Source organism: Bifidobacterium tibiigranuli, from assembly GCF_022655035.1.
In the GTDB taxonomy this organism is placed as follows: Bacteria; Actinomycetota; Actinomycetes; order Actinomycetales; family Bifidobacteriaceae; genus Bifidobacterium; species Bifidobacterium tibiigranuli_A.
The window spans coordinates 56,486-114,156 of sequence record NZ_JALCUA010000006.1 but is presented as its reverse complement, the minus strand read 5'-3'; the positions used below and the strand labels follow the sequence as shown (position 1 = coordinate 114,156).

Here is a 57,671-nt window from a genome sequence, read left to right as displayed (position 1 = left end):
CCATGAAGATGGAGAACTACGTCTACGCGCCCGACGCCGGCACCGTCACCAAGATATTCGTCGGGCCGTCCTCCGGTGTGGAGGCGGGGGACACCCTCATCACGCTTGATGTGGACGGGGATGGCGGCACTGACGGCAGCGGCAACACAGGCAGCAGCACCGATACATCCACCGCGAGCGAAGGAGGCAAGCAATGACCGATATCATGAACGCCCCGGACGTCAAGAAGGCCATGGAGAGCAGCGCACCCATCGAGTCGCAGCCCATCCGCCCGGCCATCGCCCACGCCGCGCAGCTTGCGCGTGACGCCGAGAACGCCGCCCGCACCCGCCAGCACGGCAAAGGCAAGCGCACGGCCCGCGAACGCCTCGATCTGCTCTTCGACACCGGCTCCTTCCAGGAGATCGGCCGCTTCTCGGGCGGCGACATCAACGGCGACCGCGCCGGATGCGCCGTCATCACGGGCTTCGGCGAGGTCTACGGCCGCAAAGTGGCCGTCTACGCGCAGGATTTCTCGGTCAAGGGCGGCACGCTCGGCCAGGCTGAGGGCGAGAAGATTTGCCACCTCATGGATATGGCGATGTCGATCAAGGTGCCGGTCGTGGCGCTTATCGACTCCGGCGGTGCGCGCATACAGGAAGGCGTCGCCGCACTGACCCAGTACGGCAGAATCTTCCAGAAGACCTGCGAGGCCAGCGGCTTCATTCCGCAGATCTCGGTGATTCTGGGGCCGTGCGCGGGCGGCGCGGTGTATTGCCCGGCGCTCACCGACTTCATCATCATGACGCGCGAGAATTCGAATATGTTCGTCACCGGCCCCGACGTCGTCAAGGCGGCGACCGGCGAAGCGATCAGCATGGAGGCGCTCGGCGGCGGCTACGTGCACAACGCCACCTCCGGCGTGGCGCATTACCTCGGCGAGGATGAGGCCGATGCCATCGACTACACGAGAACCGTGCTGGCCTACCTGCCGTCCAGCTCGCAAAGCCCTGCGCCGCGCTTCGCCTACTCCGCCACCAGGTCGGACCGCGACATCGCGCAGCGACTGGGCACCATCATTCCGGATAACGACCGCCAGCCCTACGATGTGCTCGAAGTGATCCGCTGCATTGTGGACTACGGCGAATTCGTGCAGGTGCAGGAGCTCTACTCGCCCTGCGCCGTGGTCGGCTTCGCCTGCATCGAAGGCCGCCCGGTCGGCGTTGTGGCGAACCAGCCCAATGTGCTGGCCGGCATCCTCGACGTCGAATCCTCCGAGAAGATCGCCCGATTCGTGCGCCTGTGCGACGCCTTCAACCTGCCGGTGATCACGCTGGTGGACACGCCCGGCTACAAGCCCGGCTCCGACCAGGAGCATGCGGGCATCATCCGGCGCGGCGCCAAGGTCATCTATGCGTACGCCAACGCCCAGGTGCCGCTTATTACGGTTATCCTGCGCAAGGCATTCGGCGGCGCGTACATCGTCATGGGCTCCAAGGCCATCGGCGCGGACGTGAACTACGCCTGGCCCACCAGCCAGATAGCCGTGCTCGGCGCGCAAGGCGCCGTCAACATCATCCACCGCAAGGACTTGCAGAAGGCCAAGGAGCGCGGGCAGGATGTGGACGCGCTGCGTTCGCAGCTCATCGGGGAATATGAGAGCACGACGGTCAACGCGAATCTGTCACTCGAAACCGGGCAGATCGACGCGATGATCGACCCGGAGCAGACGCGCGAGGCTATCGCCGAATCGCTGCGGCTGCTGGCCAACAAGAAGCGCGTGAGCCGCACCGGCAAGCACCACGGCAACCAGCCGCTATGACGGACGATATGACGGACTCGCACGATAGCGCAACCGCTGAAAACGCAGCCCCCGCTGATAACCCAGCCATCGCAACCACGCAACCACGAAACGCAACTCATCAGAACCAACCATTAAGGAATGTCATGACCGACACCACGTTCTTCCTCAACCGCCTGTCCAGCGAGCCGCATGCGCTCGCCTTCGGCGGCCAATCGACCCCTTGGACCGCAGCGCTCGCCGACCAGAGCAACGACCCCACCCTTGCCGCCACGCTGCACGCGCACGCCGATGCGGCCAACCGGCTGCTGGTGAGCGTCAACCCCGAGCTGCTCGCCACAACCGGCGGGCCGGTCGATCTCTTCGGATTCGAGGCGAACACTGCCTCGCTCGGAGCGGGAGCCGATGCTGCGGCCAGCGTGCCGGGCATCGCGCTGACGCAATTGGGCGCATTGATTGACGCCGCAAGCCTGGGCTATGACGTGATTGCGGCCAAGCCGATTGCCGTGCTGGGCCATTCGCAGGGCGTCATCGCCGAGCACATGGTGCAGGCCATCGTCGACGCCGGCTCCATCGAGGCCGCGCAGGATGACATCGACCAGATTCTCGCCATCGCGCAGCTGATCGGCGTGGCCGGCACGCGCCAGGCCCGCATGCTCGCGCTGCGCCCCAAAAGCGGCGAGGCGACGCCGATGCTGTCGGTGCGCGGCGCGACCCAGCTGCAGGTCGAAACGCTGATTTCCCGCGTGAACAAGCCGCGCGGCCCGATTTCGATTGCCGTCACCAATTCGGCGAACCAGCATGTGCTCTCCGGCTACCCGGAGGATCTGGCCGCCTTCGCAGTGGAAACCGAGAAGGAACACAAGCATCAGGCCAAGTTGCGCGAGGAGAAGGTGCGCGGCGGCTCGGTGTTCGCGCCGGTGCTCGAATATCTTGATGTCACCGTGCCCTTCCACTCGTCGCTCATGGCGCAGGCCGTCGAGCAGACCGTGGCTTGGGCTGCAGCCAGTGGACTGGACGAATCGCGCTCCCGTGCGCTCGCCGAAGAAGTGCTGGTCAACCATGTGGATTGGGCCGCGCGCGTGCACGAACTGCTCGCCTCGACTGACCCGGCCAAGCTGTGGATCGTCGATCTCGGCCCCGGCACGACTGTCGGCAAGCTCGTCGGCGCGCTGGTGCAGGGCACTGGCGTCGGCGTGGTCGAAGCCGCCAGCGGAGCCGATCGCGCCGCGCTTTCGACTATGGAAGGCGAGCCGGGCCGCACGCAGGACTGGACGGCCTTCGCCCCCAAGGCGATTCGCACGCCCTCCGGCGACCGCATCCGCACCAAATTCAGCGAGCTGACCGGCAAGCCGCCGGTGCTGCTCGCCGGCATGACCCCGACCACCGTGGAGCCTGAAATCGTCGCGGCTGCGGCCAACGCCGGCTACTGGGCCGAGCTGGCTGGCGGCGGCCAAGTGACCGCCGAGGTCTTCGACCGTCATGTGACCAAGCTTGAGCAGGAGCTTGACGAGGGCGCCACCATCGAATTCAACGCGATGTTCATGGACCGCTACCTGTGGAACCTGCAGTTCGGCACCCAGCGCATCGTGCCCAAGAAGCGCGCCTCAGGAACCCCGATCGACGGCGTGGTCGTCTCGGCGGGCATCCCCGAGCTTGACGAAGCCAAGGAGCTCGTCGCCACGCTGAACGCCGACGGCTTCCCCTACGTGGCGTTCAAGCCGGGCACCGTCGACCAGATTCGCCAGGTGGTGCGCATCGCCAAGGCCGTCGCGCCGACGAAGATCATCGCGCAGGTCGAAGGCGGCGCTGCGGGCGGGCACCATTCGTGGGAATCGCTGGACGATCTGCTTATTAACACGTACGCCGACGTGCGCGCCTGCGATAACCTCGTGCTGGTCGCCGGCGGCGGCATTGGCACGCCCGGTCGCGCCGCGGACTACATCTCCGGCCAGTGGGCGCAGGTTTACGATCTGCCGGATATGCCGGTGGACGCCGTGATGATCGGCACCGCCGCGATGACCGCCAAAGAGGCTTACACCAGCCCCGAAGTCAAACGGCTGCTGGTCGAAACCCCCGGCATCGTGCAGGCGCCGGCCGACGAGGACCCCTTCGCGCCGATCGGCGAGAAGTGGGTGCCGAGCGGCAAGGCAGTGGGTGGGGTCTCCTCGGGCCTGAGCCACCTGCATGCCGATATTTACGAGCTTGAGAATTCCTCCTCGCGCTGCGGGCGGCTGCTCGTGCGCGTGATGAAGCACCCGGAGGAACTGCTCACCCGCCGCGACGAAATCATCGAAATGCTCAACACCACCTCCCGCCCGTACTTCGGCGATGTGGACGCGATGACTTACGCCCAGTGGGCCGAGCGCTTCGCACGGCTCTCCTTCCCGTGGGCCGACGACACGTACGCCGACCGCTTCCTGCACCTGCTGCAGCGCATCGAGGCCCGCGTGCGCGATCAGGAGTCCGGCGAGTTCGATTCGCTCTTCTCCTCCCGCGCTTCGGTGGAATCCGACCCGTACGCGGCCATTGCAACGCTGGTCGAAGCCTACCCACAGGCCAAGGAGATCAAGGTGATCCCCAACGATGTGGCCTGGTTCATCTCGCTAGTGCGCGAATACCCCAAGCCCATGCCCTTCGTGCCGGCCATCGACAACGATCTGCTGCGCTGGTGGGGCCAGGATCAGCTGTGGCAGTCCGAGGATCCGCGCTATTCCGCCGATTCCGTGCGCGCCATCCCGGGGCCGATTTCGGTCGCCGGCATCACGAGCGTGGATGAGCCGGTGGGCGATATCCTCTCCCGCTTCGAGCAGGCCGCCATCGAGCGCACGCGCGCCCTTGAGACGAGCGAATCTGAGGCTGCTGCCGAGCCGGAGCAGGCCTTCGCGCAGCTGAGCGCCGCCGCAAGCGCCGAGGAGTTCATCCGCCGCAGCCCGAACATCTCCTGGGTCGGCCACCTCATGGCCAACCCGGCCTTCGGCACCGCGCTGGGCGACCCGCACTACGAGATCACCGCGACGGGAAGCCGCGACGGCAATGCGCTCTTCGATCTGGACATCCACCTCGACACCTTCTGGGACAACGATCCTGACGGCGGCACGTCCAAGCACGCTGTGCGCGACATCGTGATTCCGCTGGCCGTCGACGCCGCCAAGCCTGGCCGCTTCCCGGTCGTGGACCGCGAGCGTCTGCCGCAGCACGTCTACGCGATGCTCGCCGACACCGCCGGCATCGGCAACACCGCCATCACCGGCGACAAGCTCGCTGCGATGCCGACCGTCGAAATCGTGGACGACAAAAAGTCCTACCCCTTCGGGCTGGCCCATACCGGCTACACCTTATCTCCCAACCTCGGCTTCGACCATGAGGCGGCGACCGCAGGAACCCTGCCCGGCTCGCTGCTGGCCTCGCGCATCGTGCCCGACGCGCTGGTCGGACCGGCCTGGCCGGCCATCTACACGGCGCTCGGATCGGTGTACGTCCACGGCTTCCCGGTGATCGAAGGGCTGCTCAACGCGGTTCACCTTGACCACCTGATCGAGCTGGACGTGACCGAAGCCGAGCTGCTGGCCCACACCGGCGAGCGCATCGCGCTGACCAGCTGGGCCGAGGACTACCTCGAATCCGCTTCCGGGCGCGTGGTGATCATCCATGTGACCCACACCGCGCCTGACGGCACCGTGCTGGCGCATGAGGTCGAGCGCTTCGCCATCCGCGGCCGCTCCTACTCGCAGGCGCTGCCGCCCGAGGCACCCGAATACGGCGACTATCTTTCGTTCCGGGGCAGCTCCAACGGCAAGGGTACGCCTTTCGATGACGATGACAACGAAGACGGTGCTGATAACAGCTTGGTCATCAACACTCCGCGCCGTATGCTGCGCCGCGTCACGGTGACCGCGCCGCACGAGATGACGGCCTTCGCCCGCACTTCGGGCGATTTCAACCCGATTCACACTTCGCATCGCGGGGCTGCGGTCTCCGGGCTCACCGCGCCGCTGGTGCACGGCATGTGGCTTTCGGGCACCGCCCAGCATGTGGCGCAGGCCGCGGACGACAAGGGCGTGCATTACGAGATCGCCGGATGGACCTACAACATGTACGGCATGGTCCAGCTGGACGACGCCGTGGAGATCAGCGTCGAGCGCGTAGGCAAGCTGCGCCACGGCGGGCTGGTGCTTGAGGTGACCTGCCGCATCGACGGCCAGATCGTCTCGCGCGGCACAGCCGTCGCGCATGCGCCGAAATCCGCCTTCGTCTACCCCGGCCAGGGCATCCAGCAGCAGGGCATGGTCTTGGGCGAACGCGCCCAGTCCGCCGCTGCGCGTGAGACCTGGGAGCGGGCCGACAAACTCACCCGCGATCGCCTCGGGTTCTCGATCCTCGCCGTCGTACGCGACAACCCGACCGAGCTGACCGCCAACGGCGTGACCTACCGCCACCCCGACGGCCTGCTCAACCTCACCCAGTTCACCCAGGTGGCGCTCGCCACCGTGGCCTTCGCGCAGACTTCGCGCTTGCGCGAGTCCGGCTCAGATATCTGGCCTGCGTACTTCGCCGGCCATTCGCTGGGCGAATACAATGCGCTGAGCTCCTTCGCGGGCATCATCCCGCTGGAAACCGTGCTGGAACTCGTGTTCCACCGCGGCTCCACGATGCACCATCTCATCGAGCGCGACGCGCAGGGCCGCTCGAACTATCGCATGGGCGCGCTGCGGCCAAACCAGTTCGGTGTGGGCGATGATCAGATCAAGGCCTATGTCGAGCAGGTGTCCGCCGAATGCGGCGAATTCCTCGAGATCGTCAACTACAACCTCGCCGGGCAGCAGTACGCCATCGCGGGCACCATCAAGGGCCTCAAGTATCTCAAGGCCGACAGCAACCGCCGCGCGAAGGAAGCTGGCGGCAAGCCGGCGTTCATGCTCGTGCCGGGCATCGACGTGCCGTTCCACTCCACGCTGCTGCGCAAGGGCGTGCCGGAGTTCCGCGACAAGCTCGACGAGCTGCTGCCGCAGCATATCGACTACGATCGCCTGGTCGGCCGCTATATCCCGAACCTCGTGGCCGCGCCCTTCGCGATGACCCGCGAATTCGCCGCGAAGATCCTCGAAGTGGTGCCTTCCGCCCGCATCAAGGAGGCGCTGGACGACCCGGCGGTCTGGGATTCCTATGCCGCCGACGAGCAGAAGCTCGGCCGTCTGCTGCTCACCGAACTGCTCTCGTGGCAGTTCGCCTCCCCGGTGCGCTGGATCGAAACGCAGGCGCTCATGTTCGGCGAGCCGTCGCAGGGCGGGCTTGGCGTCGAAGAGTACGTCGAAGTGGGCCTGGGCAATGCCCCGACGCTGGCGAACCTGGGCGCGAAGACGCTCAGGCTGCCCGACTTCTCCGGCCGCAAGGTCACCGTATACAACCTCGGCCGCGACGAGAGCCGTGTGTATATGACGGATACGGATCCAGCGATTCAGCCCACTGATAGCAGTGATTCTGCTGCTTCGGCTCCAACTCCGCAGACTGCTCAAGCTACGGCAAGTGCACCGACCCCGGCTGCTGCTCCGGTTTCCGCAGAAGCTGCCGCATCTGCCCAACCTGCTGCCGCTCCATCCGTCCCGGTCGCCACCTCCGGTGAACGCCCGGCTGATATCGCGTACAAGGCTTCGGACGCCATCGCCACGCTGCTGGCGTACGCGGCCAAGGTCCGCCCCGATCAGATCGGCGATGTGGACACGACCGACACGCTGACCAATGGCGTCTCGTCCCGCCGCAACCAGCTGCTCATGGATATCAGCTCCGAGCTTGGCGTGGCGAGCGTGGACGGTGCCGCCGAGGCGGCGATTCCGGCCCTGAGCGCCCTGGTCAACAAGGTCGCGCCGAACTACAAGGCCTTCGGCCCGGTGCTTTCCGATATCGTGCGCGACCGCGTGCGCGGGCTCTTCGGCGCTTCGGGCGTGAAGCTCACGCAGATCGAGAAGCGCGTGACCGATACGTGGCAGCTCGGCGCTGGCTGGGCTTCGCATGTCGTCTCCGCGCTGGTGCTGGAGACCCGCGAAGGCGCTTCCGCCCGTGGCGGCGAGCTCGCGTCCTTGGGCACCGATCCGGCGGCGAACGCCAACGCGGCGAACTCGCTGATCGATGCCGCCGTGCAGCATGTGGCGCAAGCCCGGGGCATCACGGTCGGCCTGCCCAATGCGGGCGGTGCCGCAGGCGGCGCGGTTGTGGATTCCGCAGCGCTGGACGCCTTCGCGCAGAAGGTCACCGGCTCTGACGGCGTGCTCGCCGCCACGGCACGGTTCGTGCTGAACGAGCTTGGCGTCGCCGCTCCGGCCGTAGCGCCTTCCGAAGATGCGAATGCTGTCGTGGTCGCCGCCGTCGAGGCCGAGCTGGGGGCCGACTGGCCCAAGCAGGTCGAGCCGCGCTTCGACGAGCGTCGTGCGCTGCTGCTGGACGACCGCTGGGCTTCGGCCCGCGAGGATCTCGCGCGGCTGTACTACGGCGATAAAAATGGCGGAGATGTCCAGTCAATCGCCGCGCTGAACTTCATCGGCGCCGGCCAGGACGTGAGCACCCAGGCCCGCTGGTTCGCCGGCAAGGCCCGGGCCGATGGCAACGAGGAACTCAGCGCGACCTTCGCGCGTATCGCCGAGCAGGCGCTTGAGCCGCTCGCCGAAGATCCGCAGTCTTCTCGCTTCGCCAACGATGTGGCTATCGTCACTGGCGTCGCCGCGAATTCGATTGGCGCGCAGGTCGTCAACGGCCTGCTGGCTGGCGGCGCGACGGTTATTGCGACCTCGCACAGCTTCACCACGGCAACGAAGGAATGGGCCAAGCGCACGTACCGCAACCATGCGGTCGGCAACGCCAAGCTCTGGCTGGTTCCCGCGAACCTGTCGAGCTACCGCGATGTCGATGCGCTCGTGCAGTGGGTCGGCTCGGTGTCCAAAAAGACGACCGGTGCCACCACCACGATTCTCAAGCCCGCCTACGAGCCGACGCTGTTCTTCCCCTTCGCGGCTCCTCCGGTGCACGGCACCATGGCCGATTCGGGCGAGCTGTTCGAATCGCAGTCCCGCCTGATGCTGTGGGGCGTGGAGCGTGCCATCGCCGGTTTCAGCGCGATTGGCGCGGACACCGACGTGCAGCACAAGCTGCATGTGGTGCTGCCCGGCTCGCCGAACCGTGGCGTATTCGGCGGCGACGGCGCGTACGGCGAGGTCAAGAGCGCCTTCGATGCCATCGTCACCCGCGCGCATGCCGAGCAGGACTGGTCCGACCGCGTCACCTTCGCCCATCCGAAGATCGGCTGGGTGCGAGGCACCGGGCTTATGGGCGGCAACGATCCGCTGGTCGCCGTCGTCGAAAAGCACGGTCTGCGCACCTATTCGACCGAGGAGATTGCGGTGCAGCTGCTCGATATGGCCACGAAGCAGGCCCGCGAGCAGGCGGTCATCGCGCCGCTTGACGCCGACCTGACCGGTGGGCTTGGCTCGACGCCGATTGATATCAAGGCGCTGCGTGACGAAGCGGAGAAAGATGCGGAACTGTTAAGCGGAGAGCCCAGTGGGCTCTCCGTAGGCGACGCCGAGGCCCCGCTAAGGGGCCGAGGTAACAACGGAGATCACCCTGAAACATCCGCTATTGCTGGCTCCGCAGCCACAACCCTCAAGGCCCTCCCCACCCCGCACATCCGCCATCAGGCACCCGTCGACTTGGCTGACTGGCAGGGCGTCAGCGCGAAGCCCGAGGATGAGATCGTCATCGTTTCGGTCGGCGAGCTTGGCCCCTGGGGCTCCGGCCGCACGCGCTTCGAGGCCGAGATGGGCATTCGCCCTGATGGCTCGGTCGAGCTCTCGGCCGGCGCGGTGCTCGAACTGGCGTGGAATATGGGCCTGGTCACCTGGCAGGACAGCCCGGCTCCGGGCTGGTACGACGCCGACGGCAATCTCGTGCCTGAGGAGGATATCGCCGAGCGCTACCATGACGAAGTCGTGGCCCGCTCCGGCATTCGCCCCTTCGATGAAGGCATGGGCAGCGACTACAAGGACGGCGCCGACGAGGAGGAGGCCGAGGTCTTCCTCGACCACGATGTCGAATTCTCCGTGCCGACCAAGGATGTCGCTGATGAGTACGTCAAGCTTGACGAGGCGCATACCACCGTCGCACAGGATGAGGAATCCGGCGAATGGGTGGTGACGCGCCACGCCGGGTCGATGATCCGCGTGCCGCGCCGCGCCACGATGAGCCGCACAGTCGGCGGCCAGTTCCCCAAGGGCTTCGACCCGCTCAAGTGGGGCATCCCCGCTTCGATGGTGGGCGATGTGGATCAGATCGCGCTGTGGAATATCGTCACCACGGTCGACGCCTACCTGTCCGCAGGCTTCAGCCCGGTCGAGATACTGCAGTCGATTCACCCCTCAATGGTCGCCTCGACGCAGGGCACCGGATTCGGCGGCATGAGCTCGATGCGCAAGCTGTACCTCGACCGCTTCCTCAACCATGAGATTCCGACCGACATCCTGCAGGAGGCGCTGCCGAACGTGGTTGCGGCTCACGTCATGCAGTCCTACATCGGCGGCTACGGCAATATGATCCAGCCGGTTTCCGCCTGCGCCACCGCTGCGGTGTCGCTTGAGGAAGGCGCCGACAAGATCGCGCTTGGCAAGGCCGACTTCGTGGTCACCGGCGCGATTGACGACATCGGCGTGGAATCGGTGATCGGCTTCGGCAACATGAACGCGACCGCCAACTCGCAGGAGATGTACGACAAGGGCATCGAGCCGCGCTTCTTCTCGCGGGCCAATGACCGTCGTCGCGGCGGCTTCTTGGAGTCCCAGGGCGGCGGCACGATTCTGCTCACGCGCGGCGATATCGCGTTGAAGCTCGGTCTGCCGGTCGCCGGCGTGGTCGGCTTCATCCACAGCTATGCGGATGGTGCGCACACCTCGATTCCGGCCCCCGGCCTCGGCGCGCTCGCGGCGGCGCAGGGCGGCACGGACTCCAAGCTCGTGCACGATCTGGCGAAGCTGGGCGTGACTCCGGACGATATCGCCGTGGTCTCCAAGCACGACACTTCCACGAATGCCAACGACCCCAACGAGTCCGAGCTGCACAACACCATCGCGCACGCGATCGGGCGCTCCGAGGGCAACCCGCTGTTCGTGATTTCGCAGAAGTCGCTCACTGGCCACGCCAAGGGCGGTGCCTGCATCTTCCAGGTCAATGGCCTGACGCAGCTGTTCACCTCCGGCCGCATCCCCGCGAACGCCTCGCTGGACTGCGTCGACCCCAAGCTCAAGCGCGACGACCACCTGGTCTGGCTCAAGCAGCCGCTTGAGGTCGGCAAGGTCAAAGCCGGCCTGGCTACTTCGCTCGGCTTCGGCCACGTCAGCGGATTCACGGCCATCGTGAACCCGGGCGCCTTCGAAGCCGCCGTGGCAAACACCGCCGGTACCGAGGTTCTCGAAGCGTGGCGCAACCGCGCCAACGAGCGCCTCGCCGCTGGCCAGCGCCACCTCGAAGAAGGCATGATGGGCCGCGCAGCGCTCTACGAGCCGATCGACAACCGCCGCTTCCATGAGGATTCGCGCAGCTACGACGCCCATGAGGTCGAGAAGGCTATGCTGCTGAATCCCGATGCGCGGCTCGGTGCCTCGGGGTATTTCGAGGCATAGAGGATATTGAGGTTCGTCGGGATTCCTTCGCAGCCTTAGCGGCTGCTCACCTCGCCTACGGAGAGCCCGCCGAGCTCTCCGCTTAACGGCTCAGCGGATGCACGTCTGGGTGCTTCCGGTTATTTCGAGGTGTGATTTAGCGTCATGATACATCACAACTCCCGCACAAGTTTGACCCTTGTGCGGGAGTTGTGTCATATAACCGTCTTCAGACGTCGCAATTCCCGCACAAGCCTCGTAGTAATGCGGGGGTTGTGACGGTTCGTGCTCACGAGTAAATGATTCAGGGTGAACTCCGTTGTTACCTCGGGCCCTTGGCGGGCCCTCGGCGTCGGCTACGCAGAACCCACTGGGTTCTGCGCTTAACGCCTCCGTCCGCACTAAGGTCGACTAGGTGCGGGAATTGTGTCATATAACGGCCTTCAGACGTCGCAATTCCCGCGTAAGGGTCGAGTTGATGCGGGATTTGTGACGGTTCGTGTTCACGAGTAGCTGATTCAGGGTGGACTTTGTAGCCTCCGATGAGGGTTTACAGCTGCTGTGGGGAATTCATTAGGTGCTTTTGCGTAGATTGCACGCTTGGATGGGCTGAAATGGCTCTGAGTCGATTCTTGGAAACGGTGTTATTCCGCCAAAATGCTCTACGCCGGATTCGGTGTTTACTTTGCGAGGGCCTAATGAACAAAAAGCCGTCCGCCGTTTTCCGTAAGAATAGGAGTAGGCGATGCGGGGCGGGCGGCTCGAATGCGAGGCTGAATGCGGCGCGAGTGCGTACGAAGGGTCTGCGACAAATTCATGAGCGCCGCACTCGCCCCCATGCGTCCCGCTTTGCAGAAAAAGCCCCTCATTCCGCAAAGCGAAGCGGGACGAGGAGCTGTTATGCCAGGCTATTGCAGCGAGTATGTCTGAGACACCTTCTGCCCCGATGCATCCATTGTGCCCGCGGCGACGACATCGATAGGAGTCGTCGGGTCATTCAGAACATACCCCGCCACGATGGTAATACTGCCATGCGGCTGGATGGTCTTCATCTCTGCTTGGGGGTCGTATCCCTGCGGGGTCTGGTCCAAGTATGTGGCGGTATCCAGTCCGACTTTGTTCTGGAATGCCTGAACGTGCACGTCGAATATATTGGAATCGGAGTCCTTGGCATTCGTCAGCTCATAGGTGAGGGCCACAGTGGGCTTGCCTTCATAGTCATTTGGGCCTTTGACTACGGAGACGAGCTTGATATGATACTGCCCGTTGTCGATGTCGCCCTCTCCGAGGGTCGCCGCAGGTTTGGCTGTGTTTTTCACCTTGGCCTTGGGCGCGGACTGCGATGTGGATGCATTTCCACCTGTCGCCTTGTCTATCGCATTGCCGTAGATGCCCTGCGTGGCGATCACGGCAACAAGCGAGAGAACCGAGAGAACGGTGCCTGCGATCGCCAGCCCGCGTCCGCGCTTCCGCCCCTTCGCGGAGGTCTTGACGATGGCTATGATGCCGAGGATCAATCCGATGGCGGCGATCAGGAATGCGAGATTGTTGACGATGGGCACCCAGGACACGACGAGGGCGATGATGGAGAGGACCAGCGCAGATACCGCGAGCGCGCTCAGCGGCCTCGCATGCCCGTCCTGCGCTTGATGGCTCGGAGGGTTAAATGTCGCGGGGGGGGGTGTAAGTCATTGTCACTTCTTTCTTTTCGTATGCATCTCCCAATGGGATGCATTATCAATTTACACCTGATGCAGGCACAATAATGCTCATTCATTAGGTGCTTTTTCTGTTCATTAGGCCCTTGTCCAAGTACAAGCCTGTCATGCACTCCGTATGATTGTTAGAATTCCGCCGATTCTGGGAGCATGATAATGGTCATGAAACCTTCGTTCAGTCGGCTAGTCGGGAAAAGTACCTAATGAACGGTGGTCAGGGCTGGACGGTCAGACGAATCAGACGGCCCCGCCATAACCCAGCCGCTTGTGCGACTCAACATCTTCCGTCTGCCCGGCATCGCCCCCGGCTTCCTCATTCTCGCCCTCAACGGCACGGTTCTGACCGCCTCGATTCTCTTCGTCTCTCTGATTCTGCAAAGCGATCTGGGCAATGGCGCGCTCATCTCCGGCGTGGCGTTCACCCCCTTCGTGCTCAGCTCCGTCATCTCCGGCTTCGCCTCCATGCAGCTCATGCACCGTTTCCAGGCGCGCCATCTGATCGCGATCGGCCTTGTGATCGCGGCCATCGGATACGGCTGGCTCGGCATGCTCGGCGCCCACCCCAGCTATGCTGCGAACATCCTCGGGCCGCTCATCGTCACCGGCATCGGTCTCGGCTTCGCCGTCATTGCCACCACACGGGCAGCCACCGCCGCCGTCACCCCGCAGGACGCCGGCCTGGCATCCGGCCTGTTCAGCCTCGCGCGTCAGCTCGGCGCCGCGATTGGTGTTTATCATCGTTTTGTTTTGTGCGTGGTCATCACCGGAATTGGGCAGAGTGATTGCTTGATTTGATCGGTTTTGGCGGTGGTGTCTTGATGTGAAAGGCATCGGCCTGTTGTCCTGATAGATTCCCGAGTGCTATCAACCATTTTCACGGTTCTCGGGAGGGAAGGAATGACGGTACCGATGCCCATCAGGCAGGATATCAGGAGGTACGAGATGGAGGGATTGTCGCGTTCGGCGATCGCCGAACGGCTCGGGATCTCGCGTAACACGGTCGCGAAGTACGCGGATATGGAGGATTTCTCGCCCCGGCCCGAAGCGCGGCCGGAGCAGTCTAGGAGCCGGGTGGAACCGTTCTCCCGGGTTGTGGACTCGTGGCTGCGCGCGGACCGGTCGATGCCACGCAAGCAGCGTCATACCGCGCGGCGCGTGTATGACCGTTTGGTCACGGAGCAGGGGTTCGCCGGCTCGTATTCGTCGGTGCAGCGCTGGATGAAGCGATGGCGGGAGGAGAACCGCGCCGAATCGGACGGGTTCGTGGAACTGGATTGGGCGCCGGGGACCGCGCAGGTGGATTTCGGATTAGCTAGGGCGTTGGTCGCGGGCGTGGAGCGTGACGTGCACGTGCTGGTGGTCTCGTTCCCGTATTCGAACATGCGCTTTTGCGTGGCGTTGCCCGGAGAGAACGCCGAATGCGTGTGCACGGGCCTGATCCGTGTGTTCTCTGCGGTCGGTCGGGTGCCCGGGGTGTTGGTGTTCGATAACGCGACCGGTGTCGGCCGCCGGTTCGGTCGGCAGATTACCATGACCCGCGTGTTTAATGCATTCCAGGCGCACTACCGGATTGGTGAGGTCAGGTTCTGCAACCCGTATTCGGGCAACGAGAAGGGCAGCGTGGAGAACGCGGTCGGTTTCCTGCGGCGCAACCTGATGGTGCCGATACCCAAGGCGGAGAGTCTTGAAACGTTGACACGCATGTTGCTTGCCCGGTGCGGTGAATTAGCGCACCAGTCGCATTATCGCAAGGAGGGCACGATCGAGGGCCTGTTCGAACAGGACAAGGCGCGGATGCTCGCCCTGCCGGGCGTATCGTTCGACCCGGTGCGCTGGGAGACGCGTCATGCCGATAACCTCGGTATTGTCACGGTGGACGGTGCCCGCTACCTGGCCGGGGCGAAATACCACAACCTGCCCGTGCATGTGGGGTTGCGTGCCTTCGACGTGGAGATCCGCGCCACCGACGGCACGCGCATCGTTCAACTTGACCGGGCCTACGGCAGGAACGCCGTGACGGCCGCTGATCCCGCGTCAATCCTGCCCGTGCTGGCCAGAAAACCCAGAAGCTGGGGAGAAAGCCCGCTGCGCGGCGACTTTCCCGAGACAGTGCGCGAGGCGTTGGACGTGATGAACGATCTGGATCGAGGACGACTTCTCAAGGAGCTCACCACATCAAGCCAGGCCCACGGGTTCGCCGCCACCGTCCAGGCATGCCGTGTGATTCTCGAATCCGGACGCGAACTCGCCTTCACCGCCATCGACCAGACTGCCAGGCGTGTCGGCCAGAGCGACGACGAACCCCACGGCCCCGATCTGACCCGCTACGACCGGTTCATGAAGGAGACGAACGCATGACCGACACGACGACGCAGGAATCCACAAGCCGCCCGCGAGGCGGGCGAACGGTGAGCAAATCAACCATCGAGGAGGTTATGGAACTCTCCCGTAACCTGCCGTTGACCAGAAACGTACTCAAAGCCACCGTCCAGGACGCCACGCCGGGCCAGCTCGGCCTACTGGCCGACCTGTTCCGGGCCGAGAACCTCAGCCGTGAGCAATCCAAACGCCTGCGCCTGCTCAAACAAGCGAACTTCCCCCAAGCCAAAGAACTCGACGGCTACGATTGGAGCACGACCGGATTCCCCGACGACTGGGGCAGAGGCAACCTGCTCACACTTGACTTCATCGAACACGCCCAGGACCTCGTGCTCTACGGCGACGTCGGCTGCGGCAAAACCCACCTAGCCATCGCCTTGGGCAGACAGGCATGTAGGAACAACATCCCCACGATGTTCTCCACCGCCGCGGCACTGATCATGACGCTGCGCAAAGCCAAACAAGACAACCGACTCGACCGCGAACTCGACCGGATCGGCAAGAACAGGCTCCTGATCATCGACGAGCTGGGCTACCTGCCCATCGACATCGACGGAGCCAGACTCCTGTTCCAGATCATCGCCGACAGCTACGAAAGGAGGAGCATCGTCTTCACCAGCAACCTCGAATTCAGCCGGTGGGGCGACGTGTTCGGCGACGGCGACATGGCCGCAGCGGTCATCGACCGCATCGTCCACCACGGCAGGATCATCCGCTTCCACGGCGAATCCTACCGCAGCACACACTCACTCATGAAATAACCAAAAACAACCAAGGACGACAGCAACCGCCAACCCTGCACAAAACAGGCGCTACCACTGCTCAAATCTGGTGATTTTCCCGCACAACTTGACATGGTGATACACAATTGGCATCGCCGCGCTCGTTACCCTCGCCGCCACGCAAACCTCGTCGTACTTCGCCGCTCACGCCACTCGTGGCGCAGCGACCGCAGCGCTGCGTGGCGACGCGGTCGCGCTCCTGGCCTGCGGCGGTCTGTGCCTGCTCTCCGCACTGATCGCCCTGCTCCTCCCCAAGCCGTCCCCGAAGCCACGTCCTGTCTCCGCGCAGTGAAGGAGAGTGCTTATACGTCTAGGGACGGTTCAAGCGGTCTGCGCCCAAGGCCTTGGGCGGTCAGGTTCGCGGCCGGCGTCGGTCGCGTTCGCACATGAAGCCGAAAAGTCCATGCTGCTCGATTCGAATGCAAGATTGGGCGCCTCAGGTTACTTTGAGGTGTGATTTGCACTGAGGCTAATGTTCGGATCCTTCGCAGCCTTAGCGGCTGCTCACCTCGCCTACGGAGAGCCCACCGGGCTCTCCGCTTAACGGCTCAGTAGATGCAAGACTTGACGCTTCCTGCTATTCCGAGGCGTGAACAGCGTGATTGAGTGAGGGTTATGAGCGTGGTGGTAGATATCGGGCGTCGTGCCGATGCAGGCGGGGCCTATTCCTCGCTGAGTGCGTCACCGCAGGCGGTGAGCAGCGCGAACAGCTCGGTACGTTGCGCCTTGCCGAGGCCAGCGGTCATGCGCCTGGCCACGGCTTGCACCGCGTTGTCCGCCTGCGCGAACAGGCTTTCGGCGCGGCCGGTCAGTTGGGCGGCCTTCTCACGGCGCTGCCCTGGCTGCTCGGAGCGCTGCACGAGCCCGGCGCGTTCGAGACCCTGGAGCAGGACGTTCATGGACTGGCGCGACACGAAGCTGCGCCTGGCCAATTCCGAGCTGGTGATGCCCGGCTCGTCGATCAGATTGCTCAGACATGCGTACTGCGGGACGGTCAGGCCCAGCGGCCGCAGTGCCTCGTCCATGCGCTGGTTGAGCAGGGCCTGGGTCGCTTTGACGAGCACGCCGAGCTCGCCCGGACTGGGATCATGCGATGTTCTCATACCTTCATTCATACAACATCCTCATGTCAATATCTTGACAAATAAAGCGATTTATGTCAATATATTGACGTAAACCGACAGTCGGGCGCGATCCAACCCCGCACCCGTCCGCCGCCACCCCATGAAAGGCATGAACCATGAGCACAACCGCCACCACCGCCGCCACCGCCACGCAAGGCCCCGACTTCATCTCGTTCCAAGTACGCGACCTTCGCTCCTCCGCCGACTTCTATGAGCACACTGTAGGCCTTACGCGCCTGCCCGCGCCCAACCCCCAGGCCGTCGTCTTCGCCGATGGACCGGTCGCCTTTGCCGTGCGCAACCCGTTCCCGGGCGTGGATCTCGACGCGCTGGGTCAGCTCGGCGCCGGCATCGGAGTCTGGTTCCACTGCCAGGACGCCCGCGCCCTGCACCACAAGCTGGAAGAAGCGGGCGTGACGATTGTCCAGGAGCCCTTCGACGGCCCCTTCGGCGTCACCTTCTCGTTCCTTGACCCCGATGGCTACACCGTGACCATGCACGACAAAGCCTGACCCGGCTCACCATCTTCACTGCCACTGCCCGGTTCAACCTTCGCAAAGCAAGAAAGAATCAAGCTGTCGTGGCTGTCATGGTGCCGTCGTCGCATTGCTACAGAACTTCCTCCGGGCTGCGTCTCATGCCACGGGGATGCGAAAAATCGAGTCTTGATATGCGCAGCTGCCAAATGGGCGGCGGCCGATGGTGCAGATGGTCGCCGTCACCTTTCTCCGACGGGCATCACTTCTCCGTCCAGTTCAAGCAGAGCATCGGCGTCTCCTGATGCGTCTACCGCAATAGGCGGTAAGGGGGTTTAACGCGCAAACAATATGATGCCGAATAATGCGGCCTTCCGGGGGGGCAAAGTTGCCCTTTTTATCAATAATGCCCCCCGGAAGGGACCAAATTCACATTGAGGACTGTGCGAGATTTCCTGAGATGTTCGATGAGTTCGCGAAGAGTCTGAGTTTGCGAATCGGGGGAGAGCGGGCCGGACGGCGAATAATGGCTAGTGCTGGCGGGTGTCGAACATCGAGAGCATCATTTTGCTGGGCTCGAGCGCTTCCACGGTGTGCGGCAGCCGGGTGCTGAAATAGATTACCTTGCCGGGCACGAGCTCGGTGTCGCGGCCGTCGGCCGTGATGAGCAGACGCCCTTCGCTCACCTGCAGCATGACGGGCATGGCCGCGGTATGCTCGGTGAGCACTTGGCCCTTGTCGAACGCGAACAGGACGATGCGCAGCCCGTCTTCGCTCAGCACGGTGCGCGAGACCGTGGCTTCCGGCTGGATGCTGACCAGGGACGGAAGATCCTCGACCTCGCTCATATGCATCTTTGTCGCCGGGTGATCGACGCCTCCTGACACATGGGCCGGAGCGTGCGCATGGGCATCGGCCTGATGCCCGCTCCCGCAGCCGCATGCGCGGTCATCCTCGTAGGCGCATGCGTCCTCTTGGTTATTGCGGCTATTGCGGCTTTTGCGCTCCTGCTTGTCGTCGTTCATCTGATTACTCCTTATATATGCTGGCTGTACAGCCTAGCAAACACTGTACTGGCTGTTCGCTTAACGCTGTTGCACGGTGAGAGAACAGGCATGCGAATTTATACGGCCTTATAAGTTCTTATATCTTATTTCGCGAAAATTCGGGTTATCGAAGAAACCGCGTCATTGCAGTCTTTTTGGGCAATTTGGCGATTGGCACAAAGGATGTCGAAAATTTATATGTGCTTATATGACCTTATATGTGGAAGCGTTGCTGAGGTGGCATTATGTCGACGAATACCGAGACGGCACCGTGGATAGCGTGGATAGCAATGCCCCTTTCGTGACGGTTAAGGCGGCTAAGAGGCCCAAAAGGGGCACTGCCCGAGAGACGCTGCCCCTTTTGTGACGCTGATGCACTAGATAGCGTCACAAAAGGGGCAGTATGTCGGTTATCGGTGGCACCGTATGCGCTTAACGCCTCCGCGTACGTCAAACCGGTTTTATCGGGCGCTTGTTGTGCGATACACTGGTGGGCATAGAGCTGAAACGAAGGAGTTTCCCATGGGATATGCAGCGCAGGCCGACGACGTTTTCCGCACGCGACTCGCTGAACGCAGCGATGAACTCGACCAGTTATTCATGGGGCTATATGACGACCAATCAGCGCTCGATGCGTTGAAAGAGGCGATGGCCGAGGCCTATGCCGCACGGCCGGGCGACTTGCGCGAGCTGGACAAGGCCCGCGAGGCCGACCCGGAATGGTACAAGCGCGGCGACATGTTCGGCATGACGATGTACTCCGATCTGTTCGCCGGCAGCCTCAACGCGCTCGCCGATCGCATACCGTATTTAAAGGAGCAGCAGCTCACCTACCTGCACCTGATGCCGATCTTGCAGATGCCGCATCCGCACAACGACGGCGGCTACGCGGTCGAGGACTTCGACAACGTCGACCCGGCATTCGGCACGAACGAGGATCTGGCGGCGCTGACGGCCAAGCTGCGCAAGGCCGGCATCAGTCTGTGCCTCGATTTCGTGATGAATCACACCGCCTCCACGCACCGCTGGGCCAAGCGCGCGCAGGAGGGTGACCCCGAATACCAGTCGTATTACTTCTGCTACGACGACCGCACGGTGCCTGACCAGTTCGACGGCACCGTGCCGCAGGTCTTCCCCAGCGCCGCGCCGGGCAATTTCAGCTGGAACGAGCAGATGGGCAAATGGGTGATGACCCAGTTCTACCCCTTCCAGTGGGACCTCAACTACCGCAACCCCAAAGTGCTCGTCGCCATGCTCAGCAGCGCCATGCACCTGGCGAACCTCGGCGTCGAAGTGCTGCGCCTCGACGCAGTGCCGTACATCTGGAAGCAGCTCGGCACTAACTGCCGCAATCTGCCGCAGGTGCATGCCATCGTGCGCATGCTGCGCATCGCGCTCGAATGCGTATGCCCGGCCGTCGTGCTCAAGGGCGAGGTCGTGATGGCGCCCAAGGAGCTCGCCGCGTACTTCGGCACGCCCGAGAAGCCCGAATGCCATATGCTCTACAACGTTTCGATGATGGTCAACCTGTGGAGCGCGCTCGCCAACGGCGACACACGGCTGCTCAAGGCGCAGACCGATGCGCTCAACGCCTTGCCGCCCAACTGCTGGTTCGTGAATTACCTGCGCTGCCACGACGACATCGGCTGGGGGCTGGACGAGGATAAGGAGCGCGAGCTGGGCATCGACCCGCTTGAACACAAGGAGTTTCTGTACCATTTCTACGAGGGCGCGGTGCCCGGCAGCTGGGCGATGGGGGAGCTGTACAACTACGATGCCGCGAGCAGCGACGCGCGCAGCTGCGGCACCACGGCGAGCCTATGCGGCGTCGAACGTGCGGTGATCACGCACGACAGGCCGGCGCTCGAAACTGCGGTGAGCCGCGACCTGCTCATGCACAAGGCGATGGCCTTCCTGCGCGGATTCCCCATGCTCAGCTGCGGCGACGAGATCGCGCAGCTCAACGGTTGGGATTACAAGGAGGACCCCGACCGCGTCGAGGACAGCCGCAACCTGCATCGCAGCCGCTTCGACTGGGGCAAGGCCGCGCTGCGCCGCGAATCTGGCACGTTGCAAAACCGGCTGTGGGATGGCATGGCGGAACTGCGCTCGATGCGCGACGACCCCTGCTTCGCGCCGGACGCATGGGTTTCGACCTGGGATGCGCATAACGATGGGGTGTTCGCGCTCGTACGCAAGTCGCACGGCGAGACGCTGGTCGGCCTGTTCAACTTCACCGGGCAGGCTCAGCACGCGTGGCTCGGCGGCAGCGACGGTATCATGGGGCCGATGGACGCCGATCTCGGGGCCTATGAGGCGCAGCTGGTGCGGCGCTGAAGTTTGCTGCCGTCGAGGCTTCGAGTCCTATGGCTTAGAGGGCAGATGAAAACGCAGAAAGAAGGCATGCGCATGGAACTCATTGCCATAGGCCATGACGTGGTCGATGTCGCAGCCTTCGCCAGCCAGCTCGCCGAGCCGGGGTCGCACATGCGCGAGCTGTTCTCTGCACGCGAGCTACGGCAGTGCGCGATGCGTGCGCAGACCAAGCACGACAGCGAGTCGGCACATCTTGCCGCGCGCTGGGCTGGCAAGGAAGCGGTACTTAAGGCGTGGTGCGAGGCGCTTGGCGATGCTGCGAACCCTTATACGCTTGATGATTTCCCGTGGGCCGGCATTGAGATCCTTGACGATTCTCGCTCGCGGCCGCACGTTGTGCTCAGAGCGGATGTCGAGGCGACGCTGCGCAAGTCGCTCGGTTTTGCGATTGAGGCGGAATCTCTGTCTGTGGCGGCGCAGGGTGTAGAGGGGCAGAATGTGACCGCACCGGCGGCGGCGCAGGGTGTAAAGGGGCATGGTGTGGCGGCGCAGGGTGTGGCCGAACCGGGCGCGGCGGCACAGGGTAAGGGTTTGCAGTGGCATATCTCCCTGAGTCATGACGGCCCGATAGCCTCCGCCGTAGTTACGTTGGGACTTGCATAAAGGTTGCTCAATGACGCAATCCATGTATAATGACTCAGGTTGTTTGTTGTGCAGTCGGTCTGGAAAGCCGGCGCTGCGGTTTTCGGACGGTGCACACGAGCAGTCCCACGCGGATGTAGCTCAATGGTAGAGCCTCAGTCTTCCAAACTGATTACGCGGGTTCGATTCCCGTCATCCGCTCCACGGTTTTTCGGCCGGAAACCCAGTCATCGCAAGGGTTCCCGGCCGCAGTCGTATTCGGGCCGGACAGTCTTCGCTCTGCTTTGCAGCTTCAGTCATTGGTTTTCGAGTTATATTGGGCCAGAATTATATAGGCCAGAAAACAAGCCCAGGCAAACAGGATGATTAGGGCAATTGCCGCGTCACTCAGGATAACAGTGACGGGACCTGCTTGAATTATCAACCGCTAGGAGCTTAGTACATTTTTACCGCGTGGGTTTTCAGGCGTTGACGAGCTGGTGGGCGCGCTGGTAGGAGATGCCCAGCGTCATTCCGATGTCGCACAATGTCACGCCCATGCCGTGCAGCTGCTTGGCAGCCTGGCGGCTTTCCGCAACGGCCAGGCGGGCCGAGCTTTCGGCCAGCTCGCGCTGGTGCCTCGCGGTGTCTATCGATTCCTGCACGGCATCGGGCAGCAGCACATGCACGTCTAGGGTGATGGCTTCCGGCTCCTCGCCTGTCATGATGTGGATCAGGTCGCGTGCCATGACATCGACCTCCTTCAGGCTCAGCGCCTCGGTGACGCGCTGCACCTGCGGCACGTCCACCATCCACGCGTCCTCGTCCCGCGTCACCTGCACTTCGTATCTCATTTCCACCAGTCCTTTCCGAACTTCGCCTCGAGCTCCTTGTTGTACTGGACGGCCATGAGAGACCGCCCCGGTCTTGCGGCCGGGGCGGCTGAGTGTGCCGCTAGTTGCGGCCTGCGCTATGGGTCTTCATCGCCCAGCCGGCTATTGCCAGCGTGGTGATGTCGGCCACAGTGGAATCCACTTTGGCCGCGATGACAATCACGAGGACTGCCAAGAGCCACAACACGGAACCGCCATGCGGCTCCTCATTCCTATCAGGCATGATAATGCCTTTCTCATAGGACCACGCCCGCGAGGACGCGGTCGTGTCGCCCGGCTATTGCCGGGCGGTCGGTTCTGCTCCTGCAAAAGAGCTTTCTCGACATGTTCCAGAGTATCGGTTAAGATGGAAATATCGGAGGAGGCGCTGCAAAACGTTCCCGTATCCAAGCCGCCAAGCTAAGACTTTGGGAACGGTCCGAATCCGGTGGGGTGGTTTCTTATCCATCCCCTTATAGGATCACGCGGCCCCCGAGCTGTATAGTTCGGGGGCCTTCGTGTATGTATGGGTGGGTTATAGGGGGTTATAGGCCATTTGGGGGTTGGGACTGTTTTCTGACCTATAACTCCCCGCATCGGTTATGATGGAGATGCTGGACACGGCATTTCCACACGTTCCCGACACTCTCGGCAGGCGCTAAGAACTTTCAGGGAGCGTTGCCGAATCCGGTGGGGTGGTTTCTTGCCCATCCCCTGTTAGTCCGCGGGGCCCCCGAGCTGTATAGCTCGGGGGCCTTACGTATGTCTGGCGCACTTTGGTTGGGTTGGATTGGGCGCAGCGGGGTATGAGCCAAACGTGTTGGTTGTAACCGGGTTTTAGTTGGTGCTGTATCGGTTATGATGGAGATGCTGGACACGGCACTTCCACACGTTCCCGACACTCTCGGCAGGCGCTAAGAACTTTCAGGGAACGTTGCCGAATCCGGCGGGGTGGTTTCTTGCCCATCCCCTGTTAGTCCGCGGGGCCCCCGAACTGCTAAGGTTCGGGGGCCTTACGCATATCTGCTAGACGGCGTGACCGGAGCGTGTCGGTCGGTTATGATGGAGATACTGGATGAGGCGCTGCAAAACGTTCCCGTATCTAGGCCGCCAAGCTAAGACTTTGGGAACGATCCGAATCCGGTGGGGTGGTTTCTTAGCCTTTCTTATCCATCCCCTGCTAAGCCGTGAGGCCCTCGAACCGTTGAGGTTCGGGGGCCTTACGCATGCTTGGTGCATTTCGGTTGCGGTTGGTGCAGTGGTTGCCGGCTGACGAGAGCTACTGGAACGGAAGGGCCGCTGAGTTGCGGTCAGTGGCATATCCCTGCCAGTTGCATGGGTGGCTACATGGGCTACTGGAACAAAATCGCTGATGAGTTGCGGTCAGTGGCGCATTCCTGCCAGTGGCCGTGTCTGGGTTATGGGCTTCGAGACGATGGTGGTTCGCGGGTTATCGGCATGTGGTTGGCTGTGGCACTGAGCACGTCGGGGCGTTCCCGCGACACGCCCTGCAGGGCAGCTGGTAGTAGACGAAGCTAGGAAAAGCTGGGGGAGGGGCTTGCGATTGTCTGCGGGGCGAGTATAGTGAGAACCGTTGTTGGAAACGATAACGGTTACTGTTAGTATTTCAGTTACGGTTATGGTTGCTGACAACGAGGTCAATCGGCAGAAGGTGCTTCGAAGGTTGAGGCACGCCGCGCCTGGGGGTTTACGACGTGGTTCGGGAGGGGAAACCTTGCGGCTTCTGCGGAGAGACCACGGGTTGCACGGCATACCGCCGTGCGGCTTTTATATAAGGAAAATAGAAAGGGTCATACATTATGACCATTTTTAATTCAACCAAGCAATCCACTAAGACCGCGCCGAAGCGTTCTCGCCGCCTGATTTCGGCCGTTGTGGCCGCAGTCGCGGCACTCGGCATGGGTATGGGTGCGGCAACGGCGAACGCCGGAACCGTTGGCAGCTTCCAAGTCGGCCACGTCGACACCTTCTTCACGTCGCTGAATACCGCAAGCAATAAGCTGCAGCTCGGCACGAACGTGGATGAAGACGGGTATAACGCCGCGTGGGGCTACCCTAAGGGCTATTACACGACCGCCGAAGTTAACGCGGGCTCTGCGACTGGCAACGCCCAGTACACGTCTGTTGTGGGCGCTGGCAACAAGGTCGGCAGCACTTGGGTGATTCCGAGTGCCGAGCCTACTCCTGCCCTGCTGAACACACTGCTCTACGCCGGATTCGCTGCTGCGGGTACTGATGTTCAAAACCGCGCTGGCACTGCTGTCGTCGGCAAGAGCCTTGTGCCTCTGCTGGCTGGCAAGAACCTGAGCTACAAGCTGCAGGTCGCTACTGCTCCACAGAGCGGTACTGTAGCGATTAGCGGTGCTTCGGGCTCTGGAACGGCCGCTAGCCCCTTCGTGCTGACTTATCCTGTGCTTAACAATGAGGAAGCGGTGCACCAGCACCCGCAATTCACCTTCAACAAGGTCGGGCAGTACACCTTCAAGGTGACGGCCACAGTGAACGGTGCACAGGGAATCGCAGATTCCAGCGCTGTGTACTACCGTTTCGATGTTCAGAACTGATGTATTGCACATCTGAATAACGCAGTACATGAGGTGGGCGAGCTGCTATGCAACTCGCCCACCTATTCCATTTTCAGGGCATAGTGCGCATTGCGCATGCCGAAATCAACAATACATCAGAGGGCGGTGCAGCCCTATGTGGGTTGCACCGCTTTTGTAAATTATATTGCAGAAGAAAAGGAAGAGCCTATGAACCGCAATGGTGCAGGCTTGCTGATGAAACGTGTCGCCGGAGCGGTCTTGGCTACGGCAATGGGCATATCAGTCACTGGGCTAGCTATTTCCGCCCAAGCGGCGGAACCGGTTGGACCGACGGTATTAGACAGTGGTGATTTATCACTGTCGCCAAAATTCAATGGAAACTCAACAAAAAAAATCGATGGGCGAACTCAGGCAACATTCAAAGACTTCACGCTCGGGGTGATGAAGCGGGGCGATCAGGGGCAACTGAACGCCACGTGGACTCCTGCGACCGATACTGTCATCCACATAGGAGACGCGGAGAAGGACACCAACGGCCAATACGTGCTTCCTGATGGTGCACCGGACTTGGATGGCAACGGTTGGCTAAGCACTGCAGAACGTCAGACTTATGTGGGCAATCCGGCCACGCGCATGCTGCTGGACATCACCAATGCCTCTAATATGCCCAATGAGATGTCATGGGCTGACGGGTCAGTGGGCCCTGCTTCCAATGGCACTAATCTGACATTCTCTGATAGTCCAATGAGTTTGGTGAAGGCAGGAGTGCCACAAGGGGGCCAGATGCGTATGGTCTCCCATGATGTGATACGTAATCGCACAATCAACTGGGATTCGCAGCAGCTTGCCTCCGGAGCCAAGCAAGACCCCATAGCCACCAGTGTGAGCGATAATGATTCCAATGCGGGGTGGGTCTTTACCAAGCCTGGAACATATTGCCTGACAGTGCAAGCGCAGTATCAAGATCAGGCGAAACCGAACCATACGCTGCATATTGGGCATGCGACCTATACGATTGTGGCCGGAGATATGCCGAGCACGGTGCAGACCTGCGCGCAGGAGCCGGTGGGTGATTCCCCGCAGGCGCAGGATCCTGAGCGGATCACGGTGCTGGACCACGGGCATTATGATTTGCGCACGTGGCCGAAGAGCAGCGGTTCGCATGACTTGAACATCGGCCTGTACGGCGATTCGAACGGCGATGGGGCCGATGACTACACGTCGACCTACAACATGGTGATGGCGGGGACGCAGAAGACTACAGTGCCTGCAACAACGCCGGGCTATGACTTCTCGTTCATTGGCAAGCCGGGCACCCCGTTCTACTGGTATGACGGCTCTGGGGCGAATAAGGACAAATATCTCTGGCCGGGTTTGGCGACGGGCAACTGGAATCTGCAAACTGATTTGCAGGATTACCCCAATCTCACCTTCACCGGTGTGAGCGCCGCGCCGAAGGACGGCAAAGCCTTCATCTTCGTCAGTTCGGGGATGAACGACGCATATGACATAATGTTCGATTCGTCTCGTCCGATGCCGCAGTCGCTGAAGATTCCCGGGCATACGCATATGGATTGGGCCTTCACCCAGCCGGGGCGCTACTGCCTTGCAGTGCAGACCACGGCGGTGCTCAAGGACGGCACGGTGGATTCGGGCGCGGGCCAGCTGACCATTGCGGCGGGCGTCGACCCGTCGAAGGTGGTTCCCTGCGACCGGGACGTGAAGCCCGTGGTGAATACGAAGCCCACGCCGAATGCGGAATCCGTGAGCAAGCCCGTGACGCTGAGCCAGTCCCTGTCGGACCTGCAGCCGTACTTCAACAATGGCGCGCTCGACATGGTCAACGAGACACGTACCAATTGGAACGCGCCTTCGCATGTCTACAATCCTGATGACGTGATACTGCACAGCACCATTGGCGATGCCGATGGAGTCTATTCTTTCTCAAGCGTAGGCGGCTCCTATATGAATTATGATTTCACGCGCATCGCCCCTTCCGCGGCTGATGGTGAGGTGAAGCTCACCTTGGGCAAGGTTTCCGGCCCGGGCGATGTCGGGAAGATCGGGCTTGACTTCACGAAGATGCCCGAGGGCTTCGTGGCGCATGATCAGCCGTGGGCCAGGAGCGACTTTATAGATGGAGTCTCGAAGCCTGGGGTCTATTGCGTGCCGGTGACCGCTTCGGCCACGCCGAAGGGCGCGTCCGCTGCGGTGCAGTCGAGGCAGTACACGCTGACGCTGGTGGCGGGCAGCGACGACCCCAAGAGCGCGGACTACATCGACATGTCGAAGGTCACGTCGTGCTCGCGCGGCCAGGAGGCTCGCGGGCCCGACAACGGCGGCAGCAATGAGAGCGTCGATCCCAGCGTGAACGTGCCGAACGGCTCGCTGACCGATTCGGGCGCGGTGATCCTGAACAACGGGCATGTGGATGTGGCCAGCCGCATCGAGGGCAAGACCCTGGAGACCTGGATCAAGGACACGACGACCTCGAACATCCCCAGCTACCATCCGCTCGCCGGCTCCGCGTCGTTGGGCAGCGGCATGCGCAGCGATGTGAACAACGGCAACGGTACGGTCTTCCAGCTGCTGCCGGCCTCGCAGACAAAGGTGCCGGGCAACAGCCTCTTCTCCTTCCTAGGCAAGGCAGGGGACCCCATCTACCAGGTCAATCAGATTCAGGTGGAAGGGCTGCTGTGGCCGGGCTGGTCGACCGAGGACATCCCCGCCGACCAGATGGGCAGCGACATGACCTGGACGCTGGATAAATACGCAGGCCCGGGCGACTTCACGCTGTACGAGTCGCAGCTCGGCGCGCCGAGCGTGCTCATGAGCGCACGGAACGGCAAGCCGGACAAGGCCAGCATGACGATCGCGAAGAACGCGCATGTGCACGGCTCCTGGGCCTTCAGCAAGCAGGGCACGTACTGCCTGGCGTTCACCCGCTCGACCACGCTCGCCGACGGCACCCCGGTCTCCGACAGCTTCACGCTGCCGGTCGCCGTGGGCAAGGTCGACGTGAAGAAGATCAACCCGGATACCTGCTTTAAGGATGCGCAGCAGCCGACCGTCGTCGACCGCACCGCGCTTGCCGCGGCGGTTGCCGCGGCTGGCAAGCTCAAGGAAGCCGACTACACGGCCGACTCGTGGGCCGCATTCGCCAAGGCGGTTGCCGGTGCGAAGGGCGTGCAGGGTGATGCCAAGGCTGTGCAGGCTGATGTCAATGCTGCGGTTGCCGCGCTGACCAAGGCGCAGGATGGCCTGGTGAAGGCTGCGCCTGCTCCGACTCCGGTGAAGGCCGACAAGGCTGCGCTTGACGCGGCGGTTGCCGCGGCTGGCAAGCTCAAGCAATCCGACTACAGGGCCGATTCGTGGGCTGTGTTCGCGAAGGCGGTTGATGCGGCGAAGTCGGTTCAGGCTGATGCTAAGGCTGTGCAGGCTGATGTCGATGCTGCGGTTGCCGCGCTGACCAAGGCACAGGCCGCGCTGGTGAAGGCTGCTCCGGCTCCTGCGCCCAGTCCGACACCTAAGCCGACGAAGCCGAGCACGCCTGCAGCTAATGGCAATGCTCCGATCAACAACGGCGCGAATGGCACCTCGCCTAAAGGCACTGCCCCCAGCAGCAAGGGTTCGCAGAACGCTGGCAAGAACGCCAATAACGTCGGCAACTCCACCAACGGCGAGAAGCTGAGCGCCACCGGATCGAACGTCGCGATATTCGGCGTGCTCGCCGCTGTGCTCGTCCTTGCGGGCGTTGCTTTGGCCGTCATCGCCAAATCGAGGCGCAAGTAGCCGCTAGCCACTCTCTGACAGCCCGGGTTCAGGTCGATATCTGAACCCGGGCTATCGAGGTATCTAGGGCGGACGATGCGCTGCGATTTGTTTGCGTATTCATTCGTCCCTCAATTCGGTCTTCAACAGATATCGGTAACTTTCGATGGAATCGCCGAAAAATATATCGATATTCAACAGATAGTGGCCGCAAGTCAATAAACAAGCCGATTTTTCGATTGATTATCTGTTTAAAATTCCATCGAAATGTCCAATAAGCGGTGTTTATTTAAGTAATAGTAATCGTTATCATGCTAGATAGCGATGAAGAAAGGAATTCATATTATGGTGAAAATAAGAAGACGGGTAGGGGCCTCCCTGCTTGGCTTGATTGTGGCTACGGGGCTTGCCGCTTCCGTGCTGCCAACGGCCAGCGCCGCCGACTATGTCGACTCAAGCACCGTCAAAAACAGCCCGGTCACCCTGGAGACGGGGCATATCGATGCCTTCAATCTCATCAGCACCGGTAAAAACCAGATTCGCATGGTGCTCAAGGAGGACGTCACCGGTTCAGGCGTGCTGCGCGAGCCTGAATCCGTGACTCTCAAGGTCAAGGAGCAAGCGAAGATGACGCTTCCCGACGCGGCCAAGCCTGCGTACCAGGACATCATCAACGACGGGTTGACGAACAGCTTCTACTATCTCCCACTCACGCAGGACCAGAATCTCATCTGGCCCGGCTGGGATTCAATGGGTGCCGCGCCTGCGCTGGGCATCGGGAACCTCAATGATGCGTCGTGCGACAATGTGATCGAAAAGGTTCAGGCTCCGGCGGGCGGCAAGGTGCTCATGTGGAGCATCAACGACTGGGGCTCTCCGGCCTCGGTCATGGCCAACAGCAAGTACGCGCTGCCGAACACCATCGTCCAGCCGATTCTCGCCCACCAGCACATCAACTGGGCCTTCACCAAGGCCGGCACCTACAAGCTCACCGTGCACAGCAAGGTCACGCGCGCGGCTGACAAGTTCTCGCTGACCAGCGAATCGCATGTATTCACCTTCGTAGTGGGCGATGTGCCGAAAGCAGACAAAACCACGCTGAAAGGTACGATTGAAGCCGCAGACTATATGCAGGAGTCCGACTACACGGCTGATTCGTGGGCACCGTTCGCCAAAGCCCTTGCCGATGCAAAGAAGATACAAGCCGATGGGAACGCCACACAGCAGGCAGTAGATGATGCGGTTTCGACGCTTAACGATGCATGGGACGCGCTGGAAGAGGCCACGCCCCCGGTCGACTGGACTGCGCTTGATGCAGCAATCGCTTCGGCGGGCAAGTTGAAGCAGCCTGATTACACGGCGCAGTCGTGGGCGCCATTTGCTGAGGCACTTATCAATGCCAAGGGAATACGCAACAATCCTGCAGCCGCGCAAGGCGATGCCGATAATGTGACCAGTATTCTCGCCGACGCTCAGAAAGCACTAGTCAAGGTTGCCCCTGCCCCGGCCAAGGCTGACAAGACTGCTCTGGACAAGGCTGTTACCGCTGCTTCTGCACTCAAGCAGTCTGATTACACGGCTGATTCGTGGGCACCGTTCGCCAAGGCCTTTGCTGATGCCAAGTCGGTGCAGGCTGACGCCAAGGCCACGCAGCAGGTTGTCGACGCTGCGGCTGCCGCGCTGACGGATACGCAGAAGGGCCTGAAGAAGCCGGCTCCGGTGATTGACTGGTCGAAGCTGGATGTCGCGATTGCTGCGGCAGCCCCGCTGAAGCAGTCTGATTACACAGCTGATTCGTGGACTCCGTTCGCTGATGCCCTGACTGCTGCAAAGTCGGTTCGTGCGAATACTAAAGCCGCTCAGGCCGAGGTAGACTCCGCTGTGAGTGCACTCGCCGCCGCGCAGGCAAAGCTTGTGAAGGTTTCTGTGAACCCCCAGCCAACCAAGGCTGACAAGACCGCGCTGAATGCGGCCATCGATGCCGCCGCGAAGCATCAGGAATCGGCTTACACCGCTGATTCATGGAAGCCCTTCGCTGATTCGCTGACTGGCGCGCGAGCAGTGCGCGCGAACGCTGAAGCTGCTCAGGCCGATGTGAACGCTGCGGTTGCCGCGCTCTCCAAGGCGCAGACTGCGCTGGCCAAGGCCGCTCCGAGTACTCCTACGAAGCCGACTAAGCCGACTAAGCCGAGCAAGCCCGCTCCTGTCAGCCCGGCTGCTCCCAACAAGCAGACGCCTACCACGCCGACCAATCCCAAGCAGCAGGCACCGAACAAGCAAACACCGACCAATCCAGGCGCTGCGAACAACAAGCTCGCCGCAACTGGTTCCTCGATCGAGCCGGTAGCCGCCCTGCTGGCCCTGTTCGCACTGGCAGGCATCGCGCTCGTCGTGCTACGCAACACGCGCCGCAACGACTGAGACCGCATAGCACACGCCTCGTATGTCGCCTGCCTGAGAGCAAGACGTTTGCAAGCATAGTGTTTCTACATGGTGTCTCTCGACACGGTGTTTTTTACACAGTGCCTTTTGCAAACGCCATGCTCTTGGGCAGGCGACATACGGCGTTACCCACTTTGCGACTCCACTCAGCCGTGGTGACGCAACATGCAATCTGCGGCATCAATACGCCTCAGCATCGAAATAATCCACACAACCACAATTCCACATAAACAAACGTCTGCCGCTGAGGCCAACCGAGCGGCGGCACCTGCCACAGGCCGGGCAGCGTGCGTGCGACATGCAGACCGCATGCCGGCATCACGGCAGCGCCCGGCTCATGACAGCACAGCGAGAGATTGCACGCGAAAGCCCAGAAGAAGCGATGAACCAAGCATACGAACCATTCCTCCGCACCGCAGCGGACGGCAAAACCAAGCGTCATCTCTCGATGGCGTCCATACTCGGCAGTCTCATGGCGCTGGCCATGCTGCTCGTGGGCATGCTCATGCCCGGCACGGCGCTCGCCGTCGGCGACGATCTGCAGCAGACCATCGACCCGAACCAGCAGCAAGGGGTCGGCCATGTGGTGCTCGAACAGGGCCACATCGACTTCGGTCCGACGCTGGCGACCGGCAAATGGAAAATCCAGATCCACGACGACACCGGCGATGTCTCCTACTGGCGCATGCCCAGCGACGTGGTCATGCATGTGAACGACAAGGCCATCATGCCCATGCCGTCCGGAGACACGTACTCGTTCATCGGCGAGCAGCCGGGCACGCCGCTGTGGGTCATCCCGCAGACGCAGAACCCCGATGTGGTCTGGGTCGGCTGGAACACCCAGGAGCCGCGCGTCATGGACCAGCTGCAGCGCGGCATGACTCTCTCGCTTGACGGCGTGCAAGGCCCGGGAGACCTCGACGTGTACCTCGAAAACGGCAACATGGGTGCGCCGCAGCTCGTATGGACGAACAAGAAGCCCTACCCGCAGAACTCGTGGATTGAAGTCAACGCCCACACCCACGTCAACTGGATATTCCACAAGCAGGGCGTGTACAAGGTCAAGATCACCGCATCCGGCGACTTGAAGAACGGCCAGCATGTGAGCGACACCGACACGCTGCGCTTCGCGGTCGGCAATGCTACTGACCCGCAGACCGCCTTCGACGCGGCCAGCAACCCGGACAGCGCCGCTGCCGCAGCCGATGCCGCCGCGCAGAAGGCCAAGCAGGAAGCACAGAAGCAGCAGGCGCTCGCCCAGCAGAAGGAAGCCGCGCAGGCCGCCGCTCTCGCCAAGCAGGACAAGGCGCAGACCACGCTGCTGATTGGCGTGATTGTCGCCTTTGTCGCGCTTGCCATACTCATCATCGTGCTGCTGGTCTGGATACAGGGTCGGCGCAGCAAACGCGCCGCCATGCGTGCCGCTGAGCTGAAGCTTGCCGCCAAGAGCGCGACGCCTTGGGCGCAGACAGATGCTGAGCCGGGTGCTGAGTCGGGCGCCGAGCCAGATGCGAAGGCGAAGGCTGACGATGCCGACGTGCCATCCAGCGGCCCAGAGCCGGGCGGCGATCCCGCAGGGCCGAAGCCAAGCAATTCGTGACGGCATTGTTCCTATATCACAGACAACGCATACATCGAAAACAGTGCATAGAAGACAACGCAACGAATGAGAGATAGAAAGACAGAGGGACTATGAGTATCAACTCATCTTCGCCTGAGCAGCCAGGCGGAACCGCGAAACCCGGCTCGCACAACCTGCGGGCCGCGGCCCAGCGCGTCATCGCCAAGCCGATGCGGCTGGCAGCCGTGGGCGTGATGGCCGTCGCGATGATATTCGGCGGCCTGAGCGGTCTGTCGAACAAGGCCTCCGCCACCGATGGCGCTCCGGCCAACCCCAACTCCAATTCCACCTTGTGCAAGGGGCAGGCCAACGGCGCGCGCGATGTCGACAAGAATCCGCAAAGCGGCACCGAGACGACCGCTCCGGCCTCCGACACCCGCTGCGCCATCCAAGGGGTGCACACCGACGCGATGTCGACGTACCTCACCGACGGCAGCAATCCGCAATTGGTGCTGAAATCCAAGGCGGACAACGTCTACAACGGCGCGGCCGACGGCGTGCGCTACGACAGCGACACGACGGCCTTCGTGCTGCCCGACAACGCGAAGAAGCCCTCGGCCAAGATGAGCGGTGCCCTAGGCTTTCTCAACAAGGCCACGAATGGCGGCGACTTCTGGTACATACCCCAGACGCAGGATCTGAGCGTGCTGTGGGCCGGATTCAGCACCGAGGCCATCCAGGGCAATCCGCATATCAACCCTTCTTCCAAAGTCACCATGAAAATGGAGCATTTCCACGGCCCCGGCGAACTGTTCATGTGGTCGACCGACTCCTTCGGCGGCATCATCAAGCAGCTCGGCTCGCCCGATGTGCAGCGGGACTACGGCTTCCCCAACACGCATGTGCTCTCGATACCGCAGCACGAGCATATGAACTGGGCCTTCACCAAGCCCGGCCGCTACGCCTACACCATGTCGGCAACGCTCGACGTGGATGGCAAGCCGCAGACCGCCACGCAGGAGTATGTGTTCTATGTGGGCAACGGCACTCCTGCTCCGGCGCAGGTCGCCGTTGTTGGCGAGAACGCCTCGGCCACGACCGGCTCGGCCGTTGACCTGAAGGCCACCGTGAGCTCAGACGGCTTTGAGTATCCGCAAGGCTACGTGCAATTCGAGCGCGAGGACTCCGGGGCGCTGCTGGGCTACGCGAAGGTTCTGCAGAATCAGGCCACGCTGACTGTGCCCTCGTTCTCCGCGCCTGGCAGCGTGCCGATACGCGCGACCTTCGTGCCGCGCTACGCCGAGGACGCCAATCAGGCATCCGGCGAATTCCAGGTCAATGTCACCGGTGCCGCGCTGCCGGCCGCGCAACGTGCGGTGAGCACGCTTGAGGACGCGCATGCCGGGGTCGCCTCGGTGGGCGCCATCGCCTCCGATCAGGCCACGGTGCCGGTCAAGCTGGCCGACGGCAGGCTTGCCGGGCAGCCGGTGTTCGCCGACGTGCTGCGCAAGGTCGATCAGAGCCATAGCAGCGCCGTGCCCATGTACCAGCGCGCCATCACCAGCCGTTGGATCCGCGCGGACAATGCGGACTCGCTCGCCGTGCCGCTGCCCGCCTACCCCGGCGACTACCAGCTGCTCGTGCGCGATGCGAACGGCACGCAGGTCGGCACGGCCGATCTGAGCGTGCCGACGACCACCGGTGCCGCACCCTACGTGCCATCAGTGCCGAACGGCGGCATCGAAGGCGGCGGCTCGGGCAATGGCGGCGGGAACGGCGGCATTATCGGCGGCAATGGCGCTAACGGCAACAATGGCGGCTCGGGCAATGGTGGTGGCTCTGGCGCTGCCGCGGGCAATGGCGGCGGCAAAAACACGGCTGCGCAGCAGGGCAACGGCGGCGGCCAGGCCTCGTGCACCTCGTCGAATATGTTCGTGCTCGACCACGGCCATATCGACATCGCAGCCTACTCGCCCAGCGTCAACAGCATGAAGATGGTCGTGCAGGAGGATGTGACCGGAGACCATGTGCGCCGCACGCCGTCGAGCGTGATGCTCTGGCTCAAGCCCGGCGCCAAGACCTCGCGCGGGTGGAGCGTGCCGCAGACGCAGCAGCAGGACCTCATCTGGCTGGGGTGGAACAACCAGTTCCTGTCCAGCCGCGAGATACCGGTCACCTGGACGCTCGACAAGCTCGAAGGCCCCGGCTCGATGCGCATCTGGACCCAGGGCAACCTGGGCGCGCCCGACACCACCATCCTCGACAGCAACGGCACCCACACCTTCCAGATGTCGAAGAACACCCACACCCACGCCAACTGGGACTTCAGCGCCGAGGGCTACTACAAGATCACCATGACCTACGCCACCTCGCTTGGCTCGGACACCGAGACGATCTACATGACCGTGGGCAACAAGGACCCCAAGGCCATGCCGATCTCGTGCAACGCCGTCACCAGCGCGGCAAGCGGCGTGCAGACCGCGCCTCCGGCCCAGCAGGTGCCGTCGACCGACAAGGCCGCCGCAGCGCAGGCCGCCAAGCAGGCTGCCGAGCAGGCAGCGGAGCAGAAGGCCGCCCAGGCCGCAGCTGCCGCAGCCGCCAAAGCCAAGGCCAAGGAAGAGGCCGCCGCCAAGGCGCTGGACGATGCCCTGGGCATCAACCCTGACTCTGTTGCAGGCAAGATGTCCAGCATGTTCGCCCGGCATCCGGTGCTCGCCGCCGCCGCGTTCACCGTGGCGGGCGGCTCGCTGGCCGCAGTGGCCACGGCCGCGCCATTCATCCTGCGACGCCGCGTGGTGCTGCCGTGATGATATTCGGGAATTCCGGCAAGGCGCGCAGTCTGCGCGTCCAGCTTCGCCGGTGCCTCGCGGCACTGGTGAGCGCTGCCGTGCTGCTGCCGCTGGCGGCGTGCTCCGACTTCGATTCGAGCAACCCGCACAACGGCAAGCTCAACGTGGTCACCACCACCGGCATACTGAAGGACCTGGTCTCCAACGTCGCCGGCGACAAGGCGAATGTCAGCGCCATCGTGCCCGACAACGCCGACCCGCACAGCTACGAGCCCTCGCTGCGCAAGATACGCGATATCGTCTACGCGGATGTGGCCTTCAGCAACTACATGCTGCTCGAAGAGCACAGCATCATCAAGGCGCTCGACGCCAACCTGCGCCCCGGCGTGCCCGATGTAGGACTGGCCGAAAGCAGCGTCAAGCACGCGGCCGAAGTGATACCGCTCGTCGAAGACGTCTCGCTCGACACCGTCTGGCTCGGCCTCGCCGTGCAGGGCGCAGGCGAGCAGTACGGCGCCAAGCGCAGCTCCGAAGTCGAGCTCACCGCCACCGGCATGCAAGGCCCGGGACAGCTCACGGCCTACCTGACCGGAAGCTTCGGTGACGTGAGCATCTACTTCAATTCGGCGGACGGCTTCGACGGCAAAGACAAAGTCAGCCTGCCCACCGAGGCGCACACGCACCTGAGCTGGGGCTTCAGCAAGCCGGGCGTCTACAAGCTCGGCCTCAAAGCCAGACTCAAAGTCAGCGACGACGCCCCGCCCATCACGCTCGGCTCGACCACGATGGTCTTCGCCGTCGGCGTCAACTCGCAGGCGGTCGCGCAGAAACTCGGCGCGACCAAGGTACTGGACGCAGGACACGCCGATCTGGCCGTGGATATGGACAAAGGCGGCTTCATCTACCGCGCCGACAACCAGCAGAAATCCTCCGCCACGCACTTGGAACGCGACTATTACGCACCCAAGGACGTCGTGGTGGAAGTGCCCAACAAGGCCCTGCACGAAATCCCGGCCGGCAGCGAATACCGCTTCCTAGGCAACCCGCGCGACCAGATCTACCTGCTGCCGCAAGCCGTCCTCGGCTCGCATGTGCACGGCGACATCGACCCGCACCTGTGGCAGAACGTGCGCAACGGCATCGCCTACGTGCAGACCATCGCCGACAAGCTCTCGCAGGTCGACCCCAAGAATGCCGCGTACTACCATCAGCGCGCCGCAGCCTACACCGACAAGCTGGCCGCCACCGACGACTACGTGCGCAAGACCATCAACCAGATACCGCCTTCGCGACGGCTGCTGGTCACCACGCACGATGCCTTCGCCTACCTCGGGCAGGCCTACGGCGTGAAAATCGCCGGCTTCGTGACGCCGAACCCAGCCACCGAACCCAGCCTCGTCGACCGCAAGAAGCTCACCCAGACCGTGCGCAACCTCAAAGTTCCCGCCGTCTTCCTCGAACCGAACCTGCGCTCGCGCTCCTCCGTGCTGCAGCAGGTGGCCGACGAGAACCATATCAAGGTGTGCCCGATCTACGGCGATACCTTCGACGGCAAAGTCAACACCTATATCGACATGATGCGTTACAACGCGAATATCCTCAAGGAGTGCCTTTCATGAGCAAGAGTACAAACGCGAGTAAGCACGCGGCCGCCGGGGTGAATACGGGCGTGGGTTCGGGCGCTGGGTTGGCCGTGGGCGCGGGTGTCGGCAGGCATGCGGGTACAGGTCCGGCAGTGGGCTCGGATGCAGGCTCGGGCGCTGGTTCGGCTGGGGGCAAAAGCCCCGTTTCAACCGTGAGCGCGGCACCGGTTATCTCCGTCAGCAAGCTCAACGTCGACCTAGCTGGGCGGCGTGTGCTCAACGACGTGACGATGAGCGCTGCGGCCGGTGAACTGGTCGGCCTGCTCGGTCCGAACGGCGCGGGCAAGACCACGCTGCTGCGTTCGATTCTGCACCTCATTCCCACCGTTTCCGGCTCTATTGCCATCGGCGGCGACACGTCGAAGAACGCGCGCAAGCATATCGGCTATGTGCCGCAGCGCCAGCAGTTCGCCTGGGATTTCCCCATCAGCGTGCTTGACACGGTGGTGCTCGGGCGGGTCAAGACGATTGGCTGGTTCCGCAGGCCCGGGGAGAAGGATTACATCGCGGCCATCGAGGCGCTCGACCGCACCGGCATGACCAAGTTCCGCGACCGCCCGGTGGGCGATCTCTCCGGCGGCCAGCGCCAGCGCGTGCTCGTCGCCCGGGCCTTGGCGCTGCAGCCCACGGTGCTGCTGCTTGACGAGCCGTTTACCGGCCTCGACATGCCTACGCAGGAGCTGCTTTCCGAGCTGTTCGCTACATTGGCCGGTGAAGGCGAGACGCTTATCATGAGCACGCATGACATCGCGGGCGCGGTCTCAGCATGCTCGCGCATCGTGCTGCTCAACCGCACGGTCGTCGCCGACGGCACTCCCCAGGAGCTCAACGACCCCGAGCTGTGGCGCTCCACGTTCTCGATACGCCCCGACAACCCGCTGCTCGCCGTGGTCGAGCAGACCGTGCAGACCTTGCAGCGCAAGGATGGTGCTGGCTTGGTTGGCTCACGCGGCTCGACTGCAGCGGCTTCCTCGGCCGCGTCGCCCGCTTCATCCACACCGACCGCCGCAATCGCACACGACTGAAGGATTGATCTCATGCTTTCACCTTTGGATTTTCTCAATGACCTCATGAACCCCGACCTGTGGTTCCTGCCCAAGGCGCTGATCGTGGCCGCCATGTCGTCCATCATCTGCGGCGTCGTGGGCAACTTCGTCGTGCTGCGCGGCATGGCCTTCATCGGCGACGCCGTCTCGCACGCCGTGTTCCCCGGGCTCGCCATCGCCTTCGTGTTCTCAAGCAACCTAGTGGTCGGCGGCGCGATTGCCGGTGTCACCACGGCGATTCTGGTCGCTGTGTTCAGCCAGAACCGGCGCATCAAGGAGGACTCCATCATCGGCGTCATCTTCGTGGCCGCCTTCGCGCTGGGCATCGTGGTCATCTCGCTTGCGCCTGGCTACGCCGGCTCGCTGCAGTCGTTCCTGTTTGGCTCCATCACCGGCATTCCAAACTCCGATATCGCTGTGGTCGGCATCACCGGATTCGTGATTCTCATGGTCATGTTCCTGCTCAACAAGGAGCTGGTGAGTGTCTCGCTCGACCGCGATATGGCCAAAGCCTCAGGGCTTCCCGTTTTCGCGCTGGACCTGGTGCTGTACGTCATGGTGTCGCTGGCCGTCGTGATCTCCGTGCAGACCATCGGCAACATTCTGGTGCTGGCACTGCTCGTGGCACCCGCCGCGACCGCGCGGTTGGTCACTGATCGACTGGGCGTCATGATGGTGCTCTCGCCGTTTATCGGCGCGCTTTCGGCGCTTATCGGCATGTACCTGTCGTGGAGCTTCGACAGCCCCACCGGCGGCACCATCGTGCTGGTGGCGACCGCGATATTCCTGATTGTATGGTTCTTCTCGCCCAAGCAGGGGCTTATTGGCAAGGCCATCGCGCGGCTGACTTCGAAGAGCTCGGGCAAGGCTGTGGCTGAGCAGGCATGAAACACGGGCGCGAGGTGCGCGGCACTGCGGGCGGCGGTGCGGTTGTAAGCGGCAGCGCGGTTGCGAGTGGTGGTGCGGTTGCGGGCAGTGATATGACGGTGAGCGCAGGCCAAGGTATGGCTGCGAACGGTGGTATGGCTGCGAACGCGGGTGTGGTTGCGGGTACGGGCGCGGGTGCGGGCGCGGAAAGCGTGCGGACGCGCAAGCATCGCGATGCCGTGCAAGCCGACTCGTTCTGGCAGCTGGGCGACCCGGTCGAGCAGACTTTGGGCGTCGACCTGATCGGCACGGATCTAGGCCCGTGGCACCGCTTTCGTGAGCGCATGGCTGGCCGTTTCTCGCCGCGCCGCGCGCTGCGCTCCTGCGCGTCGTTTCTGAGGCGATGCTGGAAGCGCATACTTGCTATTTGCGGTGTGCTGGCTGTTGTGGCCGCGCTGATATACGGCGGGCTGATGATTGCCAGCGGCCTGAGCGGCGATGCGAGCGGACTGCCACTGCCTGGCTTTGCTGCGGTTCCGCCCTCGGCGCGCAACGGCAATGCTCTCGCCGTGCCCAACGTGAATGCGCCGAGCCGGGATGGCGCTGCAGGCTCTTCCGGTTCGGCCGCTGTCCCTGACCTGAGCGCGGGCCAGTCTGGTGCCGCTCAATCTGGCGCTCAGGGCGCTGGAACGCAGGGTACTGGAACGCAGGGCATAAGCGTGCCGAAGGGCGTCATCATCGCCAATCTCGTTGATGACGGCTGGGCGCAGGACATCGCGCAGCGTTCCGGCATACCGGTCGATTATGTCAAGGCCTACGCAGGCGCCTCGATTCAGGCGCAGCGTCAATACCCGCACTGCGGCATCGGCTGGAACATGCTGGGCGGCATCGGTGAGGTCGAAAGCGACCACGGCACCAAGCATGCCCCAGGCCAGCTCATTCGCGGCCCGGTGCTCGACGGTTCCAATGGCACCGAGGCCATGCCCGACACCGATGGCGGCAAACTCGACGGCGACCCGAACTGGGACCGGGCTATGGGCCCTATGCAATTCGTGCCCTCGACCTGGATGCGCTACGGGCTCGACGGCGACGGCGACGCCCGCGCCGACCCCGACGACATCAACGATGCGGCGCTCACTGCGGCGGGCTACCTATGCACCGCCGGCGGCGACCTGACCACCTCCCAAGGCTGGATCACCGCCGTTGAAGCCTACAATCGCGGCAGCCAATACAATGCCGCCGTAGCCAACGCCGCCAACCGCCTCGGCGCGCTGTGATGATGGGGGCTTGGCGGAGCTGAGGGGTTGTGCCCGGCACGAGCGGGGGCGCATAGGCGTCGCGCACCAGTGCGGTCGGCTATCGTCACGAATCCCGCACTCATTCGACCCTTATGCGGGAATTGTGTCGTTTGAGGGCGATTATTCGTCACAACTCCCGCATCGCCCTCGTAATAGTGCGGGGGTTGTGACGATGCAGCCCTCGCCGCATGCAGCGAATGTACAGCTAGTGCAATGACGCATAGCTGGTACTTGGCGGCGCTTGGTTGTGGTTAGCAATGCGCAAGCGATACACAATCGATGCCCAAGCAATGTTCAACTGCGCGTGAATCTTCGATAGACCCTTGATGAACAGTCGGGAAAACCGCCGTTGGTGGCGGCTGCGAGCAGATAGCCTGATGATGCCAAGACACCCCGAGCCGTTGCGAGGCCTGACGTGCCACGCGAAACCGCCATTGGTGAACGTCACCGTGACAATAAATACTGTGACGATAGATATGACGGCGCGTGGCGCATAGTGCATCATACATAGCACATACGCTGCGGCTGCGGGGCGCAAGGCGGTAATCCTGCGCGTTTCTCGCGCGGTTCCTACGATTTGTGCTAGGAGTCTGCATGAATTTCGATAGTTTCGACAACCCGAAAACCAAGCGTTTCCAACGCAAGGTGACACTGCTTTCGGCAGGCGGATCGTTCCTTGATGGCTATGATCTGACGGTTATCGCCGTGGCGATGCCGTTGTTCGCTGACGAATGGGGCATCAACGCCTGGCAGAAATCGCTGGTGACCTCGGCCGCGATATTCGGCTCGTTCATCGGGGCGGTGCTGCTGGGCAACCTCACGGACCGCTTCGGGCGCAAGGCCATGTACATCGTGGACCTGCTCGCCTTCGTGGTATTCGCGGTGCTGACGGCGTTCAGCCCCAACGTCTGGTTCCTCATCGTCTTCCGCTTCCTGCTCGGATTGGGCATCGGCGCGGACTACCCGATCTCCTCAACGCTGGTCGCCGAATTCGCGCCGAAGAAGGGGCGCGGCAAGCTGTCCACCTCCCTCGGCGTCATGTGGTTCGTCGGAGCCGTGGCCGCGTATCTCGTCGGACTCGCCGTCATGCCCATGGGCGACTACGCATGGCGTGCGATGCTGCTGGTGGGCGCGGTCTTCGCGCTCGTGGTGTTCTTCTTCCGCATCAATCTGCCCGAATCCCCGCGCTGGCTCATCGCCCACGGACGCACGAAGGAAGCGCTCGACGTCGTCGAGAACGTCACTGGCGAACGGCCGGCCACGATTGACATGTCCACCGAACCCGCCGCTGAACGTGCGCCGCTGAGCCTGCTGTTCCGCGGCGCGCAGCGCAACCGCACGCTGTTCGTCTGCGGATTCTGGTTCTGCTATTCGACCGCCTATTACGGCATCTCCATGTACACGCCGACAATCATCGCCCCCTTCACCCACGGCAACCACACCCTGGTGATTCTCGCCTCCGGCGTGGTCGCAGTGCTCGGCCTCATCGGCTCGCTCATCGGCATGAACATCGTAGACATCTGGGGCCGCCGGCCGCTTATCATCACCTCGTTCACCGGCCTGACCGTCGCGCTGACCGTCCTGGCCGCAGTGACCAATCCGAGTCTCGAATTCCTCATCGTGCTGTTCAGCATCGCCGTGCTCTTCTCGAACTCCGGCGGCGGCGTGCTCAACTTCGTCTACCCGACCGAGCTGTTCCCGACCGCATTGCGGGCGACCGGCAGCGGGCTGGCGACTTCGGTCAGCCGCATCGGCTCGATCCTCGGCGTGGTGGCCTTCCCGAATATGGTTGCGGCGTGGGGCAACAACGCGGCGCTATGGGTATTCGCGGCGGTCGGACTCACCGGCACGCTGATCTGCGTGTTCATGGCCCCCGAAACCAAGGGGCGCGGGCTTGAGGAGATCAGCGCCGACGCCCATGCACCCGCCGCAGCGGGAATCGGCACGGAGCAGGCATATGCCTGAAACAGGTGAGCCGCTCGGCACGGCGGAAGTCAGGCTGGTGCCGGATGAGGCCAAGCCATACCGACGTCTGCATGTGGAATGCGGCGAGCCGCACGCAGCTCGAACCGAGCTGCTCGGCGGCGCTGATGCCATGGCCGGTGACACGGCTGGCATCAGCGCCGGTGGTGTGGGTGGTGACGTTAGTGCCGGTGATAGGACTGGTGACGCGGCTGCTGTCAAAGCTGGCGATGGTGCTGGCGTCAGCGCCGGTACCGGGGAAATCTCGGCGTCGGCGGCGGTATCGTCGGCGGCGTGGCTTCGCGTGGCGGGCTTGATTCACTTCACGGATTTTCAGCTCGCCGACCTGGCCTCCCCGGCCCGCACCGAATACATGCAGCGGCTTGAAGGCGTGCCGGGCTGGGAGCGCATGCTTCCGGCCTACCGGCCGCAGGAATTCATGCTCGCGCAGGCAATCGAGTGCATGACCCGCGCCATCAACGCGCTGGTCAAAGCCCGCCCCGAACTGTGGAACGTGGCCGTGACCACCGGCGACAACCTCGACTCCGCGCAACGCAACGAGCTGCAATCCTACCTGACCCTGCTCGACGGGGGAGCGGTCGAGCCGGCCAAAGGCACGCGCGGCTTCGCCGATGCGCCGGTCGGCCTGGGCGACCCCCATTACTACAACCCCGAGCCGCAGTCGCACGACATATGGAAGCGCGAGCACGGGCTGCCCGATCACCCCGGCGCGCTGAACGCCGCCGCCGCGCCCTTCGCAACCGAGGGACTGGCCATGCCGTGGCTGAGTTGCTTCGGCAATCATGACTGTCTGGTTCAAGGCCGCGCCGCCAAACCGGAGGGTTTCGACGAATATCTCGCCGGGGGCCGCAAACCGGTCTCTGAAGACGTCGAATCCGCTCCGCAAGGCGACAAGATGCTGGCCTACGTCGCCGACCCCACATGGGCGGGCGCTCGCGGCGAGCAGCACGGCATTGTTCCAGACCCCGGCCGCGCGGTGGCGGGCAAGGCCGATTACGTGCGGGCGCATCTGGCGTCGCCCGGACTGCCGCGAGGCCATGGCTTCACCGACGACAGCCTGCGGACGGGAACGACATATTACTGCTATGACGCCATTGACGGCGTGCGCGTGATCGCGCTCGACACGACGAATACGGCCGGGCACGTCGACGGCTGCATCGATGACCGGCAATTCCATTGGCTTGAAGAGCGGCTGATCGAAGTGTCGTCATGCTACGCCGATGCCTCAGGCGGCTGCGTGCATACAGAGCATCGCGATAGGCTCGTGGTGCTGGCTAGCCATCATGGTCTGTCGACGCTGAACAATGATTACGGTGACGTTGGCGATTGTGGTGACGGTGTTGGTGCGGGTGATTGCGGTGACGCTGTTGGCGGCGGTCTTGGTGTCGATGCTAGTGACAGCAGCGACGGCATCGGCACCGGTGCACGCGGGCATCTTCATCTGGCCGACGAGGTCGAGGCGCTGCTGCATCGTTTCCCGAACGTAGCGCTGTGGCTCTCCGGCCATACGCATGTCAACAGGATCACGCCGCGCCCCGGCGCAGAGCCGTGCGAGGCGTTCTGGGAAGTGTCCACCGGCTCGATTTCCGAGTGGCCGGTGCAATTCCGGTGCGTCGAGTTCTTCGCAGGCGAATCGCCCTGCGAACGTGGCGACGACATAGGGAGCACTGGCAAACGCGCGGATTGCGATGGTCGCCATGCCGATTCTGCCAATCATAGTGAGCATACCGGTGATGCCGCGAACAAGCCCGACGGCTTGCTCGCGATTCGCGTCACCATGATCGATACGGCAGCCCCCGCAAGCCCTGACGGCTCGCTCAGCATCGCCGACCTGGCCTCGTTGCACCGCGAAATCGCGGCCAACGACGATTCCTCGGTCGGTGGCCACTGCGCCGAAGGCAGCCGAGCGGACCGCAATCAGGATTTGCTGCTAACCATCCCCGCAGCTACCCTTCAGGCCCTTCGCGAGGATGCCCGCGCCGATTGAGCTACAGGAGTCCATCCGTCCCCGCGCGCTGTAATGCGCACATTCTCCGTCACTGTACGTCACTATATGACAGTGATGTACAGTGACGTACAGTGATATCCACTGATGTACAGTGACGTGGAGTGAGTGACAGGGAACGCGCACTTTTCTTCTTCTTGGCACCAGTTGACGTACTCAGCGCGGCGATATGTGCAAAACAGAATAATGTGGTCTTTCGGGTTTTGCTGTGTGTGGTTTTCCTGTTGCGACGTGTATCTCGCTTATGTGAGGCGTTATTGGATGCTTGCGGAGGTCTATCTGCGTTGTGTGAGGCGTTAATTTCTTGGCACCCCGAGTATCGCCGGCTGAAAACGGCGGTTCTAGGCCAGCGATACTCGGCTCTCCGAAAAATAGCGCCTCACACAACGCAGATAGACTTCGGCAGCACTCTGTTAACGCCTCACATAACGCATATACAGTGGTTGCGCGAGGAATACAGCGGTTGTCCGGCCGAATTTGCCGCTGGCCGACACTGAATTGTCGTCGGCGTATTCATATGACAGGTTTGGTTCCTTGTATTATTCGCTGCACTGTTGCCGTCGTGCCAAGCGCTGCGCAATGACCTGACCTTATACTTTGGCCGGTTGACTCTTGCGGAGCCGGTGCGACGATATGACTCGCCGCAGTTTGCCCAGCGGCGACTGCTGCTTGCGGATGCTGGGCGGCAGAATCGGGCAGCTGGCGCATACCATCGATTCAGGGTCGGGCTGGCACGCGCCGCCTGCCGTGCAGTTCTCCGTGCGCAGCTCGAAGAAGTCAATGTCGCCGCTGATGCGGGCCTGTTCGATGACGAGGTTCACAAAGTCCAGCGGCAGCCCCAGATCCTGGGCCGCGATACGGGGCGTTTTGCCGGAGACCAGGGCTTGCACGACTTGCGCGGTTATTGGTGTGGCCTCGCTGGGGGAGGCGGTTGCCTTGGCAGTTCCGGGAATCGTCTTATCGTTGCGGAGGCGGGAATCCGCGGAATCGGTGCGGCGCACGGAAGCCGCGCTCGCATCCGTGCGCCGGAAGCTGCTGCTTGTGGCGACTGCTGTGCTGTCGCATTGTGCTCTCGAACGTAATACGCTCGACCAAGTTTCCCCGCTCATAGCAATCGCCCAATCTGGAAGACCGCAATCGCCAGAATATAGGCTACGATGAGGCCCATGCCCACGGATTGCAGGGCGATTTTGCCGCTGTACTGCCGCCGTATCTCGGCGATGGTCGCCAGACACGGCGTGTATGCGAGCACGAAGATCATGAATGCGGCGGCGGCCGCTGAGGCATGCCCGCCGCTGGAACGCTCGAAGCTGGCGCGCACAGCCTGGCCCAAGGTGCCGGTGCCTTGCTGCTGCTCGGATTCGTTGCCCGAATCGTGGATTGCGTAGCTTTGCGCCATCGAGCCGACCACGACCTCCTTGGCCACGAATCCGGTGATAAGCGCCGCCGAGGCATGCCAGTCGTTGAATCCGGCGGGTTCGAACACCGGCGCGACGCCCGAGGCCACCGCGCCGTAGAGCGAATTCTCGACCTCGTCGACATGGCCGAAGGTGTTGTTGCCGGCGGCTCCCGCGCTGATGGGCATGGCGGAGAGCAACCAGACGATGACGATCATCGTGATGATGATCGAGCTGGCGCCGGTGATGAAGGCCCACAGCCGCAGCGCGACCGACTTGCCGAGCTGTAGCACCTTGGGCATCTGGTAGGGCGGCAGGCCCATCGCGAAGGGCTGGGTGTGCAGGTCGCGGAACTGCGTTTTGCGCAGCGCGAGGCCGACCGCGAGAATAATCACAATGGATGCGACGTACATGAGGAATATCGCGAGTCCGGCGTAGCGGCCGAAGAATGCGTAAGCCAGCACGATATAGACGCTCAGGCGCGCCGAGCATGACGTGAACGGGATGAGCAGGCCGGTGAGCAGCCGTTGCCGTGAGTCGGGCAGCGTGCGGGTTGAGGCCAGCGCGGGCAAATTGCAGCCGAAACCGACCACGAGCGGCAGGAATGCGCGGCCGTCGAGGCCGATGGCGCGCATGGCCTTGTCCATCACGAAGGCGGCGCGCGCGAGGTAACCGGAGTCTTCCAGCAGCGAGAGGATGATGAACATGATGCCCATCGGCGGGATGAAGGTCAGCACGGTGACGAAGCCATCGAGCAGCCCGTCGACTATCAGCCCGTGGAACCAGCCCGCGAGTGCTTCTTTGCCGGCGACCAGCGTGAACACCCAGTCGATGCCATCGGTCAGCCATTGCCGGAAGGTCACGTCGAACCAGTCGATGAGCGGCCCGGCAAGCGTCGTGGTCGCCTCGAACACCGCGTACATCGCCGCGAGGAAGATCACAATGCCGGCGATGGGATGGAGCAGAAGCCGGTCGAGCTTGTCGGAGAAGGTCGGCTTGTCGACCACAGGCTGCTTGCGGTTCAGCTCCGTGACCTTGCCCGCGATCCAGGCGAAGCGTTCATCGGAGGTCTGCTGCGCCCACGCTGAGACCTCGTCTTGGGTCGCTTCGCGGCCGGGGATTGCGGCGGTGGTGACGGGTGGTATGTGTTGGAGTTGTGCGGGTTGCGGTGGGACGGGCTGTGCCATCGTTTGTGTTGTGTGTGCCGACTGTGTTGTGTCGTACATCGCCTGCGCCGCACTAAGCTGCCGATCAATGGCATCCAGCAATTCCGTCTTGCCTTTGCCGGTTCGGCCATCGACCTGGATGAACGGGACGCCGGGAACGAGCGCGGCGAAATCGCCGATTTCCAGCGTCGAACCTTGACGTTTCGCCAGATCGAGCATGCTCACCGCGACCACTAACGGATATCTGAGGTCGATAAGCTGACTGAGCAGATACAGCGATTTCGAGGGCGAGGTGGCGTCCATCACAGCGACGATGACATCGGGCTGCGGGTAGCCGTTCCGCGCCATCGCGGCCTCGGATGACACCTGTTCGTCCGGGCTGATCGCGTCGAGCGAAGCCGTGCCCGGGGTGTCGATGAAATCCCAGGTCGCCTCGCCGTGCCTGAGCGCGCCGGATTCCACGAGCACCGTCGTGCCCGGCGCGTTCATCACTGTGGCATTCGCGCCCAGCACGGCGTTGAACAGCGTGGATTTGCCCACATTCGGATTGCCCATGAACACGATGCGCGGGTTGCCGCTTGGTGCTTCGTGGCCCATATGGTGATGCTGCGAGGGCAGCAGCACGGCCAGCCCGCGGCGATGATGGTGGCCGCCGGAGTGTTCGGAGTGCTCTGTATGTTCGGTGTGTTCGGCGTGCTCCATGCTCATGTGGCTCATGTGGTCAGTGTGGTCGGCGTGAGCCGCATGGTCGTCGCAATCAGCATGCGAGTCGGGTTTCGCGCAGCGCGCGCAGTCGCTATTGTCATCGCCGAGAGCGGCCTTGGCGTCGTTGTTTGCCGTGTCGACGGAGACTTCGGAAACATCGTTGGCACCGGCTAAATCAGACTGTGGCGATAGCATCGAAGAATCCCCGGACTCAAGGGTTTCCAACGGTTCACGAATCATGCGACTATTCCCATTCTGCGTGACGGACGCGATGCCTATGTGCTAGTGCCATTGTCGACTTGCGCGCAGCCGTTCGCGTATTCCGCATATTGTGCGTATGCATATGCAGTGCCAATGCGCATTCCAAAACGGCTCAGCGCACCTCTACCAGAATCCGCTTGGCAGTAGCGCCGTCCAGTGCGATGCGTTCCGAGCCGTGCGCGACGACTCGCCCGCCGAAGCCGGCCTTCTGAATGACGCGCATGCGCTCATGCTCGCGGAAGCCAAGTTCGTTGAGGCGGAAGCGGTTGCGCAGCGTCAGATCGACCTTGCATATCTCGATCTCGACCCCCAAAGGGCATGTGCGCAACGAATCCGTCATACGAGCGAGAATAAACCAGCCAGCCCCTGTCTGTAAAGGTTTTCCCCCTTGTTTTTAACCACTACAATTTGCAAATTCACGTCAAGAAGATGCGAAGGTCCGAATCCGGAATCCAGTGAATCTGGATAGCATAACAAAAATGGCTGAAAACGTTGAAATTTCAATGTTTTCAGCCATATGCTGTGCCCCCGCGGGGATTCGAACCCCGGACACGCTGATTACGGGTTTGGGATTGGGATATCGGGCGGTGCAGCTCGGCCTGTTCTCGATTGTAGTGCGCGTGCGGACGAGGCACGGTCTGGGCGGCTGACGACGGTGGCCTCCCGAAGAACACTGTCCCTGTTTCCTTCTTATGGTTGTTTCATGCCGGCACATGGCTGTGGCCGGCATTTTTCATAATGAAAGAAGGGAATCATGACGTTCTACGCTCGTCATCGCCAGCCACCGCAGTCGTGGGTCGGATACGTGGACGGATGGGTCATGGACATGCAGGCCCGGGGACTGTCCGAGCACACCATCGAGGCCAACTGGTACCGGCTCACCTGCTTCGCCAGGACGCAGACCCACGGCCCGGGCGAGGTCGAGCCGTCCGACGTGCAAGCCTGGCTGACCGGGGAGCGGCTCGAGGCGAGCACCAAGGCCGGACGGCGCGCCTCGGTCAACGAATTCTACAAATGGGGCCTGCGGATGAAACGACTGACGGCGAATCCGGTCGAGGCGCTGCCCCCGGTCAAGCGGCCACGCAAGCCGGCCCGCCAGCCCGCGCCCGAGCAGGCCGTGGCCAAGGGCCTGGAATCGGACGACGCGGACGCCCGGCTCATGGTCCAGCTCGACGCCGAGGCCGGGCTGCGCCGCGAGGAGATATGCCGGGTCAAGGGATCCGACATCGTCGCGTACCCGCAGTCCGGGGACGAGGAGATCAGCGGCCTGCTCGTGCATGGCAAGGGCGGCAAGACGCGGCTCGTGCCGATCTGCGCGCAGCTGGCCGACGACATACGCGACGCCGCGGGCGACGGCTGGCTGTTCCCCGGACGCTACTCGGGCCACTGCTGCGTCGACCACGTGTACCGCGTCGTCAGGCGCGCCACCGGATACCCCACCCACTCGCTGCGCCGGCGCTACGGCAGGATCGCCTACGAGGCGTCCGGCTACGACCTGCGCGCTGTGCAGGAGCTGCTCGGCCACGAGAGCCCCGCGACCACGCAGAGCTACATCTTCGTCCCGCAGTCCAGCCTCGGGACGATAGCGCTCAAGGTCAAGGACAGACGTCCCGTCTGAGGATCTGAGGATAGGCCTCATAGAGGGGGTGACCGCCCCGGCCTTGCGGCCGGGGCGGCTGAGAGCGCCGCTAGCTGCGGCCTCCGATATGGGTCATCGCCCAGCCGGCTATCGCCAGCGTGACTGTGTTGGCCGTGGCTGTGTCCGCCTTGGCCGCGACGACGACGGCAAGCGCCGCCAGGATCCATAGCACAGGGCCGCCGCGCGGCCCCTCATCCAACTTGCGCATGACTGCGCCTTTCCCTGAAGGCCGCGCCGCGAAGCGCGGCCGCGTCGCCCGGCTGATGCCGGACGGTCGATCGCTCCCCGCGAAAGGAGTTCTCGACATGTGCCACACTAGCGGCTATAGTGGAAGTCGCTGGATGAAAGGCACCGCGACCGTTCCCGTATCGAGGCGGCGAGCTAAGACTTTTGGGATCGGGCCTGATTCCGGCGGGGTGGCTCCAACTCCATCCCCACTACGTGCGAAAGGCCTCCGAACCGTCAGGCTCGGGGGCCTTCCCGTATCCGGGTTGTAGCTCTCGGCAATGAGAGGGGCGCAAGGCCTACCAATACCCGATAACCTGCTGTTCAACCTCATCGATCACAGCCTGCGGAATATCAGCCACAGGAATCCGATACGCCGTATTCAGCCGCGGGTTGAAAATGCCAAGATATTTGATCGGCTGAAACTCAGGATGCACGGAGTGCAAGCCCATTCGCCAATACACCAGCAATTGCAGCGTATGCTGGCTCGTCGGCCTGCGCTTCGACACCTTGAAATCCCAAAGCGTGTCCTCGGTGAGAAAATCACCGTCGCCAGCCACTATCACATCCGTGTAGCCGCCTTCGAAGGTGAATCCGTCCACTGTCTTCGGGCCGTACTGCTCCAGGAAGGCGAGAGCGCGGCCCACCATCGTCCGGACATTGCCGACTGTCGCCTCGTCCGGCCAGATATCCTCAACAGGCTTATAGCCTCTGGGGCCTGCCCTGAAGCACACGTCATAGCCTGCCAGCCTGATTGCGTTCCTCACCGAAACGTCATCAAGACCCCTCACTTCGGACAGAAGCGAAGACGCGTAGCCTGCTTCACCTACTATCCATGCGCCACGCAGAGATATGTCGAAGGACTCCTCGGCGCTGGAACCGGAGAGCAGCCGGGTCAGGTAGTCCACGGCGATGCCAATCAAGATCGCCGATACGTCCCCATCGGGGCTCAGCGCCTCATCCCCGTCGCCCAGCACGGTCGCAGCGAGCGTGCGAGAAGGGATATACCCGCCGTATGGCTGCTTGATGCTTTTGACCCTGCGCATCACCGGGCATCCGACAACTTTGGGCGACAGAAGGCTTATGTGTCTACTGGCCCTCTCAAGCCGGGCCCTTTCCCGTCGCTCCCTTTCCTCGCGGTATCGCTTCGCCTGCACGCGCTCGACCCGCTTCTGACGGCGATGCTCCCGGCGCCGGATCTTTACTGCCATGCTGGTCATCTCTTACCTCCTAGTCGCATAGTGCCAGAAGCCCGTACAGGCATCCGGTTCCCCTCGCATCCGGCCAGGTCCAAAGCTAGGTGCAGATTCTCCTTGCGGGGCTATCTTAGCTCTGTCCAGGGCGTCCGCGTGAAGCGGGAAGAACGATCGGCCGCGCCGACGCAGACGAAAGGCATGCCGCCCTTGCACAGGCAGACAAGAAAATGATTAATTACCTACGCAAGTACTTGTGAAAACAATTTCCCAACTATATAATTAAACATGAAATCGCAAAGACAATCGAAAGGGAGACGACGATGCTCGTAGCAATCGCCAACTCGAAGGGCGGGGTCACGAAGACGACCACCGCCATCTATCTCGCCAAGGCCGCGGTCACGCGGGGCGACCGGGCGCTGGTGCTCGACGCCGACGTGCAGGACAGCGCCAGCGTGTGGGCCGACTCGGCCGAGGAGGAGGGCGACCCGCTGCCCTTCGAGGTCGTGGCCGCGAAGCTGTCCACCCTCGCCAAGGCCGTGAAGCAGGACCGCGAGGACCCGGACACGTGGCGGTTCATCGACTGCCCGCCCAACGGGATCATGCTCGACAAGGCCATCGAGGCCGCCGGCTACGTCATCATCCCCACCAGCGAATCCCCGCTCGACATGCGCCAGACCTGGCAGACCTACTACGCGGCCAGCGACCAGAAGCCCGCCGCCGTGCTCGTCACCCGGGCCGAGACCAACACCACCATGCACCGGGACACGCTCGACGCCCTCGACTCGCAGCAGGCCCGCCGCTTCGAGACCGTGATACGCAAGCGCGCCGACATCGTCAAGACCAACGGCCACAACCCCAGGAAGCTCTACGAGTACGCCGAGGCATATGCTGAGCTGCGAAAGGAGACCGCCCGATGAAAGGAAAGACGAGCAGCATGATGCAGCCCCCCAGCCGCAAGCCATCCAGCGTCAACGAAATATTCCGAGACGACAGCAAGGAGAAAAAGGAAGAGGAGAAGCGCGTCACCGTCGGCTTCGGCGTCACGCTGAGCACCAGGAAGAAGCTCAAGCAGTACGCCCTCGACCACGACATGAAGATGAAGGACATCGCCGAGGATGCGCTCCTCGAATACATGGAGAATCACCAGTAGCAGCGGCGGCGACGGACAGGAAGGGCGGCGTCAATAGAACTCCCTCCCGGCCGGCTTCCGGAGACGAGGATGTGACATAAATTCGAGCCAGAAAACAAGAAAACAATTACACAAGAAGTTGAGAAAACAAGGAAATGCGTATATAATAAAGTATGTAAGCAAGAACGCAGTTGATTGATTTTCCAATCGGAATGGGGCGGGGCATGGCATTCAAATCCGGAGACTTCGAATACGTGGCCGGCAACCTTGCGGCGGCGCCCCGCCTGGGCAGGTTCCCAGCCGGGGACGGCACCTACAGCGAGGTGGTGTGGATGACGCTGGCGGTCAACCACGGCGACGGGACGACCGAGTACGTCGAGCTCGAGGCGCGCGGCAAGACCAAGGAATACGTCAAGAACATGGCCCGCTCCGACTCCAGGCCGCTGGCCAAGGGCAGCTTCGTCATGGCTGGCGGCACCCCCGGGAAGACGAAGAACGGCAAGCGCAAGCTGCGCGTCTCCGTCCTCGCCGACCGGACCAGCCTCGACTACGACGTGCTCGACTGGGACTACCTCAAGCAGTGACGCAGCCGCCCGCCGAACGCTACGTGCTGCGTATAGGATGACAGGCAACAGGAAGGAAGGACCCATGGCCCAGGACGATAGAAGATTCGACTACGATCCGATGATCTACGACGTGATGAGGGAATGCGCCAACGTGCTGAGAGGCGATTACATCGACCTCGCGAACCACGCCGGCACCGCAGCGGAACGGGAGGCGCTGCTCGCTGCCGAGCGCGGCGTGACGGGCGAGGCTGACCAGGTCGACATATACGACGTGGACGCGGTCAGAGCGAAGACCGACGAGTTCAACGCCCGCTACAAGGCGATCGAGGATGCCGCGAAACGGAACGAGAAGAAAGCCGTCTGAAGGTGAGTCAATACGACCTCGACGCCACAACGCTCAGAAGGATCTACGACAGCCAGATCAGGCCGAGCATCCCGGCCCACGCTCCCGAACGGACGCCGTCGATAATCCTGGTGGCCGCCCAGCCCGGCGCCGGCAAGACCCGCGCCCTGGAAAGAGCCAAAGCCGATCATGCAAGAGCATATGCGGTGGAGGGCGACAACTACAGGCAGTACCACCCCGCATACAAACAGGTCATGCGCGCGGATCCGCTGCGCATGCCGGCAGCCACGGCCCAGGCATCAAGCCGCTGGGCCGAAATGGCCATGGACTCCCTGCAAAGGCAGCACAATAGCCTTGTTCTGGAGACCACGATGCGCCACCCCGACGCCGTGCAGCGCACCCTCGACAGATTCAAAACGACGGGCTACCGCACCGAAGCGGTCATCGTGGCGACGCCGCCGGAGCAGAGCCTCATGGGCACCATGATCCGCTACATCGAACAGACCGAACGCAACGGACGGGGCCGCTGGGTCGATCCCAGCGTGCACGACGAGGCCGTGCGCCAGATGCCGAAGACCCTCACGGAGCAGATCGCCAAGGGAGGCATCGACCATGTGACCATCACGAACCGCGCAGGAGAGACCCTCTACGCCGCCGACGTAACCCCGGAGAACCACAGCGAAGCCATCGCCAGCGCCCTGCGCGCAATCAGCGAAGGCCAGCGCTTCGATAGGATCCCGCCCGACCAGCGCGCCCAATGGGAGCATGATGTCAGGCACGTCAGAGCATTCGTCGGCGCGCACCCGGAGGACGCGCAGGTCGCCCGGCTCGCCGCCCGCATAACCGCCCCGGCCCAGGCCCGCGACCCGGGAAGACCCCAGGAGCCGCGCGGCAGACTGCAGACGCCCATGCTCGAAGACATCCGAGAATACAACGCCCAGAGACGAGCGCTGCGCGATGACCGCCCCCGCAACCCGCCGGAGCACGACATCGACTTCGGCGGACGCTGAAGCGCGGGATCCTGCAGGCGGCCCACATGAGGGTCTTGCGCGAACGAGGCAAGTAAAGAAAACAAGCCGGGACAAGGCACTAGGCCCTATCTGTCTCGGTGTGGAACGCGGGGCTGCCGCCCCACGCCCCGCCGAGCTGGATCAGCTCGACCCTATGCCTCCGGCGCTGCCGCGCGCATCGAGGGACAACGCCTCGATACGCTTGTCTCAAGGCCGATCGGACTGCTACGGGAGCGATAACGGAAAGCGCGGAGGAAGCGCGCCGGGCGGGCTCGTGACGGTGTTCCACGTCAACGCGGAGCAGAGCAACTTCTGGGACAAGGGCTGAAAGGAGCGGAACGATGGCAGGCAACGACGAGGTGTGGCGCTGGGACGACTCCTAGGCGGTGGAGTACACGGGAGCGGACGCGCAGGAGCACGCCGACAGGAATCTGATGGCGTGGACCGGCGCCGCCAGCCCCGAGGAGGCGGCCGCCATGCTGCTGGGCCGCCCGGGCATGACGGAGCAGCGCGCAGGAGGCGATCGCGGAGCTGACGGGGATTGACGCCTCGGGCTTCGCGAGCCAGTCGGTGGCCTTCGGCTCGAACAACTCAAGTCGACGTACGATCAGCAGCTGGCCGAGCTCCTGGAGGTGAGCGGCGCCATGGAGTCCGCTGTTTGGCGGCCGCCGCTTATGCGGCGGCGAGGTCGTGGCGGTGCGCCACGGCGTCGCGCTCGATCAAGCGTCGGACGTACTCGCTGAAGTTGTCCAGCCCATCGCGCTTGGCTGCCTTGGAGGCATAGTCGTCCAGGGATTCGGGCATGCGCAGCGCACGCTGCACGCTCCTCTCCCGCCCTCTGCGCTGTTCGCCCAGCGTGGGGCGGCCGAGCACCGTCCGGTAGAAGGTGTCCGCGTCGCCGTCCATGAGCTCGACCACGCGCGCCGCGTCGTCGCCCGAGAAAGAGGCCAGCGGCGGCCTGTCCGCGCCGCGCTCCGCCCGCGCCATCAGTTCCTCGTAATCAATGTCGCCCATTTCATCGTCCTTTCCCATAGTTCCGGTCAACGGCGGGCCATCCAGTAGCCCCGCCACAAATCGCTCAAATGCATCACGTGGAACACGACCATGTCCGGTCCGACCTTGTGCACCAGCACCTCGATGAGATCATCATCCAGCGCCCCGGAATGCCGTCGGCACACTAGCAGCACGACTGGCGGCCGACGGCGCACCTCAGGAGTGCCCGGATCGGACGTGTCCAGAAGCGCAGCCCACACCGGCCTGGGCATCGCGGCCCGCACCATGGCCTCGTCCAGACGGTCCTCCGCGAAGTGCCGTCTGGACGAATCCTCGAATCGAATGCTCATACCATTATTGTAAACCACTAATGTCATACGGTCAAATCCCAATTTCCTTACGTGTTTCACATGCTATTGACACGCCATGTATAAGGCGGTTTCAGATTCCTAGGACAGCAGGATTTGCAGCTCCCGTAATCTCACAACGAATAAAATGCTGATTCCCAGGGGCTGCCGGCACGGAGACGCGCCGGCAGCCCCTGCCTTCTCTGAAATAGTTTTATACGGGACTTTTCTTTAAATCATCAGCTCTATGCGGGGCTGCCGCCCCACGCCCTGCCGAGCTGGATCAGCTCGACCATATGCCTCCGGCGCATGCACATCGAGGCGTGGAGCCGCTACTGGTCGGCGACCGGGCACACGATGAACTCGCGCAAGGACGGCACCGGCATCGTGTGCGGATTCTACGCGTACCTGCTCGAGCAGGGCGCGATCGAGAGCAACCCGGCCGAGCGCGTGCGACGCCCGCGCGTGCCGCGCATGAGCGACGGATCCAGCCTGACGCGCGAACAGGCCGCCCGGTTCCTGCAGCTGGCCGAGAGCGAGCCCGACGACGCGCAGGCGCTGTGCTTGCTGCTCCTGCTCAATGGCATGCGCATAGGCGAAGCCCTCGCGCTCGACACCGCCGATATCGACATAGGCGCGAGCACCGTCCGGATCACGCGAAAATACGGGTTCGTGCAGCACCTGCGCATGCCACAGGAAACCGCTGCGGTGCTCGCCCGGATCACAGCCGGAAGGGACCATGGACCGCTCCTGCGCAACGCCAAAGGCAAACGGATGAACGAGGCGGGAGCAGACCGCATCGTGAGCCGACTGGGCAGACAGGCCGGGGCAGCCAGGCGCATCAGCCCGCACAGCCTGCGCCGCACCTTCGCGACACTGAGCCGGGACGCCGGAATCCCCGACAGGCAGATCACCGCCATGGCCGGATGGGCCGACAGCGACATGCTCGACTATTACGACCAAGGCAGAATGTCCACGCAATTCGACACAGGAGCACAGCTGCAGCAATACATCAGCCAAGCCCAATGAATCCCGTCATGTCTTCATAGGTTCTCGTCGTGGGGGTGCAGGCCGAGCAGGACGATCCGGCCCTCATTGTCGGTGGTGTAGTGCAGGCGGAAGCCGTGGCTTTTGGTCACGTCGACGCGCATGACCGGCCGGCCCCACTGGCCCAGGCGCGGCGGCGCGTCCGAGGCCAGAGACTCGCGCAATGCGTGCCGGCGCCGCTTCGTCGAGCCGGCCACGGCGCCGTCCAGCACGTCGACGATCGCCCTGACCAGCAGGCTCCTGGGCACGGTCGCCTCGTACTGGCCTGCCGAGTCGATGAATCCCTCGCCCAGCCGGTACGCGGCCAGGGGCCTGCTCGTCTTGGCTGACGCGGGAACTCCTCTGGCCCAGGCTAGGCGTATCTCGAAGCCCAGCTGCTCGGCGGGATCCTCGAACAGGCCCGCCGGGTCGAACGTCTGCGCGTCCTTGAGGCGCTTCCTGAGCCGGTCGCGCTCGGCCTGCAGCATCGCCACGCGCTTCTCCAGGCGCCGGCCGTCGCGCAGCGACATCTCGCCTCGCTCACGGCCGTGCAGGCATTCGTCGATTCCTCGGATCAGGCGGGGCAGGCCCACGATGCGCTGCCAGTACCGGCTGCGCCCGTCCGCGGTGAACAGGCGCGTCGCGCCCCCGTACACGAGTCTGTAGCCCAGCATGCGGTTGAGCTCGTCCAGCGCCTGCCCGTTCTCGACCGCGTACACGTCCACGCCGGGCAGTGCGTCGGCGAGCCGCTGCGGGTCGAAGGGCCACACGCTCCCATCGAGCCGCGTGACTATCGCGATGTTTCTGGCGTGCCGCAGGCAGCGGCCGGCCAGGGCCGCGGCGCCGTTCACGGACGCCACGAACCGGTAGCCGCGCGCCGATTCGCGCGCCTGCCTAATGGATTCGCCCAATCATCCCCCCCCTTGTCCCCGGCGTCACGC

At 63.0% G+C, this 57,671-nt stretch carries 42 protein-coding genes and 1 tRNA gene (1 of these 43 cut by a window edge); 30 read left to right on the top strand and 13 right to left on the bottom strand.

Translation table 11 applies throughout. From position 1 onward, the window contains the following. From LKK40_RS07545 to LKK40_RS07535, 3 genes are all read left to right on the top strand, one after another. Nucleotides 1-197: the 3' end of a biotin carboxylase N-terminal domain-containing protein gene (locus LKK40_RS07545; protein ID WP_304310107.1), read on the top strand. The gene continues 1,702 nt to the left of window position 1, outside the view; only the last 197 of its 1,899 coding nucleotides appear in the window; its start codon lies off the left edge, out of view; it ends in the stop codon at nt 195-197. A gap of 35 nt (nt 198-232) precedes the next feature. Next, the gene (locus LKK40_RS07540; protein ID WP_434735102.1) at nt 233-1,801 is read left to right on the top strand and encodes an acyl-CoA carboxylase subunit beta; all 1,569 of its coding nucleotides are present in this window, start codon (nt 233-235) and stop codon (nt 1,799-1,801) included. Between the two features lie 125 nt (nt 1,802-1,926). Continuing rightward, a complete protein-coding gene (locus LKK40_RS07535; RefSeq protein ID WP_304310105.1) occupies nt 1,927-11,442 on the top strand; it encodes a type I polyketide synthase in 9,516 nt (3,171 codons plus the stop codon). Nucleotides 11,443-12,329: 887 nt separating this feature from the next. Here LKK40_RS07535 and LKK40_RS07530 read toward each other — a convergent pair. Continuing rightward, nucleotides 12,330-13,043, bottom strand: a complete 714-nt coding sequence (locus tag LKK40_RS07530; RefSeq protein ID WP_304310120.1) for a DUF5067 domain-containing protein — start codon at nt 13,041-13,043, stop codon at nt 12,330-12,332. 306 nt (nt 13,044-13,349) lie between these two features. Here LKK40_RS07530 and LKK40_RS07525 point away from each other — a divergent pair, with 306 nt between their 5' ends. The 3 genes from LKK40_RS07525 to istB all read left to right on the top strand — a co-directional run bounded on the left by LKK40_RS07525 (nt 13,350) and on the right by istB (nt 16,279). After that, on the top strand, nt 13,350-13,934 hold the full coding sequence (locus tag LKK40_RS07525) for an MFS transporter (protein ID WP_304316276.1): 585 nt from the start codon (nt 13,350-13,352) through the stop codon (nt 13,932-13,934). A gap of 102 nt (nt 13,935-14,036) precedes the next feature. Beyond that, nucleotides 14,037-15,497, top strand: coding sequence for an IS21 family transposase (gene istA, locus LKK40_RS07520; protein ID WP_024464706.1), 1,461 nt, complete (start codon nt 14,037-14,039; stop codon nt 15,495-15,497). Continuing rightward, on the top strand, nt 15,494-16,279 hold the full coding sequence (istB, locus tag LKK40_RS07515) for an IS21-like element helper ATPase IstB (RefSeq protein ID WP_024464705.1): 786 nt from the start codon (nt 15,494-15,496) through the stop codon (nt 16,277-16,279). Before istA ends, istB begins: the two co-directional genes overlap by 4 nt. A 683-nt stretch (nt 16,280-16,962) precedes the next feature. Here the strand turns inward: istB and LKK40_RS07510 are convergent. After that, a complete protein-coding gene (locus LKK40_RS07510) occupies nt 16,963-17,403 on the bottom strand; it encodes a MarR family winged helix-turn-helix transcriptional regulator (RefSeq protein ID WP_304310103.1) in 441 nt (146 codons plus the stop codon). A gap of 137 nt (nt 17,404-17,540) precedes the next feature. Between LKK40_RS07510 and LKK40_RS07505 the strand changes: the two genes are divergently transcribed. Then, entirely contained in the window at nt 17,541-17,936 is a 396-nt protein-coding gene (locus LKK40_RS07505; protein WP_304310102.1) for a VOC family protein, read from the top strand. Between the two features lie 494 nt (nt 17,937-18,430). On the opposite strand, the gene LKK40_RS07500 is transcribed toward LKK40_RS07505, so the two are convergent. Continuing rightward, on the bottom strand, nt 18,431-18,925 hold the full coding sequence (locus tag LKK40_RS07500; protein WP_304310101.1) for a cupin domain-containing protein: 495 nt from the start codon (nt 18,923-18,925) through the stop codon (nt 18,431-18,433). 543 nt (nt 18,926-19,468) lie between these two features. On the opposite strand from LKK40_RS07500, the gene LKK40_RS07495 reads away from it, so the two are divergent. The 3 genes from LKK40_RS07495 to LKK40_RS07485 all read left to right on the top strand — a co-directional run bounded on the left by LKK40_RS07495 (nt 19,469) and on the right by LKK40_RS07485 (nt 22,108). Next, complete coding sequence (locus LKK40_RS07495) at nt 19,469-21,283, top strand: alpha-amylase family protein (RefSeq protein ID WP_304310100.1); 1,815 nt, start codon at nt 19,469-19,471, stop codon at nt 21,281-21,283. Between the two features lie 72 nt (nt 21,284-21,355). Beyond that, nucleotides 21,356-21,925 carry a holo-ACP synthase gene (locus LKK40_RS07490; RefSeq protein ID WP_304310099.1) on the top strand — a complete coding sequence of 190 codons (570 nt, stop codon included), beginning with the start codon at nt 21,356-21,358 and terminating at the stop codon, nt 21,923-21,925. Nucleotides 21,926-22,034: 109 nt separating this feature from the next. Next, nucleotides 22,035-22,108: transfer RNA gene (locus LKK40_RS07485), tRNA-Gly, on the top strand. A gap of 257 nt (nt 22,109-22,365) precedes the next feature. Here LKK40_RS07485 and LKK40_RS07480 read toward each other — a convergent pair. Further along, the gene (locus LKK40_RS07480) at nt 22,366-22,737 is read right to left on the bottom strand and encodes a hypothetical protein (RefSeq protein WP_304310098.1); all 372 of its coding nucleotides are present in this window, start codon (nt 22,735-22,737) and stop codon (nt 22,366-22,368) included. A 100-nt stretch (nt 22,738-22,837) separates the two neighbouring features. Beyond that, nucleotides 22,838-22,999, bottom strand: a complete 162-nt coding sequence (locus tag LKK40_RS07475) for a hypothetical protein (protein ID WP_304310097.1) — start codon at nt 22,997-22,999, stop codon at nt 22,838-22,840. A 1,576-nt stretch (nt 23,000-24,575) separates the two neighbouring features. On the opposite strand from LKK40_RS07475, the gene LKK40_RS07470 reads away from it, so the two are divergent. The 11 genes from LKK40_RS07470 (at nt 24,576) to LKK40_RS07420 (ending at nt 44,709) form a co-directional block, all read left to right on the top strand. Further along, complete coding sequence (locus tag LKK40_RS07470) at nt 24,576-25,340, top strand: hypothetical protein (RefSeq protein WP_304310096.1); 765 nt, start codon at nt 24,576-24,578, stop codon at nt 25,338-25,340. Nucleotides 25,341-25,763: 423 nt separating this feature from the next. Continuing rightward, complete coding sequence (locus tag LKK40_RS07465; protein WP_304310095.1) at nt 25,764-29,114, top strand: choice-of-anchor M domain-containing protein; 3,351 nt, start codon at nt 25,764-25,766, stop codon at nt 29,112-29,114. Between the two features lie 324 nt (nt 29,115-29,438). Next, nucleotides 29,439-31,514, top strand: coding sequence for a choice-of-anchor M domain-containing protein (locus LKK40_RS07460; RefSeq protein ID WP_304310094.1), 2,076 nt, complete (start codon nt 29,439-29,441; stop codon nt 31,512-31,514). 403 nt (nt 31,515-31,917) lie between these two features. Beyond that, nucleotides 31,918-33,135: a TIGR03773 family transporter-associated surface protein gene (locus tag LKK40_RS07455; protein ID WP_304310093.1), complete on the top strand. Its 1,218-nt coding sequence runs from the start codon at nt 31,918-31,920 to the stop codon at nt 33,133-33,135. A gap of 92 nt (nt 33,136-33,227) precedes the next feature. Next, nucleotides 33,228-35,903, top strand: a complete 2,676-nt coding sequence (locus LKK40_RS07450; RefSeq protein ID WP_304310092.1) for a choice-of-anchor M domain-containing protein — start codon at nt 33,228-33,230, stop codon at nt 35,901-35,903. Then, nucleotides 35,903-37,504, top strand: a complete 1,602-nt coding sequence (locus tag LKK40_RS07445; RefSeq protein ID WP_304310091.1) for an anchored repeat ABC transporter, substrate-binding protein — start codon at nt 35,903-35,905, stop codon at nt 37,502-37,504. Before LKK40_RS07450 ends, LKK40_RS07445 begins: the two co-directional genes overlap by 1 nt. Then, complete coding sequence (locus tag LKK40_RS07440; protein ID WP_304310090.1) at nt 37,501-38,553, top strand: anchored repeat-type ABC transporter ATP-binding subunit; 1,053 nt, start codon at nt 37,501-37,503, stop codon at nt 38,551-38,553. Before LKK40_RS07445 ends, LKK40_RS07440 begins: the two co-directional genes overlap by 4 nt. A 12-nt stretch (nt 38,554-38,565) precedes the next feature. Then, nucleotides 38,566-39,462, top strand: a complete 897-nt coding sequence (locus LKK40_RS07435) for an anchored repeat-type ABC transporter permease subunit (RefSeq protein WP_304310089.1) — start codon at nt 38,566-38,568, stop codon at nt 39,460-39,462. Next, nucleotides 39,459-40,718: a lytic transglycosylase domain-containing protein gene (locus LKK40_RS07430; RefSeq protein WP_304310088.1), complete on the top strand. Its 1,260-nt coding sequence runs from the start codon at nt 39,459-39,461 to the stop codon at nt 40,716-40,718. The genes LKK40_RS07435 and LKK40_RS07430 overlap by 4 nt, the downstream gene beginning before the upstream one ends. A gap of 615 nt (nt 40,719-41,333) precedes the next feature. After that, on the top strand, nt 41,334-42,704 hold the full coding sequence (locus tag LKK40_RS07425) for an MFS transporter (protein WP_304310087.1): 1,371 nt from the start codon (nt 41,334-41,336) through the stop codon (nt 42,702-42,704). Beyond that, the gene (locus tag LKK40_RS07420) at nt 42,697-44,709 is read left to right on the top strand and encodes a hypothetical protein (RefSeq protein ID WP_304310086.1); all 2,013 of its coding nucleotides are present in this window, start codon (nt 42,697-42,699) and stop codon (nt 44,707-44,709) included. Before LKK40_RS07425 ends, LKK40_RS07420 begins: the two co-directional genes overlap by 8 nt. Nucleotides 44,710-45,317: 608 nt before the next feature. On the opposite strand, the gene LKK40_RS07415 is transcribed toward LKK40_RS07420, so the two are convergent. From LKK40_RS07415 to LKK40_RS07405, 3 genes are all read right to left on the bottom strand, one after another. Further along, entirely contained in the window at nt 45,318-45,836 is a 519-nt protein-coding gene (locus LKK40_RS07415; RefSeq protein WP_304310085.1) for a hypothetical protein, read from the bottom strand. Continuing rightward, nucleotides 45,833-47,992, bottom strand: a complete 2,160-nt coding sequence (gene feoB, locus LKK40_RS07410) for a ferrous iron transport protein B (RefSeq protein ID WP_434735103.1) — start codon at nt 47,990-47,992, stop codon at nt 45,833-45,835. The genes LKK40_RS07415 and feoB overlap by 4 nt, the downstream gene beginning before the upstream one ends. A 376-nt stretch (nt 47,993-48,368) precedes the next feature. Continuing rightward, the gene (locus LKK40_RS07405) at nt 48,369-48,596 is read right to left on the bottom strand and encodes a FeoA family protein (RefSeq protein ID WP_081672748.1); all 228 of its coding nucleotides are present in this window, start codon (nt 48,594-48,596) and stop codon (nt 48,369-48,371) included. A gap of 687 nt (nt 48,597-49,283) precedes the next feature. On the opposite strand from LKK40_RS07405, the gene LKK40_RS07400 reads away from it, so the two are divergent. Continuing rightward, the gene (locus tag LKK40_RS07400; protein WP_304310083.1) at nt 49,284-49,874 is read left to right on the top strand and encodes a tyrosine-type recombinase/integrase; all 591 of its coding nucleotides are present in this window, start codon (nt 49,284-49,286) and stop codon (nt 49,872-49,874) included. Nucleotides 49,875-49,944: 70 nt separating this feature from the next. On the opposite strand, the gene LKK40_RS07395 is transcribed toward LKK40_RS07400, so the two are convergent. After that, the gene (locus LKK40_RS07395) at nt 49,945-50,103 is read right to left on the bottom strand and encodes a hypothetical protein (RefSeq protein ID WP_304310082.1); all 159 of its coding nucleotides are present in this window, start codon (nt 50,101-50,103) and stop codon (nt 49,945-49,947) included. Nucleotides 50,104-50,419: 316 nt separating this feature from the next. Continuing rightward, on the bottom strand, nt 50,420-51,166 hold the full coding sequence (locus LKK40_RS07390) for a hypothetical protein (protein ID WP_304310081.1): 747 nt from the start codon (nt 51,164-51,166) through the stop codon (nt 50,420-50,422). 470 nt (nt 51,167-51,636) lie between these two features. Here LKK40_RS07390 and LKK40_RS07385 point away from each other — a divergent pair, with 470 nt between their 5' ends. The 7 genes from LKK40_RS07385 (at nt 51,637) to LKK40_RS07355 (ending at nt 54,909) form a co-directional block, all read left to right on the top strand. After that, nucleotides 51,637-52,233: a ParA family protein gene (locus LKK40_RS07385; RefSeq protein ID WP_024463919.1), complete on the top strand. Its 597-nt coding sequence runs from the start codon at nt 51,637-51,639 to the stop codon at nt 52,231-52,233. Next, on the top strand, nt 52,230-52,466 hold the full coding sequence (locus tag LKK40_RS07380; protein WP_273293846.1) for a hypothetical protein: 237 nt from the start codon (nt 52,230-52,232) through the stop codon (nt 52,464-52,466). Before LKK40_RS07385 ends, LKK40_RS07380 begins: the two co-directional genes overlap by 4 nt. A gap of 170 nt (nt 52,467-52,636) precedes the next feature. After that, complete coding sequence (locus LKK40_RS07375; RefSeq protein ID WP_273293847.1) at nt 52,637-53,029, top strand: hypothetical protein; 393 nt, start codon at nt 52,637-52,639, stop codon at nt 53,027-53,029. Nucleotides 53,030-53,093: 64 nt separating this feature from the next. Next, nucleotides 53,094-53,375, top strand: a complete 282-nt coding sequence (locus tag LKK40_RS07370) for a hypothetical protein (RefSeq protein WP_273293849.1) — start codon at nt 53,094-53,096, stop codon at nt 53,373-53,375. 2 nt (nt 53,376-53,377) lie between these two features. Next, nucleotides 53,378-54,364: a zeta toxin family protein gene (locus tag LKK40_RS07365; RefSeq protein WP_273293851.1), complete on the top strand. Its 987-nt coding sequence runs from the start codon at nt 53,378-53,380 to the stop codon at nt 54,362-54,364. Nucleotides 54,365-54,464: 100 nt separating this feature from the next. Further along, nucleotides 54,465-54,692, top strand: a complete 228-nt coding sequence (locus LKK40_RS07360; protein ID WP_273293853.1) for a hypothetical protein — start codon at nt 54,465-54,467, stop codon at nt 54,690-54,692. 58 nt (nt 54,693-54,750) lie between these two features. Then, entirely contained in the window at nt 54,751-54,909 is a 159-nt protein-coding gene (locus LKK40_RS07355) for a hypothetical protein (RefSeq protein WP_273293854.1), read from the top strand. Nucleotides 54,910-55,036: 127 nt separating this feature from the next. Here the strand turns inward: LKK40_RS07355 and LKK40_RS07350 are convergent, their stop codons facing one another. Next, the gene (locus LKK40_RS07350) at nt 55,037-55,408 is read right to left on the bottom strand and encodes a toxin-antitoxin system protein (RefSeq protein ID WP_273296788.1); all 372 of its coding nucleotides are present in this window, start codon (nt 55,406-55,408) and stop codon (nt 55,037-55,039) included. Next, nucleotides 55,405-55,707: a hypothetical protein gene (locus LKK40_RS07345; protein WP_304310080.1), complete on the bottom strand. Its 303-nt coding sequence runs from the start codon at nt 55,705-55,707 to the stop codon at nt 55,405-55,407. Before LKK40_RS07345 ends, LKK40_RS07350 begins: the two co-directional genes overlap by 4 nt. Nucleotides 55,708-56,013: 306 nt before the next feature. On the opposite strand from LKK40_RS07345, the gene LKK40_RS07340 reads away from it, so the two are divergent. Next, nucleotides 56,014-56,733, top strand: a complete 720-nt coding sequence (locus tag LKK40_RS07340; protein WP_273296789.1) for a tyrosine-type recombinase/integrase — start codon at nt 56,014-56,016, stop codon at nt 56,731-56,733. Between the two features lie 14 nt (nt 56,734-56,747). Here LKK40_RS07340 and LKK40_RS07335 read toward each other — a convergent pair whose 3' ends face one another. Next, nucleotides 56,748-57,641 carry a hypothetical protein gene (locus LKK40_RS07335; protein ID WP_273296790.1) on the bottom strand — a complete coding sequence of 298 codons (894 nt, stop codon included), beginning with the start codon at nt 57,639-57,641 and terminating at the stop codon, nt 56,748-56,750. Between the last annotated feature and the right edge of the window lie 30 nt (nt 57,642-57,671).

Coding starts and splice junctions, on each gene's coding strand:
- LKK40_RS07540 (WP_434735102.1), top strand. CDS start 233: ATGGAGAGCAGCGCACCCATCGAGTCGCAGCCCATCCGCCCGGCCATC.
- LKK40_RS07510 (WP_304310103.1), bottom strand. CDS start 17,403: ATGAGAACATCGCATGATCCCAGTCCGGGCGAGCTCGGCGTGCTCGTC.
- LKK40_RS07425 (WP_304310087.1), top strand. CDS start 41,334: ATGAATTTCGATAGTTTCGACAACCCGAAAACCAAGCGTTTCCAACGC.
- LKK40_RS07490 (WP_304310099.1), top strand. CDS start 21,356: ATGGAACTCATTGCCATAGGCCATGACGTGGTCGATGTCGCAGCCTTC.
- LKK40_RS07470 (WP_304310096.1), top strand. CDS start 24,576: ATGACCATTTTTAATTCAACCAAGCAATCCACTAAGACCGCGCCGAAG.
- LKK40_RS07400 (WP_304310083.1), top strand. CDS start 49,284: ATGAAACGACTGACGGCGAATCCGGTCGAGGCGCTGCCCCCGGTCAAG.
- LKK40_RS07480 (WP_304310098.1), bottom strand. CDS start 22,737: ATGAGATACGAAGTGCAGGTGACGCGGGACGAGGACGCGTGGATGGTG.
- LKK40_RS07390 (WP_304310081.1), bottom strand. CDS start 51,166: ATGCGCAGGGTCAAAAGCATCAAGCAGCCATACGGCGGGTATATCCCT.
- LKK40_RS07535 (WP_304310105.1), top strand. CDS start 1,927: ATGACCGACACCACGTTCTTCCTCAACCGCCTGTCCAGCGAGCCGCAT.
- LKK40_RS07385 (WP_024463919.1), top strand. CDS start 51,637: ATGCTCGTAGCAATCGCCAACTCGAAGGGCGGGGTCACGAAGACGACC.
- feoB (WP_434735103.1), bottom strand. CDS start 47,992: ATGGAGCACGCCGAACACACCGAACATACAGAGCACTCCGAACACTCC.
- LKK40_RS07455 (WP_304310093.1), top strand. CDS start 31,918: ATGAACCAAGCATACGAACCATTCCTCCGCACCGCAGCGGACGGCAAA.
- LKK40_RS07465 (WP_304310095.1), top strand. CDS start 25,764: ATGAAGCGGGGCGATCAGGGGCAACTGAACGCCACGTGGACTCCTGCG.
- LKK40_RS07505 (WP_304310102.1), top strand. CDS start 17,541: ATGAGCACAACCGCCACCACCGCCGCCACCGCCACGCAAGGCCCCGAC.
- LKK40_RS07460 (WP_304310094.1), top strand. CDS start 29,439: ATGGTGAAAATAAGAAGACGGGTAGGGGCCTCCCTGCTTGGCTTGATT.
- LKK40_RS07340 (WP_273296789.1), top strand. CDS start 56,014: ATGCACATCGAGGCGTGGAGCCGCTACTGGTCGGCGACCGGGCACACG.
- istA (WP_024464706.1), top strand. CDS start 14,037: ATGACGGTACCGATGCCCATCAGGCAGGATATCAGGAGGTACGAGATG.
- LKK40_RS07370 (WP_273293849.1), top strand. CDS start 53,094: ATGGCCCAGGACGATAGAAGATTCGACTACGATCCGATGATCTACGAC.
- LKK40_RS07475 (WP_304310097.1), bottom strand. CDS start 22,999: ATGCCTGATAGGAATGAGGAGCCGCATGGCGGTTCCGTGTTGTGGCTC.
- LKK40_RS07345 (WP_304310080.1), bottom strand. CDS start 55,707: ATGAGCATTCGATTCGAGGATTCGTCCAGACGGCACTTCGCGGAGGAC.
- LKK40_RS07380 (WP_273293846.1), top strand. CDS start 52,230: ATGAAAGGAAAGACGAGCAGCATGATGCAGCCCCCCAGCCGCAAGCCA.
- LKK40_RS07395 (WP_304310082.1), bottom strand. CDS start 50,103: ATGCGCAAGTTGGATGAGGGGCCGCGCGGCGGCCCTGTGCTATGGATC.
- LKK40_RS07445 (WP_304310091.1), top strand. CDS start 35,903: ATGATATTCGGGAATTCCGGCAAGGCGCGCAGTCTGCGCGTCCAGCTT.
- LKK40_RS07500 (WP_304310101.1), bottom strand. CDS start 18,925: ATGAACGACGACAAGCAGGAGCGCAAAAGCCGCAATAGCCGCAATAAC.
- LKK40_RS07495 (WP_304310100.1), top strand. CDS start 19,469: ATGGGATATGCAGCGCAGGCCGACGACGTTTTCCGCACGCGACTCGCT.
- LKK40_RS07435 (WP_304310089.1), top strand. CDS start 38,566: ATGCTTTCACCTTTGGATTTTCTCAATGACCTCATGAACCCCGACCTG.
- LKK40_RS07415 (WP_304310085.1), bottom strand. CDS start 45,836: ATGAGCGGGGAAACTTGGTCGAGCGTATTACGTTCGAGAGCACAATGC.
- istB (WP_024464705.1), top strand. CDS start 15,494: ATGACCGACACGACGACGCAGGAATCCACAAGCCGCCCGCGAGGCGGG.
- LKK40_RS07420 (WP_304310086.1), top strand. CDS start 42,697: ATGCCTGAAACAGGTGAGCCGCTCGGCACGGCGGAAGTCAGGCTGGTG.
- LKK40_RS07430 (WP_304310088.1), top strand. CDS start 39,459: ATGAAACACGGGCGCGAGGTGCGCGGCACTGCGGGCGGCGGTGCGGTT.
- LKK40_RS07440 (WP_304310090.1), top strand. CDS start 37,501: ATGAGCAAGAGTACAAACGCGAGTAAGCACGCGGCCGCCGGGGTGAAT.
- LKK40_RS07405 (WP_081672748.1), bottom strand. CDS start 48,596: ATGACGGATTCGTTGCGCACATGCCCTTTGGGGGTCGAGATCGAGATA.
- LKK40_RS07450 (WP_304310092.1), top strand. CDS start 33,228: ATGAGTATCAACTCATCTTCGCCTGAGCAGCCAGGCGGAACCGCGAAA.